Source organism: Lepagella muris (genome assembly GCF_004793975.1).
Taxonomy (GTDB): Bacteria; Bacteroidota; Bacteroidia; order Bacteroidales; family Muribaculaceae; genus Lepagella; species Lepagella muris.
In genome coordinates this window covers 1-46,973 of record NZ_SRYB01000038.1, presented here as the reverse complement: position 1 = coordinate 46,973, position 46,973 = coordinate 1, and the positions used below count along the sequence as shown (strand labels likewise).

Here is a 46,973-nt window from a genome sequence, read left to right as displayed (position 1 = left end):
TGTCTTTTTGCAATCACATACGAAAAGAGACTGCCTAAACTTGTTAGACAGCCTCTTTTTCTATTATTTTTATATCTGCTATCGGGGAGATTATTGCTGGTCTCTGCCGTGGCAGTTCTTGTATTTCTTGCCGCTGCCGCAAGGACAGGGATTATTACGTCCTACTTTCGGCTGTGCCTTCATCGGTTGCTTCGGCTGCTCCTGCTGACGGTTGGTCTGGGCTGCCTGACGCTGTGCCGTCTCACCGGGGTAGCTGTCGCGGGTTGTGCTATAGTTTGCGTAAGGATTCGGCATTGTCTGAGATGTGTATTCCCTGCGTATCTCCTGCTGTGCGGCATGACGACGCTGTTCCTGTGCCTCTCTCGCTGCTGCCTCGGCTGCCTTTGCCTCGGCATAGTCGGGCACTGCCAGACGACCACGCATCAGGGTAGCCACCGACTTGGAGTTCATATCCCAAAGCATCTTCTTCCAAAGCTCGTATGCCTCCAGTTTATAGATCACGAGAGGATCCTTCTGTTCGTAGGATGCATTCTGCACCGACTTGCGAAGCTCATCCATCTCGCGGAGCTGCTCCTGCCATGCCTTGTCGATTGACGAAAGAAGCACTGTCTTCTCCCACGCTTTCGTAAGGGCTGCACATCCGTTGTCGTATGCCTCCTTTATGTCGCAACGTATGTTGAACATACGACGTCCGTCGGTCACGGGCACCCCCACAAGACCTGTGGCACCTCTCTCCTCTACAAATTCTTTTATATAGGGCATAGCACCCTCTGCCATCTTCTGCTTGTTGCGGGCATAAGTCTGCATGGCCGCCTCTGCAAGCCTATCAGTCATGACAGGGGCATCAAGCTTGGCATATTCCTCTTCCGTAAACGGCACCTCGATTGCAAGCGACTTGCGCACTGCCTCGTCAAACTCGCTGAATCCGCCATCGTAACGACGTGATGCGAGTTCAAGAGACGTCTCATAAATCATATTGGCAATATCCGTGCCGATACGTTCACCCTTGAGTGCGTTCTGACGACGACCATATACACCCTTTCTCTGGGCATTCATAACGTCGTCATATTCCACAAGGCGTTTACGGATACCGAAGTTATTCTCCTCGACGCGCTTCTGAGCATTCTCGATTGAACGGGTCACCATCTTGCTCTCGATCATATCGCCCTCCTGGAATCCGAGTCGGTCAAGAGTCTTGACGATACGCTCGTTGGCAAAGAGACGCATAACGGTGTCTTCAAACGACACGAAGAACACGGATGAACCCGGGTCGCCCTGACGTCCGGCACGTCCGCGGAGCTGACGGTCGACGCGACGTGACTCATGACGCTCTGTGCCGATGATTGCCAGACCGCCTGCGGCCTTCACTTCCGGCGACAGCTTGATGTCGGTGCCTCGACCTGCCATGTTGGTGGCAATGGTCACGGTGCCGGTCTTACCTGCCTGAGCCACAATCTCCGCCTCCTTCTGATGGTATTTGGCATTAAGCACCTGGTGAGGAATCTTGCGGAGCTGAAGCATCTTGGAAAGCAACTCGGAAATCTCCACCGACGTTGTGCCCACGAGCACAGGGCGTCCTGCCTTAACCATATCCTCAACCTCCTGGATAACGGCTGCATATTTCTCCTTCTTGGTGCGATATACACGGTCGTTCTGGTCGTTACGGATTACGGGGCGATTGGTAGGTATCTCAGTCACCTCAAGTTTATAGATATCGTAGAACTCTCCAGCCTCCGTCATTGCCGTACCGGTCATACCGGCAAGCTTACGGTACATACGGAAATAGTTCTGGAGTGTGATTGTTGCGTAGGTCTGTGTGGCAGCCTCAACCTTCACGCCCTCCTTAGCCTCGATAGCCTGGTGAAGACCGTCGCTATAACGACGACCCTCCATGATACGTCCGGTCTGCTCATCGACAATCTTAATCTTATTGTCGTCGATCACGTATTCCACATCCTTGTCAAACAGGGTATATGCCTTCAGAAGCTGGTTGACGGTATGCACACGCTCCGCCTTGATGGAATAGTTCTGCAGAAGTGCATCCTTCTTCTCCTGATGTTCCTCCTTTGTGCCCTCCTCATTCTCCACGGCTGAAAGCTGTGCGGCGATATCGGGAAGCACGAAGAACTCAGGGTCCTGAGTGGTGCCGGTCAGCACCTCGATACCCTTGTCGGTAAGTTCTATGCTATGGTTCTTCTCATCGATCACGAAGAAAAGCGGCTCAACAGCCTTCGGCATCTCGCGGTTGTTGTCTGCCATATACTTAGCCTCCACCTTCAGAAGAAGCTGCTTGATACCCTCCTCGCTGAGATAGCGGATAAGAGGATTATGCTTCGGCAGACCCTTATAGGCGCGGAATAGCGACAGTCCGCCATCCTCCAGAAGCTGATCGGCGGTAAGTGGTTTCTTACCCTCCTCCTTCTTGTCGAACTTCGCCACTTTCTCCGGGTCGCCGCTTGTGGCTGCTGCAATCTTATCCTTTGCCTCAAGCAGAAGACCCTGCACGAGCTTACGCTGTGCGTTGACAACCTTCTCCACATTCGGCTTGAAATCGTTGAACATCTGGTCGTCGCCCTTAGGCACCGGACCGGATATAATCAACGGCGTGCGGGCATCATCGATAAGAACCGAGTCGACCTCATCGACAATGGCATAGTAATGTTCGTCACGCTGCACGAGATCTGAGGTCTGTGTCGCCATGTTGTCGCGAAGATAGTCGAAACCGAACTCGTTGTTTGTGCCAAACGTAATGTCGCAACGATAGGCGCGACGACGTTCCTCCGAGTTAGGATCTGTCTTGTCGATACAATCTACGGTAAGACCATGGAACTGATAGAGAGGACCCATCCACTCCGAGTCACGTTTTGCAAGGTAGTCGTTGACGGTCACCACGTGTACGCCCTCACCCGTCAGTGCGTTGAGGAACACAGGGAGTGTAGCCACGAGAGTCTTACCCTCACCGGTCGCCATCTCCGCAATGTTGTTAGAAGCCTTGTCGCCGTTCATTATGCCGTGGAGCACCATGCCGCCGATAAGCTGCACATCGTAGTGCACCATGTCCCAAGTCATCTGGTTGCCGCCGGCAAGCCAGCTTGTGCGATAGACAGCCTTGTCGCCTTGTATCGACACGAAATCCTTACCGGCAACGGCAAGATTGCGATCTGCCTCAGTGGCTGTCACCTCGATTGTGTCGTTCTGTGCGAAACGGCGTGCCGTCTCCTTCACCACGGCAAACACCTCCGGGAGCACCTCGTCAAGACGGCGTGCATACATCTTGAACATCTCCTCGCGAAGCTCATCGATCTTCTTCCAATAAGGCTCACGCTTATCATATTCGAGAGTCTCAAGCTCGGTGCGGATCTCCGCCATCTTATCCTTATACTCCTTTGCCTCGCCACGTATGCCATCGCGTATCACGTCGATTCTGCCGCGAAGTTCATCGTGTGAAAGCCCAGTCAGCTCATCGCTTATAGGGTTTATCTCTTTTTTGAGGCGATCCCAAAGAGGACGCACTGCGCGCTCGCTCTGATCGCCGAATATCTTTTTAAGTAGTCCGTTTAATCCCATGGATTCTTATGTTTTTTCAATTGGTTGGTGTTTAGATGTTCACTTTTTGAGGTTGAGAGGCTTGGATGCGGATCCATTGGGTGAACGTATTCTCAGCACCTGAGTGACAGTGGGAGCCACGGCTGTCGCATCGACAGGGGTGCCTATTGTGACCGGCTCCACGTTTGGTCCCATGATAAACACGGGCGTCTGTACGAGTCCGGAGCGGATTACCTGTGTCTCATTGGGGAATTTCGTATCGTCCACTACCGACCAGCCGGCATTGAACTCCAATATCACATCGCCACCGGTCTTCGGGTCAGTGCCGAGACGCATTGCCTCCATCGCCGGCAACGACGACGCCATTATGTCGCTCATTGTAAAGGCATCGCTGACGCCGCTCATCTGCACGAGAAAATCACGCGACGCCTCCGCCACTTCCTTGAGATCGAGTTTGCGCTCCTCTATCTGCTTGCGGTCAAGATAGACGTGTCCGCCACTGAACGTGTCGACATAATCACCGTTGCCATAGCGGGCGGCGAGATATGAATTAAGCAGCGACAATGCACGCTTTACAGAGAAGTAGCCTGTCGGAGTACGGTATTTAGCATCATCCTCCACTGCATCGTCGTAGTAGCCTGTAGAAGCCACGTAGACAAGGGTGTTGTTGAGACCGACGTATTTGTCGATTGCATCAAACAGACGTGACAACTGCCCGTCAAGACGCAGATAGCTGTCTTCAAGCTCCAGACGGAAATCCCCATCCTTCACGTATTTGTAGGGGGCGGCGGTATAGCCTATGTTGAGCATGTCGATAGCATCGCCACGGCTCCCTATCTTCAGATCCCGAAGACAGGTTATCGCCACGTCTGTCACCTCTGTGTTGACCATCGGCGAGGAGATATACATGCGATACACGCTGCGGTCAGCCGTAGGGAAGGTATGCTTGAAATCAAGTATGCGTTTCTGTGCCGGCAGTCCCGGATATGTGGATAGCGGACGCGACGGCTTCCATTGCATCGTGTCGAGACGCGACGTGATAGGGTCACTGTAGTTGCGCTGTGTCAGCTGCGACGGAGCCTCACGATAATACGTGGTGGTAGCCCATTTCCCGGTGTTGTCATTAATCCAGAAAGCCGACGTGCCGGCATGACCAGCCATGATGATTGACTGCTGCGGATCGGGGGATATGGAATAGACTGCCGCAAGTCCGGCTCCATCTATGGCTATCTCGTCGCTGATGGTAGACAGACGCAAACCGACGGGAGAATATGTCTCGGTCGTAAAATTACCGATCATGGTGGCATCCTGAAGTGCGGGCACCATGTCGCGCACATTGGGATCATACACCTTTGATGACGTGACCCCGTTATGGCGTGGATATCCCCCGGTGTAGATCATCGCGGTGCCGCTCACCTTGTCGAGTCCGTTCACCTTGAAATCCACATCCTTCAGGAAAGCCCCGTCTTTCATGAGCTTGTTAAACCCCTTTTCGCCAAAAAGGTTCTGTAGATATTCGATATAATCGGTGCGTAGCTGGTCTATCATGATCCCCACGACCAGTTTTGGACGCGAGGCATCAGCATAGAGCATCGTATTGATGCCCACAAGACCGCATATCACCGATGTAATCAGTCGATTCATTTACTTTTTTACGATTTCTTCTTTATTGTTATTCCGCGAGCGGATCTACCCTTTCGCGTCGCAGGCGTTCTTACTGTGGAAGAAGACCGCCCATTATTATTATAACTATCTTTGTGGATGATTATTGCATAAGTGGCTGAAAGTATCAGCGTGATGCCTATAAGCGGGAAGATGGCAGGGTTGCCACTTTGCTGCATGAAGGGCCACACAAGCAACATACAGATGAGAGCAACTATGTCGCAATAAGCCATCGCCACCGCTGCCGGACGCAACGTGCGCCACCACACACACAACCCGATCACCAGCTGAAGAGGATTGAGCCATATCAGAAGCATATTGGGCGATGTTGCCTCATGGCTTGATATAAACACCAGAAATGCCGTCAAAGTTCCCGTTAATCCCAAAAGAGTGAACCACAAGGAATATACCCATTTTATTATCCTATTGGTTTTCAAACTATAGGCAGCAAACACAATCGTCAGGACAAATAGTATCCATGCCACTGCCAATGGCGACAACCAAAAGGGAGTCGGACCGAGCGTCACGTCGCCGTCACCCTCATTGAGCACACGCGTGGCTTTCACGAGCCGTCGCCCGTCAGAGAGTCGCGCTGCTCCCGCCCTCTGCATCATTTCAACAGGCACAAACATCTCCTCGCGCCCGGTCACTCCATAGTCGATACCCGAACCCAAGGCAAGGTCGATACCAAACTGATACCACGGATAATTGCGGTTGTAGGCACGCATCTCATTACGGAACGTTCCGTAGGTGACGCTATCGGGATAGATCACCCGCACATCGTCATAAGCGTCGTCGATCCGGTCAAGGATGCGCGTGGCACAGTTGTCCTTCACGTAGTTGTAGCGGTAGCGGCGATTCTGCGGCAACGCCTCTGTCTGGAGAAGTGCAAGAAGCCTGTGAGCCTCCTCAGGGGTAAGATTGAGATCCTGCTCCACCACTCTCGACCCACGTGAGACGTATTCCGGCATAAACCATTCAAACGGATATCCGGCACACAGATAGTCGGTCTCCCCTTTCACAAACCGGTAGACGAAATTCGGCTCGCGGAAGTTGAACACTCCGTAGTTCCACACAGAGTCTCTCCCCTCTCCTCTCACTCGGATAGCCTCATGACCGTAAAGTTCATATATTTCCGGACCGGGATAACACGTGATAAGGCTGACCGTCAAAGGCGAATCGGCTTCTCCGGCAGACTTGGCACGGGGCATATCTCCGGCAGTGACGGCAGTGGCGGGAAGCCACGACAACGCCATGACAATAAGTATTGCCATGGCGCCCGTGATCGTTCGATATATTGACTTTAGTATCAATTCATGCAAGGATTTATGCATTGCAATCATTCGAGATTAAAACTCGCAGTTCTTCGGATAGCGCGGGAAAGGTATCACGTCGCGGATGTTCTGCATACCGGTGACGAAGAGCACCAGACGCTCGAAACCGAGACCGAAACCGCTGTGAGGAACCGTGCCGTATTTACGGGTGTCCATATACCAGTCCATGCCGGTCAGTCCAAGCTCCTCTATACGTTTCTGCAGCTTCTCATAATTCTCCTCTCGCTGGCTACCGCCGATAATCTCACCGATTTTCGGGAAAAGCACGTCCATTGCGCGGACAGTCTTGCCGTCATCGTTGAGCTTCATATAGAACGCCTTTATCTCCTTAGGATAATCGGTCAGGATGACCGGTTTCTTGAAATGCTCCTCCACGAGATAACGCTCATGCTCCGATGCAAGATCGACGCCCCAATAGACCGGGAACTCGAATTTCTTGCCGCTCTCCTCGAGGATCTTCACGCCCTCGGTGTAAGGTAGACGCACGAAATCGTTCTCAACCACAAATTTAAGGCGGTCGATAAGTTCCTTGTCAAAATGGTCGTTGAGGAATTTTATATCATCGGCGCAATGCTCAAGCGCGTAGGTGATGCAATATTTAATAAACTCCTCGGCGAGATCCATATTGTCGGCTATCTCATAGAATGCCATCTCCGGCTCTATCATCCAGAACTCGGAAAGGTGGCGCGGCGTATTGGAGTTCTCCGCACGGAATGTCGGTCCGAATGTATAGATCAGACCGAGAGCCGTAGCACCTAACTCACCCTCAAGCTGACCGGAAACGGTAAGCGATGCGAGTTTGCCGAAGAAATCCTGAGAATAGTCGATATTTCCTGCCTCATCTTTAGGCAAATCGTTGAGAGGAAGCGTGGTCACCTGGAACTGTGCACCTGCGCCCTCGCAATCCGATGCCGTGATCAGCGGAGTATGGAAATAATAGAATCCTTTATCGTTGAAGAATTTATGTATGGCGTATGCGAGTGCGTGGCGTATGCGGAGCACGGCACCGAACGTATTGGTGCGCGGACGCAGATGCGCCTTCTCGCGAAGGAATTCAAGAGTATGACCCTTCTTCTGAAGCGGATAGTCGCCGGGGGCTGTGCCGTACACTTCAAGCTCACGAGCCTGTACCTCAACCGACTGACCTGCACCCTGAGATGCAACCAACTCCCCCTGCACGTGGATGCTCGACCCGGTGGTGATTGCCTTCAGGTCGTCGTCGGAGAATTTAGAAAGGTCAAACACAATCTGAAGATTGTTGATGGTGCTGCCGTCGTTCAATGCCACGAACTGCACGTTTTTGTTGCCTCTCCTGGTTCTTACCCAGCCTTTGACATCTACAATCTCACCGGCATGAGATGCGCCTTCCGTGAGAACGGTCTTGACTGTCTTTCTTCTTATATCTTCCATCTGTCAAAAAAAATACATTATGAAGGATTTTACTCGAAGCTACCCATGCGGAGGAAGTTAACCTCTTCCTGAGTGAGATAACGCCAGCGTCCACGGGGAAGGTTCTTCTTGGTGAGTCCGGCGAAGTATACGCGGTCAAGCTTGGTGACGCGATAGCCCAGACTCTCGAATATACGGCGCACGATACGGTTTCTGCCGCTGTGGATCTCGATGCCTGCCTGATTGCGGTCGGTCTCGCTGACGTAGCTGATTGCATCGGCATGAATCTCCCCATCCTCAAACTCGATACCATCGGCGATGCGCTGCATATCCTCCTCGGTGATATCCTTGTCGGTCCACACGTGGTAGATCTTCTTCTTCACAAACTTGGGATGAGTGAGCTTAGAAGCAAGGTCGCCATCGTTGGTGAGAAGCAGCACGCCCGTAGTGTTGCGGTCAAGGCGTCCTACAGGATAGATACGCTCGCGGCACGCATTCTTCACAAGGTCAAGCACGGTGAGGCGTCCGTTGGGGTCATCGCTAGTGGTCACGCAGTCTTTCGGCTTGTTGAGAAGCACGTAGCACTTGCGCTCCGGAGTCACCACCTTATCATCATATTCCACCACGTCATCATGTGAGATCTTGGTTCCGAGTTCAGTGACAACCTCTCCATTTACCTTCACGAGACCCTGTGTGATGAATTCATCAGCTTCACGACGTGAGCAAATGCCGGCATTTGCCATAAATTTGTTAAGACGGATCTGTTCGTTGGGATCGATATCCTCAAGTATGTAGTCCACCTGTTTCGGACGCGGGGTGAACATCTTGTTGTTTTGAGGCTTGCGGAATCCTCCCTGGTTGCGGTTGTTATAGCCACCCTGGTTGCGGTTGTTGTAGCCGCCCTGGTTACGGTTGTTGTAGCCGCCCTGGTTGGGACGCTGCTGGTAGCCACCCTGGTTGCGGTTGTTGTAGCCGCCCTGGTTGCGGTTGTTGTAGCCGCCCTGGTTGGGACGCTGCTGGTAGCCGCCCTGGTTGCGGTTGTTGTTATAGCCGCCCTGGTTGGGACGCTGCTGGTAGCCGCCCTGGTTGCGGTTGTTGTAGCCGCCCTGATTACGATTATTGTAATTATTCTGACGCGGCTGATAATTGCCCTGACGCGGCTGATAACCTTGACGCGGCTGATAGCCTCCCTCTGCATTCTGATGGAAGCCGGTCTCAGAAGCACCTTCAGTCTTCTCTCCTTCGCCATCGGAAGCGGCGGGACGCTGCTGATAATTCTGCTGATAAGCGGGACGGTCGTAATGGTTGTTGTAGTTATTTCTGCCGTATCCCATCGGACGCTGCTGATAACCATACTGTCTCTGCTGGTAACCTTGACGGTCGCCATACTGACGGTTGGCAGGCTGACGTTCGCCGGAAGCGTTGTCATCGTTAGGGTAATTCACTTTCTCATAGCGGTTTTCTGAATCTCCGCTCTCTGCATTCCCGGCAGTGGGTGCTACGCCGATTCTCGGCCGTTTTGGTTTCTTTTCTGATTCCATCTTGACAAATTTCTGTTTCTTTTTTCTTATCCGGTCAAAACTATGCCCTCACGGCAGCCGACCTCAGAAAGGGTTATTATGTATTTTATTTGAGTTTTTGATTGGTGTCTCAATAATATTAATTGGCTATATATCAATTAATCTGTGTGAACGACATCAACAATTGAAGCAATGAAGTCGCAGATGCGCCTCATATTGGCGCAAAATTAATAAAAAAATTTCAAAACAAAATAGTTTTCTCGAATAAATTTAAATATCAGGCAGCTGAGATCGTAATCTCAGCTGCCTGAATGGTCTTTATTGTCTTTACTGTCATTATTGACATTACTGACATTATCGACATTAATGTCAGTTTGTCAATCACAATTTGACGCTATATTATTTGCGTGGTGCGCCTGTGATTTTCTCCAATCCCTTGGCTATATCGTTGAAGATATCATCCACTACGCCGCTTCCATTGACAGGGAGATACTTCCCTTCGTTATGGTAGTAATCGCGGAGCGGGGATGTCTGGTTGTGGTAAACGTCAAGACGTTTCTTGATGGTGTCGATATTGTCGTCAGCACGCCCTGTCTCCTTGCCACGGTTGAGCATACGCTCCACAAGTTCCTCCTCCGGCACTTCAAGACCGACAACGGCATGAAGCTCCGTGCCTCGCTTTGCCAAAAGCTCCTTCAATGCCTCTGCCTGCGGGATAGTGCGTGGGAAACCATCAAAGATAACCCCCTTCTTTCCCTTAGCATCCTTTTCAAGGACGTCATCAAGTATGCTTATCATAAGCTCATCGGGAATAAGTTGTCCCTGAGAGATAAACTCCTGTGCCACCTTCCCAAGATCTGTACCACGTTTGATGTGATCACGAAGAACTTCTCCCGTAGAAATATGGAATAGTCCGAATTCATCAATTAGTTTTGCACTTTGTGTCCCTTTGCCACTGCCGGGAGCACCGAATAATACCAGATTCATATAGTTTATGGTTTAAGGTTTATACTTTATAGTGGAGAGTGGAGAGCCATTTTATCTACTCTTTTTATCGAGATACAGAGACCGATCCGGAAGACCTACTCTTTGATGACGTAGATATCCTTCAGGTTGCGCACCTTGCCATCGAGGTCAAGACCATATCCGATGATAAAACTTGGGGGAATCGTGAATGCTGCATAATCCGGGGTGAAACCTGTCTTGCTGCTTGCCGGCTTATGGAGTAGAGTGACAAATCTCACCGATTCCGGACCCTGTTTCTTGATATCGGCTATCATCTGCTTTGCCGTCAGACCGGTGTCGACGATATCCTCGATAATGACAACATCCCGTCCGGTCAGATCCTCCGTAAGACCGACAAGCTGCTTGACATTACCAGTGGTCGACATGCCCTCGTAGCTCTTGTAGCGCACGAATGTCACCGAGCAGTCGTTGATGCCACATTCCCGGATTAAGTCTGCCGCGAATATGAATGCCCCGTTTAAGACACAGATAAACAGCGGGCGCTTACCCTCCAGGTCCCTGCGAAGTTCTGACGCCACTCGCTTTACCTGACGGCGGATCTCATCCCTCTTCAGGAACGGGACGAACGTGAGTCCGTCTACCACTACCTCTTCAGCTATCCGCTCGTCGTCTGTCATCAATTTCTCTTCCATGATATTTATCCTATATTTTCACTTTCTTTCCACCGATGATGTATATACCCTTGGGAAGCGATGCAATCTCTTCATCAGTAGCATCCTGATAAAGCTGCACTCCCGTGATGGAGTAGACTGCCCGCGGTTTATTCCCACCGACTGCCTCTATCTCATCCACGTCCGCCTCAAATTCCGAATGAGTCTTTACGCATTTGAGTTCATCCTCATACCATCCCGGCACCACGAGATATGCCGTATTCGCCGGCACGTAATCAAGTCCGGATGCCTTGACAAAGCCAAGTGAGCCATCGGCACATCGCCCGAGCACACGCATTGTAGTCGGGTCATACTTGACGCGGTTGATATGTCCGGCTATGTCGCAGTTGAAATACTGACCTTTCAGCTTGTTGCCGCTGACCGCACTCCCTGTGCCCCCTACTGTCATACGGTTATCACCCGGCTCTGTCCCGACACATTCCACAACCACAGGAGTGGCGGCGGGAACTGTGCCCTCTATCTCGGAAAGCTCGACCCAACCGTTCTTGACATTGCTGACATAATACATCTTCACTCCGGAGGAATATGCCGAAAACGGGAAGGAGGCATATACCGTGGTGTAGAGCGACCCATCAGCATCCACATCTGGCATCGCTCCATAGAAATTCTCGCCCGCCGCATCCATCGGGAGTATAAACCATTTACGATAGTCGCCTGAGGAATTGGTACCCATTGTGCCACGATTACCCGACCAAGAGTTGCCATCAGCAAGATATTTTGTCACTCTACCATCTGTGCCGTATGCCATGTATAGCTTCTGCCCTTTTGAGTTGCCATTCTCCCGCAACTTCAAATAATGGTCTATGATCTGATAAACCCCCGTGCCTTGCGTGGTAAGCTGATATTCCGATCCCACTTTTGAAATATAAAATACAGAGGCTGGATCGTGTGACACATCATCAAACACGAGCCATAGTTTTATTGCCTGCAAATCAGCTGTTGTGGCGGCAATATCGATACTGCCGCGATTGTCTATAACCGATGCATAGCGTTTTGTCTTGTAATTTTCAACCCTGTAGTAACCATCACCATTCAAATCAGCATATACGCCTAAAGTAGTTGCCGCCGCAACAATAAGAGTAAATATTTTCTTCATAAAAACATTATTTCCATACCTGCATACCCATCTGAACCGACAATTAAAGAGATGCCTGACATTCATAGGGAATCGGAATTTAAAAAATTGGTCATACCGGAGCATATCCGATATGACCAATTTAATAACGATTATTTTCTATAATTATTTCACCTATTGCGAAATATTACGCATCTCACTGCGCAATACAGATTGCCACACGGTTCTGTACGGGATCGGGATAAGGCTGATCCTCTGCCTCACCCATGCTCTTCACTGTCATGCGAGATGCAGAAATACCGTATTTTGTCTTAAGCATATTGGCAACTGCCTCTGCACGGCGTGCTGCAAGACGAAGGTTAAGCTGGAGTGAGCCTGTGCCCTTGTCGGCATAACCTGTAATCGTAACCTTTGCATCAGGATGCTCCTGAAGGAAGTCTGCAACCGTAGCCACCTTTGTAGCCTCGCTGCCAACGATAGCAGTAGTGTTGATCTTGAAGAACACGTCGCGACGAAGCATCTCTACCTCTTTCTTTACAGGCTCTTCCTTAACAACCTCTACAGGAACTTCCACAACTTTCTCAACGATCTTCTCGATCACCTGAGGAGCCGGCTCCTCGATTACGCGGGTGCGAGTCTCATATTTGGGACCGAAGGCGTATTTAACGCCTACGAGTGCGTTGAAATACCAGTCAGAGTTTGAGCCGATCTTTGAGTTGTAGTTATCGCTGAGGGTATTTGCCATAACCTCAAGACCCACCTGGACGTTCTCTGCCACGTTGAAGTTAACGTCAAGACCGAACTGTCCGAGGAAACGTACCACTGTGCCATCCCATGCATTGCCGAGAAGCTTGTAGTCAGCACCGTAAATCTGATTTGCACCTGCGGCACCAGACACTTGCTTGAGATAAGCGGCGTTGATGTCGTTAGCCTCACCATTGCCGAAGCCGATGTTCATTCCGAGACCAGCGATAAGGTTAACCTCAACAAGACGGTTGGGATTGTAGCCGCCGATAAGGTTGGTCATGTCTACAACCGCATCAATAGTGGGTGCTACATAGTTCCATTTCCAACGGGGATCGTCCTGACCCTTCATCTTGAGGATACCTTTGCTCTGCCATGCGTTTACAGCAAGACGGGCACCGATGTAGGGATTGAACTTATAGCCTACTGCAAGCTGTGCATTCGGACTGAGGAGCTTGCCGAAGCCACCCTCGCCAAGAGTCTCCTGCATACCGAACTGAGCCTGACCATACCAGTGAGGAAGGAATACGTATTCGGTGACTGTTTCCTGAGCGTTGGCACAGAGACCACCGAACAGAAGAGACGCTGTCAAAAGAATTTTATTTAATTTCATTTTCATTTTCTTTTTTGGGTTCTGTAATTATATATAACAACTCAGTGATTACTTAACCGTAACGTAGTAACGACGGGTAGATGTGTAGCCACGGTAGTCAAGTGCGGAGTAGAGAATTGCGTATGTCTTGCCTGACTGGAGTTTGCTTGCATCAATACCTACACGGTTTACTGTGCCTGCAAGCACTTCATTAAGACCTGCGCCACCGGCATTTAGATTAGCCACGTTGGATGCGTCAAGAGTGCCGTCAGCCTTAACCTCACCTACAACTGCAACATACTTCTTGTAAGCCGGAACCACGAGTTCTGCATTGTAAGAAGTGAGATACATTGTCACTGAGTTACCGCTACCCTTTACAAATACCGAAGGATCTGTCCAATCTGTTGAGAAATGGTGAAGCTCGCCATCTCCGCCCTTGTATGCTGCATATACCTGCAGATATGCATTCGGGTTCTCAAGGATACCATTAACCTTATTGGCGATGCGGTTCCAGAGTTCAACAAATTTCTGTGCACCGTCAAGTTTGCCGGCAATCTGATTCTCAATCTTGTCAAGGATATCGGTCAACTGTTCATTGATTGAAGCATCTACGCTCTTAAGTTGGCTATTGATATCTGAGATAAGAGTCTCAACCTGACCGATCAACTGCTCCTTAACGGCAGCCTCAATCTCACCGGTAAATCCGGAACCCGGTTTATTCGGATCTCCGTTGATGGATTCTACAATAGAGTTGACAAAGTCGTTCAACGCGGTGTTATTGTCTCCAGGTATTGAAACCGTACCACCATCATAGCCAAGTATAAGTTCACCCTCAAGAGGATTGCCCATACCATCCTTTACTGATGAAAGATCTATCTTTATCTGTGATTTCTCAATCTCAAATTTAACATCTTTAAGACTGAAATCCCAATTATATTTTGACTCATCGATGCCAAGATTCAACTCAATCTTGATATCCTTTCTGAGATCAGCGAAGAAATCATGGAGAACGTTTGACAAGCGACCGAATGTCGGAAGCTTCTTGCTTGACGACATACCTTCAGCTGTACGGAAGCTCAATGGATGGAACGTAGTAGCTGCAATGTCATACTTTGAAAGGATTGAACGATCTTCAGTAGCATCTGACCCGAAGATAGGAGACTGCGTTGTGAGCTCGACTGCGTATGCAGGAAGGATACCGTCAAACTGACGATAGAGAGCAGCTGCAAGATCAGCGATGCTTGACTTAGAGCGGTCGTTGTAAAGATCCTTAACCGCTGATTTCAATGCAGGATCAATCTCAAGTTTGATAGCTGCAATATCGTCAACTGTGGGAAGGATGTTAACTCTGTAGAGACCGTTCTGCTTGCCGGCACGTGTGCCGAAAGAGACACCGAAATTGAATTCAACATCATTATCCTTTACAAGTTCAAGCTGACCGAGCACATATTCACCATTGCTCTTGACAAGACGGATCTTCATGCCGCTGCAATCGATGTTGCTGGGATTAACTGTAACGTAAAGATTACCGAGGGTTCCAATCTTAGTATCCTTTGTAACCAAATCAGCTTCGTTGGTTGCTGAATGACCAAGAGCTGCCCATACAGCATCACCGAGGTCGCCGGCAAGATTATCCTGGCTGTACTCAAACACGGAGTTTCCATTGTTCGGGAAATGGATGTCGTGGTCAGCAGAATAGAAGTAGTTGGCAAGGATTGTGTTGCTTACACCGATAGGCAGGTTGAACGTACCGAACATCGGGTTAACACAACGCTGAATCTCGATGTTGGTGATGAGCTGCGCAAACATCTTATCAACAAAAGAAGTAATTTTCCCAGCGGCAGCAAGGGCTTCATTTCCTGTAATCTGAGCAGCATCAGCAGCAGCCTGTGCTGCATCAGCAGCAGCTTGTGCTGCATCAGCAGCAGCTTGTGCAGCATTTGCTGTGCCTTGCGCTGCCTCAGCAGCAGCCTGTGCAGCAGCAGCAGCCTGTGCTGCCTCATTAGCTTTAGTCAAGGCGGCCTGCGCTGTAGCATTCGCACCATTGGCTGCATTTTTTGCCTGTTCAATAAGACCGATTAATTCCGTCTTATCTGCTTGAGTAAGATAACCGGCTGTTTCAAGGGTAAGCACACGTGCCTCAAGTGCCTGCAACCTAGCCACCGTAGCGTATTCGCCCTTATCCTGTTTTTCAGCGATAAGATCCTGAAGCATTTTCACAACATCGGACTGCGACTGTTTGATTTCAGTTTTGAAGCTGTCCTCGTTGTCCTTACAAGAAGTGAACATGCCGACCCCACCGGTCGTAACGGTAAGCAACAGCAAGCCGTTGATTAGTTTTCTATTCATTCCTTAATAGATTTGAATTGATTAATATTTGTTTTTTATTGTAGTGTTCCATTTTTTGTTAGACATAGACGCGCTGACACCCCGTCGGACAACCGACCTTATCAGCATTACTATATTAACTTTAAGTGAATTGCGGTTGTGGAAAGAAGACATTAAAGCTTCATATCAGGGACTCGGATACCCGAATTCACTCTGAAAATTGACCACAAAGGTAAGACTCTTTATTGTATCTAACAAATTTTTAGAAAAAAATATCGCAACTTTCTCAATTTTTCTTAAAATTATTCCTTTTAGCACAATATTTCAGCACATTTCTCCAACCATTTTTAACCATTCATCATTCGGACGAAATCACAACCGCAAAGGGTGCAGAGGGCGCGGAGTTTTTTTATTTTTTCTCTGTGGTCTCTGTTTACTCTGTGGTGAAAATAAACCGCGGAGAACGCGGAGGGCGCGGAGTTTTTTTTATTTTTTCTCCGTGCCCTCCGTGCGCTCTGCGGTGGAGATAAACCGCGGAGAACGCGGAGGGCGCGGAGTTTTTTTTATTTTTTCTCCGTGGTCTCTGTGCGCTCCGTATGCTCTGCGGTGGAAATAAACCACGAAGAACGCGGTGAGCGTGGAGTTTTTTTTATTTTTCTCCGTGGTCCCTGTGCGCTCTGTGGTGAAAATAAACCGAGAAGAACGCGGAGGGCGCGGAGTTCTTTATTTTTCCTCCGTGGTCCCTGTGTGCTCTGTGGAGGAAATAAACCGCGAAGAACGCGGAGGGCGCGGAGGTTTTTTATTTTTTCTCCGTGGTCTCTGTGGTGGAAATAAACCACTGCTGTATTTAGTTTTTAATAATAAAGTCATGTGGGAATTAGTGTTTCTGTGATAATAAATTTATTTTATTGTATTTTTCAAATAATATTTTGTAAATTTGACACATAATAATTTACACCTATGTATCATGAATATTAATGAAATTGGCACTATTATAGTGGATGCTGCCATAACGGTACATCGCCTATTAGGTCCTGGATTGCTTGAATCTTGTTATGAGACATGTCTTATGTATGAGTTAACCACACGAGGATTGTTTGTCGAACGTCAAAAAAGCATACCCATTATTTACGGCTTAATTAAACTTGAATCGGGATATAAGATTGATCTATTGGTTGAAAAACAGATTGTCATTGAATTGAAATCGGTCGAAACTCTAAAAGATATTCACACCGCTCAAATTCTCACTTATATGAAATTAGGTTCATATCGATTAGGGTATCTGATGAATTTTAACGAACGGCTAATGAAAAATGGTATAAAGCGTTATATTTTAACGATTGAATAAACGGTATCACGACCACGGAGAGCACGGTGTTTTTCTCTGTGATCTCCGTGGTGAAAATAAACCGCGAAGAACGCGGAGGGCGCGGAGATTTTTTATTTTTCTCCGTGGTCTCCGTGCGCTCTGTGGTGAAAATAAACCGCGAAGAACGCGGAGGGCACGGAGATTTTTTATTTTCCTATGTGGTCTCCGTGTGCTATGCGGTGGAAATAAACCACGAAGAGCGCGGAGATTTTTTATTTTTCTCTGTGGTCTCCGTGCGCTCTGCGGTGAAAATAAACCGAGAATAACGCGGAGGACGCGGAGATTTTTTATTTTTCTCCGTGCTCTCTGTGCGCTCTGCGGTGGAAATAAACCAGGGAGGGCACGGAGTTTTTTTACATAACTTTGTGATCTTTGTGGTGATTTTGCAGATGGTGTTCGTTTGTCTGACAAAATTTTACTAATTTTGCAGATTATTATCACCGACAATATTTGTATGCGTAAGTTTTTTTTATCAATATTAGCTATCGCGGCTCTCGCCGCATTCTCTACGGATGTCAATGCGCAATTGAACCATAAGTTTACGAAAGTATACAGGGTGCCCAACAACAATAAGAAGGAATCATTACCCGACGATTCCCTCCTGTTCCGTCGTCCTACACCAAAGCCAACTGCCTCCAATCGTATAAGCCTTAAGGAATGGTGCCGACAGAATAACGTTGCCGACAATCTGGAGGCGGCTTTCACCCTCGGAACCGGTGGACTCGGTCTTGAACTCGCCACACCTATAACGAAATGGACTCGCCTGCGTGCCGGAGTGGAGTGGATACCGTCGTTTCATCTCCCACTAAGTTTCGAGATCTCCTCTTTCAATGAGGGGAACGTAAATAATGACATAAGCCACATACAGGATATGGTGTATGAAATGACAGGGCTGCACATGGATGACGAGGTTAAGATGATCGCAAAGCCGAAGATGTTGAACTTCAAACTGCTTGTCGACGTCTTCCCGTTCCAGAACAACCGTCACTGGCATTTTACCGCAGGTTTCTATGCCGGCAATTCAATCATCGGACGCGCAGAGAACAAACGCAACCAGATGCCAACGCTGGTGGCTCTCAATCTGTATAACCGTGCGTATGATTATTTCACCACTATCGAGGATATCTATGACGTGCCTATCGGCGGAGGAAACTACCTTGACCCTGACAAGGTGCTCGAATTGCAGGAGAAATTCCGTGAATATGGACGCGCCGGCATACATATCGGTGATTTCAAGAACGGAGAGCCATATATCATGCAGCCCGCTCAGGATGGCAAGGTGAGGGCAAAGGCGAAGACCAACCCATTCAAACCTTATTTGGGATTCGGCTACAGTGGTGCAATCGACAAGGAGCAGCGATGGAATATAGGCGTGGAGGCAGGCGTGCTGTTCTGGGGTGGCGCACCACAAGTCATCCTGCACGATGGTGTCAACATGAATAAGGATCTCGTGAACGTGCGCGGGAAGGTAGGCGATTATCTCAACGTCATGAAAGCCCTCCCCGTATATCCTCTCATCAACTTCAAGATCTCCTACTCCTTCTTCTGATCTCATTTTCTTCCGATCTCATTCTTCCGACAAATGCATAAATCAACATCATACATCTTCTCACTCCGCAGATCATTACCGATTCTTTTATCCATTCTATTGTCGGTGATTGTCGGAGGATGCCGGAGTGTGAAGCTGTCGGATGCCGATGATGCTTTTGCACGAGGTGAATATTTCGATGCCCAGGCGATGTACCGCAAGGTCTATAACCGTATGACCAAACGAGAGGAACGTCCCGCCCGTGGAGAGGTGGCTTTCAAGATGGGACTCTGCCAGGCGAAACTTAACATGGCGGCAAACGCTGCAAAGAGTTTTCAGAACGCCCTGAGATACGAATATCCCGACTCTACCCTATTCCTTTATCTCGGAAAGGCGTTGCAGGCATCAGGGAAATATAAGCAAGCTATTGAGGAATACGATAAATATCTCGCGCTTGTGCATGATGATGCGCTTGCACGTGAAGGCGTCACAGGTTGCCGACTTGCCATTGCCGCCAAAGAGCAGCCGAAGACACGTTATGTGGTGAAAAAATCAAAGATATTCAACACCAAACGCGCCGACTTCTCCCCCATGTATCTCGACAAATCGCTCGACAAGCTATATTTCACATCAACAACGGAGAAAGCTACCGGCGAGAAACGCTCGGAGATTACGGGCATGAAGAAGGGCGACATATATTTCAGCAAGAAGGATGAACGCGGGCAGTGGCAGACTCCACAGCCTGTGGAGGGTGAGCTTAACACGGATGCCGATGAGGGTATCGTGAGTTTCTCGCCTGACGGACAGACCATGTATCTTACCAAGGCGCGCCGCTCGGAGACTTCCGACACATCCGTGGAGATCTACACGTCAAAACGCAGTGATGCCTCCTGGAGCGCACCGCAGAAGCTGGAAATCACCGCCGATACACTATCTGCCGTAGGACATCCAGCTGTCTCCTCAGACGGTCGCTACCTGTATTTCTGCAGTGATATGCCGGGCGGATACGGAGGTCTCGACATCTGGAGGATCAATCTTAATGAACGCGTCGGGAGTCTGGAGAATATGGGTCCGCAGATCAATACTCCGGGGAATGAGATGTTCCCCTACTCGCGCACCGACTCCCTGCTATATTTCTCTTCCGACGGACATCCGGGATTCGGCGGACTTGACATATTCAAGGCGAAACTAAACTCTACCGGCGACTATTGGAGCGTGGAGAATATGGGATTGCCAATGAACAGCCAGGGAGACGACTTCGGCATTACGTTTGGGGATGGGGAGAACGGTTTCTTTAGCTCTAACCGTGGGGATGCTCGGGGACGCGACCATATATTCAGTTTTGAACTTCCCGACATACATATCTCAATATCAGGATTCGTAATCGACAAGGATGAGGAACCTGTGCCTAATGCTGTGATACGTATCGTGGGTGACGACGGCAGCAACCAGAAACAGGTGGCTCGCGATGACGGCTCGTTTGAGTTTGACCTTGACCGAGGTGTGAAATACGTGATGAAAGCCGGTGCTCCCGGCTATCTCAGCCTGAAGCAGGAATTCGAGAGTGATTCCGCCGAGGAGGATGCGGAATATGCCATCGACTTCACCCTGGCTGCAATCAACAAGCCACAAGTGGTGGAGAATATATTCTATGATTTCGACAAGGCAACACTACGTCCGGAATCAAAGGCGGCACTCGATGAGATGGCGCAGATGCTACGAGATAATCCCAACGTGACCATAGAGATGGGAGCGCACACCGACCGCAAAGGGAGCGACGAATATAATATCCGTCTGTCGGAACGCCGTGCCCAAAGCGTGATTGACTACCTTATCGCTGCCGGTATCGCCGCAGACCGCCTCAGTCCGAAAGGGTATGGGGAGAGCGTGCCAAAGACCGTCACCAAACGTATCAACCGCGAGTATCCTCAATTTACGGAGGGCACAGTGCTCAATGAGGACTACATCAATACACTCTCTCCGGAAGATCAGGATGCGGCTGACCAGATCAACCGCCGCACGGAATTCAAAGTGCTCTCAATTGATTATGACCTTGACTGAATCTTAGGAGTCTTAGAAGTCTTAGGAGTCCTATAAGCCATCTCCACCAATTTCATCCAAGGCAAAATTAACGAAATCATTGAAGGGTTTTCCTATACGGAATAGCCGTGTCACCTTCTCCACCAGGTCGGCACGTGAAAGTTCGGAATCCTTAAGCACATGACTCGCCACAAAATCCCGCGGACGCACCAGCTCAACATATTCCCAATCCTTCGGCACGCCTTTCGGCGCTGTCTTCAATGGATTCTCCCCCACTTCCGGGTAAGCCTCCTTAAATTCGGGAGAATGTATTATGTCGATGTATTCCTCCACATTATCGTAGATTGACATACGTATGGCGGATACCGCCTTCGACGGCAGACAGACCGTGCCGACAGCCACCAAAGAATTACCCGGTTCGATATGAAGATAATATCCCATGCGGTTCACCCTCTTTCCGTAGGGTGGACATATAAAGATTCCGATATGCGTCTTATATGGTGTCTTATCGTGGGAGAAACGTGTATCGCGATATATGCGGTATGTGCAATCTGAAGGGGAGAGACGGGCAGCCTCAGGCTCAAAAGAAGCAACTCCGGCTATAAGCAGAGCCGTCAGTTCATCTATCTGTGTCTTTACCTTCAAATATTCATCCTTATGCGCCAAAAACCATTCCCGGTTATTGTTTCCTGCCAAAGACTTCAGGAATTTCAGTATCTCTTTCATTTTGTATTTTATATAATATTTTGATTATAAACACATTATCAACTTCTCAAACTATCAATAGTATACAAAAAAAATTGATTGTCATCCCGACAACCAATCTTCTGTTAACCTTAAAATCTAATACCATGAAAAACTCACTGCAAAATTACAAATTATTTTTCAAAATCTGCTATATAACATAAAAAAAATTACCACTTTAACATTCTTTAATGTTTCTCTTAAAAAATCTTCAATAATAAGGATTTCTTTAAGGGTATTAAGGATCTTAAAGTCCTTAATGCAAAAAAGTCCTTTCTGTCATTAATGACGATATTGTCAATATTGACAGAAAGGACTTTTCTGACCGTTGCATGCCGAAACCGACTGCTACAAGCCCATGTTGTAGGCAGCAAGCCTCGACTGCGGATTTATCGTTTGATTGTGTGGATTGCACGACGGATACGTGCAATAACCTCCTCTTTCGGCATAAGCTCTGTGATGTCAAACATGTGCGGACCACGGCAAGCACCTACTACTGCCAGACGGAATGCGTTCATAACGTTGCCGAGATGATAACCTTTGTCGGCTATCCAGCCGAGCACGATCTTCTCTGCATTAGCCGAGGTCATGTCGTCAATGCCTTCAAGCAATCCGATAAGTTCCTCCATGATACGCGGAGTGTCCTCACTCCAACGTTTCTTGACGTCTTTCTCCGCATACGTCTCAGGCGCCCGGAAGAAGAAGTCGCCCTGCGTCCAGAGATCGTCTATCAGGTCGGCACGACCCTTGACCATACCGATTGCCTTCGCAACGTAGGCAGGATCGGCATCAGTTATGCCGTTCTCCACAAGTACGGGCTGGAACAACTGTGCCAATACTGCATCATCTGCCTTGCCAAGATATTCATGATTAAACCAGATACCTTTCTTATAATCAAACTTGGCACCGCTCTTGGAGCAATGGGCAAACGAGAACTTGCGGATAAGGTCGTCCATGCTCATCATCTCACTGTCATCACCGGGATTCCAGCCGAGAAGAGCAAGGAAATTCACCACAGCTTCCGGCAGATACCCCTTCTCGCGATAGCCTGAAGAGATCTCGCCCGTAACAGGGTCCTTCCATTCGAGAAGGAACACAGGGAAACCGAGTTTATCGCCATCACGCTTCGAGAGTTTACCATTGCCTACAGGCTTCAGCAGGAGCGGCAGATGCACAAACTGAGGCATCGTGTCGGTCCAGCCAAATGCCTCGTATAGAAGCACGTGGAGCGGTGCCGACGGAAGCCATTCCTCTCCACGGATCACGTGGCTCACCTCCATCAGATGATCATCGACTATGTTGGCGAGATGATATGTCGGGAGATTGTCAGCACTCTTGTAGAGCACCTTATCGTCGAGGATATTGCTGTTGATGGTCACTTTCCCACGGATAAGGTCATCCACAACCACGTCGCGGTCAGGCTCAACCTTGAAACGCACCACATATTGTGCGCCGTCAGCAATAAGACGGTCAACCTCCTCCTTCGGCATGGTCAGAGAGTTGCGCATAGAGCCACGGGTATGGGCATCATACTGGAAATTCGGGATATCCTGACGCGCTTTCTCCAACTCCTCAGGAGAATCAAAGGCAATATATGCCTTACCGTTGGCAAGAAGCATATCGACATGCTCCTTATATATCTCGCGACGCTCACTCTGCTTGTAGGGTCCGAAGACCCCACCTTCGCGCACACCCTCGTCAAAACTTATGCCGAGCCAATGAAGGGCATCGTTGATATACTCCTCCGCGCCGGGAACAAACCGACGGCTGTCGGTATCCTCGATGCGGAGAATCATATCGCCCCCATTCTGACGGGCGAATATATAATTATAGAGAGCCGTGCGCACGCCCCCTATGTGAAGCGGTCCCGTCGGCGACGGGGCAAATCTTACTCTTACTTTGCGTTCCATGTATTATTGTTTTGTCATTTCAATTTCACTCGTATCTCCGGACGCAGATAACGGCTTATGGTCTTATAATTGTCTACGTCCATATACTTCCCCACGGTGAGACGCGCAGTGAGGAAGTCCTCGTCGGGAGAGATGGAATACGCCACCGTCGGGAACGGTATCATATCCTTTATCTCCTTCATGGTGATTTCCGCCCCCTTGGGAATGTCAAAGAAATCCTTAAGTTCAGGCGTCTTGAAAAATTCCTTGGAGTCCAACTCATTCAATTTATCATCGTAGAATCTCACCTCGCTGTCTTCCGCTTGTGTTGAACTGCCGACAGTATAGACCGATGCCACTACTGTGCTGCCCTTCTTGCGGTGCAACATGCGCAGTTCAAGGGTGCTGACCGGAGTCAGCTGCACCTTCATATATTCAGGCGTGCATGCCTCTATCCAAGAGAGTCCGTCCATGGCATTGACAGCCTTATAGACGCTATCGGCATCCCAATAGTCAAGCATGTCAAGGCGTGTGGTCTTTTTAAGGATCTCAACCGGTTCGCTCTGAAGTGATACGAAAACATCACGGATTGACAACGTGTCAGCCGCCACCTTAGCGGCTCCGGCACGTTGGGGCATGAGCGCGGCTATGGCAAAAAAGATAGCCATAGCCAGACGCATCAGTCCTCCTTGATTATTTCTTTTTATAAAAGATCTCATAGTTTCCGTTATATTCAGCCTTCTTACCGGCTTTACCTTTCTTCTCCTTCTTCTCCTTTTTCTCTTTCTTCAAGGGTTTCTCCCTATCCGGATCCTTCCTGTCTCTCTTACTCTTGCTCTCCTTCTTATCCTTGCTGTCCTTGCGTCGTCTATCCCTGGAAGAGCCATAATCCTCCTTCGATGACTTACGCCCGCGTTTTTCACGACGGTCGCGGCTATCGCGAGAATAATCCCTGTCGGAGGCAATCTCCGGACGCAACACAATGCCGAAGAAATCCTCATTCTTCAGAGCATCTATTACGCGACGTGCATCATCCTTACGCACATCAAAAAGCGTATATCCCGACAAGAGGTCAATCCTGCCGATATCCGGCTTGCTTCCGACCACGTTACGGTTGATGATCTCCATAAGATTACCTGGGAAGAATCCCTGAGCCTTGCCTACGTTCACCATTATTCGCTCATAGCCGGACTCAGCCACTCGGCGGTCCTTGTCCTGCTTCTTATCGCGCTTCTCCCCTTTATCGGAGGCATTGAGGTCAATGTCAGGCATATCCTGATAATACTGGAGCAGACGATTAAATTCCAAAGAAAGCACGCGCTTCAGAAGATCCTCCTCTGAGAGCCATTCCAGCTTCTTGCGCACGCCGGGGAGATATTTCTCTATCTCCGACTCGTTGACCTGCACCCTCTCCAGGCGGTCGGCAAGGTTATAGAGCTGCTTCTCGATGATATGTTCGGGTGTGGGCACTTTCTTATACTCAAACTCCTTACCTATCTTCTTCTCTATCTCACGCAGACGTCCCTTCTCCTTCGAATGGATGATAGCCACAGAGACGCCAGTCTTGTTGGCACGTCCGGTACGTCCCGAACGATGGGTGTAGACCGCCACGTCGTCGGGCAATCCATAGTTGATGACGTGGGTCAGGTCATCAACGTCGAGACCACGTGCAGCCACATCTGTTGCCACAAGAAGCTGCGTCACATGGTCGCGGAATTTCTTCATAGCCAGGTCGCGCTGTGCCTGCGACAGATCCCCATGAAGACAATCGGCATTATAACCGTCGTTGATGAGTTTGTCGGCAATCTCCTGCGTCTCCTTACGGGTGCGGCAGAAGATGATGCCGTAGATATCCGGATTATTGTCGGCAATACGTTTAAGGGCGAGATATTTATCGTGCGCCTTGACCATATAATATATGTGGCGCACGTTCTTAGAGCCCTCATTCTTATTGCCTGCCACAAATTCCACCGGCTCATGCATGAATTCCTTGGCTATTCCGGCAATCTCCTTAGGCATCGTAGCGGAGAACATAAGCATCTTTCGCTCCTCCGGCACGTGAGTGAGTATCTCCTTTATATCATCGAGGAATCCCATGTTGAGCATCTCGTCAGCCTCATCAAGAATGACGGTATGCACATCGGAGAGCTTCACCTCCCCACGCTTTATAAGATCGATCAGTCGTCCGGGAGTAGCCACCACCACCTGCACACCCTTGCGGAGAGTGCGTATCTGGCTATCAATACTTGATCCGCCATATACAGGGAGTATTCGCAGGGAATCTATATATTTTGAGAAATCTGCAAGATCGCCTGCTATCTGTAGACAAAGCTCTCTGGTAGGAGCGATGATGAGTGCCTGCGGCACATTCTTACTTACGTCTATACGCTGGAGCACCGGCAGACCGAATGCAGCCGTCTTTCCGGTACCGGTCTGGGCGAGACCGACCACATCCCCATCTTTTTCGAGGAGATGCGGTATGACCATCTCCTGAATAGGCATCGGTGATTCAAAACCCATTTCCCCGATAGCTTTCAGCAACCGAGGTTCCACGCCAAGATCTTCAAACGTCTTGGCAACTTTATTTTCGTCCATATTATGGTAATTATATTTTGAGTCAATACATTTCGGGATAGCCTCCATGGCGTCCCTACCGTATATTAACGCTTCTGACGGCTTCTTTTCTTTAACCGGAGACATTTTTTACGATTACTTACGCGCGGAGCAAACTTTTTGCAAAGTTACGAAATAATTCCCACGTCGCCAAACTTGCATATATCATCTATTTGTAGTAACTTCGTAAGCAAATGCAGTTGCATGATGCCTACGGGCGGATGCAACGTCAACTGAATCTTATTCTCATGACACGAACATCTTTATCTTTAGCAATTTTGCTTTCTGCGGCAGCCTTGCAGGCTCCCGATGCGGCGGCTTGTACGAACCTTATAGCCGGACCGAAAGCCACAACCGACGGATCTGTCTTCATGACGTATTCCGCAGATTCCCACAACCTTTACGGCATGCTCAACCATACCCCGGCTGCAAAGCATGCCCCCGGCGCAATGAGAAAGGTGGTGGAATGGGACACTTCGAAACCTCTCGGCGAGATACCCCAGCCGGCTGAGACCTATAACGTGGTGGGCAATATCAATGAATTTCAGGTGGCTATCGGCGAGAGCACCTGGGGCGGACATGAAGAGCTTGTCGACACCACCGGCAACTCCATAATCGACTACGGCTCTCTCATACAGATTGCTCTCGAACGCTCGAAGACTGCACGCGAGGCTATAAAGGTGATGACCGACCTTGTTGACAAATATGGCTATGCAAGCAGTGGCGAGTCATTCTCCATTGCCGATAAGAATGAAGTGTGGGTGATGGAGATGATCGGGAAAGGCGCGGAGAAGGGTGCCGTATGGATTGCCGTAAGGATTCCTGACAACGCAATATCCGGACATGCCAATGAGCCACGTATCAGAAAGGTCGATTTCAAGGACAAGGAGAACGTGATGCACAGCAAGGACGTCATATCCTTCGCCCGCAGACGCGGATACTTCAATGGCAAGGATGCCGATTTCTCTTTTGCCGATGCCTACTCCACTCATGACTCCGGCACCCGACGCGGTTGCGACGGCAGAGTGTGGAGCTATTTCCGCCGATTCAACAAGGATGCCGACAAATATTTCGCATGGTGCAACTACGACAGCAACGAACCCATGCCCCTATATATCATTCCCGACCGCAAGCTCAGTCTGGAGGATATGCAGGCGAGTATGCGCGATCAATTTCAAGGCACCCCATTCGATATGACAAAGGATGTTGGGTCAGGTCCGAACCATGTGCCCTACCGCTGGCGCCCCATGGAGTATGAGGTGGATGGCAAGACCTATTGCATGGAGCGCGCTATCGCCACGCAGCAGACAGGCTGGAGCTTCATAAGCCAGACACGTGCCGACATGCCGGATGAAATCGGTGGCGTTATATGGTTTGGCACCGACGACACCAACAGCACGGTCTACATGCCGTTCTATTGCTCAATGACGGAAGTGCCTGCCGAACTCGCACCCGGCGACATCAACACATTCTCTTTTGATTCCAATTTCTGGATGACAAACTGGGTGGCAAACCAGGCCTACAACCGCTATGACCTTATGATTCCCGATATCCGTAAGGTGCAGGGTGGTCTGGAGAAAAAATATATATCATCTCGTGCCTCCCGTGAGAAGGAACTGAAATCAATGCTCGACAGAGGTGACAAGGCGGCATTGGTGGCAAGCGTCAACAGTGAGGGTAAAGCAATAGCGAAAGAGGCTACCGATGCCTATCGTGACCTCGGACAATATCTATTCGTGAAGTTCATGGACGGCAACATGAAGAAGACCGATGAGAACGGCAATTTCATTAAGAGTGAATATGGTCTGCCGGTATATCCTACGTTCCCGGGCTATGATAAGAAATACTACGAGAACATCGTCAAGGAATCAGGCGATCATTTCCTGGTAAAATAACAAGCGGACTGCGCGCTAAGCGACATGTTATATGTAATAAGTGACATGTAATAAGCAATGGTGTGCATTTCGCACTTAGCGATAAAATGAGGGGTGGAAGTTGAATCATAAATGATTTTCAACTTCCACCCCAATTTATTTCTTATTACTTGTAACAAGCAACATATTACCTGTTACTTGTCACATGTTACATCTCACTTAGCGCAAAGCGCGTCTGTTATTGCCTTGCATACCTCCTGCATCTTCTCCGGAGTAGGATTCTCAATCTTGTTCTTGAAATCCATATCACCCTCATTCTGAATGGGGATGAGATGTATGTGGGCATGAGGCACCTCAAGCCCCAACACTGCCACACCTACCTTTCGGCAAGGTATCGCTTTCTTGATGCCGGCAGCAACGTGCTTGGCAAAGACCATCATCTCGCCGAGCTGCGCATCGTCAATATCGAAGATGTAATCCGTCTCCTCTTTAGGCACCACAAGAGTATGCCCCCAGTTAACAGGATTTATATCGAGGAATGCGTAGAACTTATCATTCTCCGCAATCTTATAGGAGGGAATCTCCCCTGCTATGATCTTTGAAAATATTGTCATGTTCAGATCTCGATTTTGATCACCTCAAATTCCAACTGTCCGACAGGAGCCTGTACCTTAACGATATCGCCGACCTTATGCCCCATCAGACCTTGGGCGATCGGAGTGGCGGAAGAGATCTTACCCTCACGGATATTTGCCTCATTCTCAGTCACGATGGTATAAGTGACAACCATATTATTCTTCAGGTTCTTTATAGTCACTTTATTGAGGAGCTGGATTACGTCAGTATTCAGCTTGCTGTCGTCGATGATGCGTGCAGATGCTATAAGCTCTTTGATCTTGGCAATCTTCATTTCAAGCATACCCTGTGCCTCCTTGGCAGCATCATACTCTGCATTCTCCGAAAGGTCGCCTTTGTCGCGTGCCTCGGCAATTGCCTGTTTGATCATGGGTCGCTGAGCCTCAAGTTCGGAGAGCTCTTTCATTTTTTTGTCATACCCTTCCTGGGTCAGATAAGTAGCCATAGTTATCAGGTGTTTTTTATTAAATTTTTCATGATTAATTTACCGACAGGCAGGCAAAAAGAACTTTTGATATACCCTTGGATATTTTTCAAGAGATACTAAAAAATAAGGAATCTTTTATTTCCGTATCTTCCGCCTGACTTGCGGACGTGGAGACACGGCTCTAAAAGACCCTCGCTGACGCTCTTTCGCGTTCTGTCTGTATTTTCGGCTGCAAAGTTAATCTTTTTTAATTCCTCCTACAAATTTTACAACGTTTTTTACCTATAAATTATCATAAATTAACAAGTGAAGTCTGACGGAAATATAAATTTGCGAAAGTGGATTCGTTTCGCTACCTTTGTAAGTGAGTTGTATTAATTTCATTGTCATGACCTACTATTTCAAGCAGGCTGCCGCAGCCGCTTTTCTGATGATATCCTCTCTAATGACATCGGCTCGCGAGCATATCGACCTTGCCGGAGATTGGAACTTCATCCTACTGAATGCCCCTTCTGAAATTCCGGCGGAAGGTAAACTCTCTTTGCCCGGAACTCTCGACACCAACCGGGTAGGTATACCGGTAGAGGAATCGGACAACACGTCGCAACTTTCTCGACGATTCTCTTACACAGGTTCGGCGATATTCTCAAAGACAGTCACCATACCGGAGGAATGGCGTGGGAAGCATATCGAACTGTTACTCGAAAGGACACGTCCGGCTTCTGTGGCTGTCGATGGTAAACGGATATCCTACTCATCACTCATATCCGCTCCGCAACGTCATGACCTCTCGGATGCCCTATCTCCCGGAACGCACACCATAGAAATCACCGTGAACAACGGCGACTCAATACCTCTCCCCATCCGCAACAACTCCCACGCCTGCACCGAATCGACACAGACCAACTGGAATGGCATAATCGGGGAGATAAGGCTATCGGCTATGCCCCGGCTGCATATCAAGTCGGCAATCCCATTTCCTCAGACCGATTCCACCCGCAACGGCATGCGCCGATTAGACGTGACCCTATCACAGAACCCACCCGCCGGATATATTATCACTGCAATGACCGGAGATGATGAGGCGGACAGAATCAAACTCTCCCCCGACACTGACACATTCTCCCTCTGGCTACCTCCGACAGACCGAGAACAGATGTGGAGCGAATGGAACCCTACAAGCGAGAACGTAAGCATATCCTTGCAATCACCCGATGGCATGATGGAAGATTCCATCTCCGTCAGTTCCGCCCCACGTGATTTCCACACGGTAGGAAGGCAGTTTATCGTAAACGGTCATCCCGCTTTCCTTAGAGGTCGCCATGATGCCTGCGTGTTCCCGATGACGGCACACGTCCCTATGGACTATGAATCATGGAGACGCTATTTCAGTATCATAAAGGATTACGGACTCAACCATGTCCGGTTTCATTCATGGTGCCCACCGGAGGAATGTTTCCGCGCGGCTGACGAAGCCGGCGTATATCTCCAGCCGGAACTACCGATATGGGGTAGTTTTGACCACGACAACACTGAGCTTATGGATTTCCTCGCGAAGGAACTGGATGCAATAGTCTCGGAATATTCCCATCATCCCTCATTCATGATGTTCTCTCTTGGCAACGAACTCTGGGGTGAGATCGAGCTGATGAAGGGATTCCTTGACCGGGCGAAGGAGATCAACCCGTATCTTCTCACCACATACGGTTCAAATATCTATCTCGGTTGGAAAGGACATATAGATGGTGAGGATTTCCTCGTGACGTGTCGCGTAGGGGGCGGTGACGGCTTCTCGACTCATACACGGGCATCTTTCTCATTTGCCGATGCAGACAACGGAGGAATCCTAAATTCCACCTATCCTAACTCGGAGATGAATTTCTCAAATGCCATATCCCTTTCACCTGTGCCGGTGATCGGTCATGAGACAGGGCAATACCAGATATTTCCGGATTTCCGCGAGATGTTCAAATATACAGGGGTGCTCCGTCCTGACAATTTCAAGGAGTTTGCACGCCGGGTCACGGATGCCGGGAATGCACGTAAGGCACAACGTTTCTTCCACGCCTCCGGTGAGTTGGCTACGCGTCTTTATCGTGCAGATATGGAGATGAATCTGCGCACTCCTGGAATGGGTGGATTTCAGCTCCTCGACCTTCAGGATTATCCCGGGCAAGGTACGGCTCTTGTAGGAATTCTGGATGCATTTATGGATTCGAAAGGGCTGGTGACTCCGGAAAAGTGGAGGGAGGCGTGTGATCAGGTGACCATTCTCGCTGAATTGCCGAAATTCTGCTTCACCTCCGGAGAGAGTGTGGAGATACCGGTAAAGGTTGCCAATTTCAGTGCATCCGACCTCGACGGTATGAATATCGGGTGGACCACACCATTCGCAAGCGGCAATCTCTCAACATCGTCGGGTGAAGGGGTTGTGGATGCGGGGAATATATCGCTGACGATTCCGGATGTGAAGGTTCCGGTAAAGAGTAGTCTTCAGCTATCCTCTTCAAAGGCATCAAACAGCTATGACATCTGGATATATCCAACCGAAGAACCACGGACAGAAGATGTGGTTGTCACCACAGATCTTGATTTCGCATTGAAGGCTCTTGACAAGGGTGGACGGGTGATTCTTTGTCCGGATACGGCTACCGTTCGGGAGACATCCCTCGGTCCGCTATTCACCACTGACTATTGGAACTACCGTATGTTCCGCACCATCTGCGACAATGTGAAGAAGGAGCCGTCGCCGGGCACACTCGGTCTCCTCATTGACGATTCTCATGAGGCGTTCCGCCTTTTCCCGACGGACTTCCATTCCGACTGGCAATGGTTTGCGACCGTGGCAAACTCCCATCCTTTGATTATTGACAGGTTGCCTAAGGATATCGACCCGATAGTAGAGGTGATTGACAATGTAGAGCGCAACTACCGTCTCGCCCTGATGCTGGAATGTTCTGTCGGCAAAGGTAAACTGATGATCATATCCGCCGACATGAAAAAGGCTGCGGAGCATCCGGAAGGGAGATGGCTGCTCAATTCAGTGAAAACATACATGGCATCCAAGAGATGCAAGCCGTCTCTACTGCTGTCGCCCCAGCAAGTGACCGACCTGCTGACAAAGCCATCGGTGAAACGCATAATCAAGGAGATACGCAACGAATCCTACGACAACAAACCCAACGGAATCTGACCACAGGCTACAGCTTAAATACACCGCAAAGAGCGCGGAGAGCGCGGAGTTTTTTCTTTTAATTATTCGTATGATTCAAAAAATCTCCGCGCTCTCCGTGTGCTCTGTGGTAGATCAACCACAAATAATTACTTTGATTTATAAATACATACTTGCGACGATTTCCTTTATAACATTGAGATTGACACTCTCTGCATCGGATTTATCATAGGCATATATCAGATACAGGCAATCATTACGCTCAACCATATTGAGCGTAATGACCGTTGCCCCACCGGACTTACCTTTACCTTTGGCAGCGATAGCCATACGCACCTTACGGTAGCCATCGCCCAAATCTACGCCCATTTCCGGATTTTTTTCAAGGGCATCAAGCAATGCATCATAATCCTTCCTAAAACTACGATAACGTTTAGCCATCGGCTTCACGCATCTAAGAAATACATCTGTAGCCTTAATTTCCATCAGAAAACCAAATCTCTTGCATTAGGGAGATCAATGCGACCTTCGAGATGTTCTTTAACTTCCTTCAGCGATTCCAATATATCCCGTTTCACTATCTCATCCTCACTTGTAATTGGGACAATCTTAAAATTGCCCACTCTTGAAGTGAGCATCACAGACTGTCCACTTTTTGCCGCGCTCAAAATTTTTGTCTGATTGGCACGAAATTCTCTTGCTGTCACTACCTGCATATACAATTGTTTTTCTGCAAATATAACAAACATCTACCAATTTGGTACACATATTAATATATATTAACACTTAAATTTAAAATCTCCTCGATTGCAAAAGTCAGTAGATCAACCGCAAAGAGCGCGGAGCGCACGGAGGTTTTTATTCGTATAATTCAAAAAATCTCTGTGCTCTCCGTGTGCTCTGTGGTAGATCAACCGCGAAGAACGCGGAGCGCACGGAGGTTTTTCTTTTTATTATTCGTATGATTCAAAAAATCTCCGCGCTCTCCGTGTGCCCTGTGGTAGATTAACCGCAAAGAGCGCGGAGCGCACGGAGTTTTTTATTTTTATTATTCGAATGATTCAAAAAATCTCTGCGTTCTCTGTGTGCTCTGTGGTAGATTAACCGTCGAGGTGATGAGGTGATGAAAAATAATTATCGTAATAATTTTTAACAACTACTTATTTTTATTATCTTTGCATTTCAAAGACGTACATCGGGGTTGGAATATCGTAATGATATGGCTGATTGCGGTGGATTTTCTTTATTTAATTTTTAAAATTATGACTATCAACGACACACAAGACGAAATAATCGAGGAGTTCGAAGGTCTGACCGATTGGATGGACAGATATGCCTATATCATTGATTTAGGCAACACATTGCCGGAATTTCCGGAAAGCGAAAAAACTCCGCAAAATCTTATTGAAGGTTGTCAGAGCCGCGTGTGGATCACGGCAGAAAAGACTACCGAAGGACGCATCCACTTCCAAGCGGATTCCGACGCGCTTATAGTCAAGGGAATTGTTGCCCTGTTGATGAGGGTGCTCGATGACCGCACTCCCGACGAAATACTCAATGCCGACCTATATTTCATCGACAAAATCGGGCTGAAAGAACATCTCTCCCCCACACGAAGCAACGGACTCGTAGCAATGGTGAAGCAGATCCACAACTATGCCCGTGCCTTCAAGATGATCGGTGGCTGACAAGCCTGCCGCTTATCGTCTCCCATAATCGAATCCCCTAACATAATAATAATTTAATACCACGACACATGTTTAAAAATCAACCCAAAGGGCTGATTCCCGCCGCCCTCAGCAACATGGGCGAGCGTTTCGGCTACTACATCATGAACGCTGTGTTAGTCCTTTTCCTCTGTTCCAAATTCGGACTAAAGGAGGAGACAAGCGCAATCATCTATTCCTGCTTCTATGCCGGAATATACGTACTGAGCCTTGTAGGCGGTCTTATCGCTGACAAGACCCGCAACTACAAGGGCACTATCATAACCGGTCTCTGCATAATGACCGCCGGTTATATCCTGCTCTCCTTCCCGATTTTCGCAACTGCTGAAAATCAGACATGGCTCCTCACCCTCACCTGCGGCGCACTCTTCCTGATAGCATTCGGAAACGGCCTTTTCAAAGGAAACCTGCAGGCAATCGTCGGTCAGCTGTATGACAACCCGAGATATGCCTCTCAGCGTGACTCCGGCTTCCAGATCTTCTACGTATTCATCAACATCGGCGGTCTCATCGCACCGTTCGTAGCCCCTTTGCTCAGAAGCTGGTGGCTTGGCGAAAACGGTCTGATCTACAATGCGTCGCTCCCCGCGCTCTGCCATGAGTATCTGAGCGTCACCGACAATATGGACACCCAGAACCTCAACAACCTATATGCTCTTATTACCGAGGTAGGCGGCAACGCATCAACAGAGATTTCTGCTTTCTGCACCAAATATCTCGACGTATTCAACACCGGTATCCACTATTCATTCATCGCTTCTGTATCGGCAATGATAATCTCTCTGATTATCTTCATACTGACCAAGAAGCAGCTCCCCTCTCCCGCTCAGAAAGAGAAGGGTGAAACCGTGAACTATACTGCCGAGGAGAAGAAGCAGATGGCTACCGAAATCAAGCAGCGTATGTATGCACTCTTCGCAGTGCTCGGCATCGCCATATTCTTCTGGTTCTCATTCCACCAGAACGGCACATCACTCTCCCTCTTTGCCCGTGACTTCGTGAAGACCGATTCCGTACAGCCGGAAATCTGGCAGGCTCTCAATCCATTCTTCGTTATTGTGCTCACCCCCGTGGTGATGTGGGTATTCTCCTCACTCTCACGTCGTGGAAAAGAGATCTCAACACCCCGTAAGATTGCAATCGGTATGGGTCTTGCAGGTCTTGCTTACCTATTCCTTGCAGTGTTCTCACTCCTTGAAGGATATCCTTCAGCAGAGACATTCAAATCTCTCGCGCCTGCAGTGGCAGAAGGGATGAAGACCGGACCATGGGTTCTCTTCGTGCTCTACTTCTTCCTGACAGTGGCAGAGCTCTTCATCTCCCCGCTCGGTCTCTCATTCGTATCAAAAGTTGCTCCCAAACACCTTCAAGGTCTATGCCAGGGTCTATGGCTCGGTGCGACAGCCGTCGGCAACCTCCTTCTCTGGATCGGTCCGTTGATCTACAACGCCTGCCCCATCTGGGTGGCATGGACAGTGTTCCTGTCGGTATGTCTCGTATCAATGGGTATAATGTACTCAATGGTGGGATGGCTTGAAAGAGTCACTAAGTGATACGACAGTTTATAGTTTAAGGTTTAAAGTTTAAAATTAAAGTTGACAGCATAGGGTAAAGACATATCGTTAAAACCCATCTGTCAACTTTTCTCTTTTAATACATCATTATGTTTAACAACCAACCCAAAGGACTTTACGTATTGGCACTCGCCAATACCGGCGAACGATTCGGCTACTACACGATGCTCGCCATTTTCCTGCTTTTCCTGCAGGCGAAGTTCGGATTCGACTCCACAATATCCGGACAGATATATGCAATATTCCTCGCTCTCGTCTACTTCATGCCCCTCGTCGGTGGTTGGGTAGCCGACAAATGGAGCTTCTCAAAATGCGTCGTGACAGGTCTCGCAGTAATGTTCGTGGGCTACTCCGTAATGGCAATCCCCACCGAGATACGCTCCACATCATCTCTCATGATCCTATGTGCCGCTCTCTGCATGATAGCCATAGGGACAGGTCTCTTCAAAGGTAACCTTCAGGTAATGGTAGGCGACCTCTACAACGATCCGCGATACAGCAACCAGCGTGATGCCGCCTTCTCCCTCTTCTATATGGCAATCAATATCGGCTCAATGTTCGCACCAATGGCAGCTACTGCAATGTGTAACATCGCACTCAACGCTAAGGGTCTCGTATACAACGCCGACCTTCCGGCTCTCTGCAACGCACTACTTGACGGAAACGGCTCCGCCTCACAATTGGCGGCTAAGGCAGCGGAAAGCGGCATGACAGTAGGCACTGATGCTACGGCATGGGCAAACGACTACATCACTACCCTCTCCACCGGCTACAGCTACGCCTTCGCTGTGGCTTGCGGATCGCTAATCGTAAGCTTCCTTATCTATTTCCTCGGACGCTCAACATACGCCCACATAATCTCCGGAAAGAAACAGGATGGTAAGGCTTCTGCCTCAAACGATGCTCCCGAACTTACCCCCGCCCAGACAAAGGCAAGAGTCGTGGCATTGCTGCTCGTATTTGCCGTCGTGATATTCTTCTGGATGGTGTTCCATCAGAACGGCGCGACACTCACCGAATTCGCCAAAAGCTGCACATCACCTGAAGCCGGCGGCTGGACCCGCATCGGATTCAACGTATGGGCACTCTGTTCCATCGCAATCGGAGTATACGCCCTCTTCAGCCTCTTCCAAAGCAAGACCGGGAAAGGACGTATCATCAGCGTCATCATCCTTGCTGCAGTGGCAGGCGCACTATGCTATTTCTACGATGCAACCCCAAATCCCCTCACCGGCATACAACCTCAGGAATACCAGCAGTTCAATCCATTCTACGTGGTGGCATTGACTCCGGTATCGCTTGCGTTCTTCGGCTGGCTTGCAAGGCGTGGCAAAGAACCCTCCGCACCCCGCAAGATCGGATATGGCATGCTTATGGCTGCCGTTGCATACGCCGTCATGATGGTCGGCTCGTTCTCCCTCTCCGGCACGTCAGGTGCAGTATCCCACAATTGGCTAATCTCCACCTATCTCCTTCTGACTTTCGCGGAATTGCTACTGTCGCCGATGGGCATATCATTCGTATCAAAGGTGGCTCCTCCCAAACTAAAAGGCTCAATGATGGGCGGATGGTTTGCAGCCACTGCCGTAGGCAACTATCTCGTGTCTATCCCGATGTTCCTCTGGGGAAAGATTCCGGTATATATGCTGTGGATTATACTCATCGCCATCTGCCTCATCTCCGCCACATTCATATTCTCCATCATGAAGAAACTTGAAGCTGCCACGGGCGACGACGCTTCTTCCTCGCTGGAGAAAGCGGCAGAGGCGGAAAAGACAGCGGCAGAAGCCGAGATTTGACCTTATACGTTAACTTTATACTCTATTATTTGTTAATATAATAGAGTTATACATACCTGTCACGGGAAGTATTATCATCTATACTTTCCGTGACAGGTGCATATATCCAACTGCAACCAAGTCTAATTCCCCATATAAATTATGAACAATTTCACATTTTATTCACCTACAGAATTCATATTCGGCAAGAATACCCAACAGAAAACAGGAAAAACAGTGAAGCGTTACGGCGGCGAGAAGGTAATGCTCGTATATGGCGGTCAGTCTGCCGAGAAAAGCGGACTCATAAAGGAGATAACCGATTCCCTTACCCAAGAGGGGATTGATTTCTGTGTGCTCAAAGGTATCAAACCCAATCCTACCGACGACCGTGTGTATGAAGGCATCAGTCTTGCCGTGAAGGAGGGTATCAATTTCATTCTTGCAGTCGGTGGCGGTTCAGTCATCGACACGGCTAAGGCGATTGCCCTCGGTGCCGTATATGATGGTGATTTCTGGGATTTCTATTGTGGGAAAGCGACTCCTGTGGCTGCAATTCCCGTAGGCGTGGTACTGACGATACCTGCTGCCGGAAGCGAAGGGAGCGGCAATACGGTCATAACCCGTCTTGACGGGCTCCACAAGATGTCGGTCGGAAGCAGTCTGCTCCGTCCGCGGTTCGCCATAATGAATCCGGAGCTTACGATGACCCTACCCTGGTTCCAAACCGCATGTGGAGTCTCCGACATGCTCTGTCATATATTCGAGAGATATTTCTCAAATACCCCCGCACGTCTTGTCAACGGTTATTCGGAAGCAATCATGCGCGACATTATGGGGCGTGCCCTCGAACTTAAAGTAGACGGCAACAACTATGATGCCCGCGCCGACATAATGTGGGCTGGCACGATAGCCCACAATGGATTGTGTGGTGTAGGCAAGGAGGAGGACTGGGCCTCTCATCGCATCGAGCATGAGGTCTCAGCAATCTACGACGTCGCGCATGGTGCCGGACTCGCATGCATCGTGCCGGCATGGCTCTCTTTCGTGGCGAAACGCAACCCTGACATGGTATGGCAGTTTGCAATAAACGTGATGGGGGTTAATCCCGACGGACTCTCCACTGAGGAGATAATAGCGAAAGGGATCTCTCTTCTGAAGGATTTCTACCATGACCTCGGATTGACAACATCGCTGACGGATCTTATCGGACGCCAGCCCGACATAGAAGCCCTCGTCAGAAGTCTTGAGGGGAATATGGGTAAGACTCTCGGTTATTACGTGCCGCTCTCTATGGATGACTGTCGGGAAATTTATATGCTTGCCTTATGATAAACGTGACCAATTTCATAAAGCTCTATGAAAAAAGTTTTATAGAGAACTGGGATCTGCCCGCTTTATCGGAATTCGGCAAACCTGATATTATAAAATATTCAGATCTTGCCGTATCTATCGCCAAGACTCATCTTTTCTTTGAGTCAATAGGGATAAAACCGGGCGATAAGATAGCTTTATGTGGTAAGGATTCCGCAGATTGGGTGAAGGTCTATATCGCCACCGTCACTTACGGCGCGGTCATAGTACCCATCCTTGCCGAATTCAACCCACTCGACATAACGCATATCGTCAACCACTCCGGCGCGAAGCTGCTTTTCCTTTCAAACTCCATCTGGGAGCATATCGAGCCGGAGGCTCTTCTGAAGGTAAAGGGTGTCGTCGGTCTGGAATCCAAGGAGGTGCTTCATGAGCGTTCCGGAGAAGAGATACACCGCCACATGAGGCTGCTGAAACGCCGGTTCAACCGACGCTATCCCAACGGGTATTCTGCCACCGACCTGAAGTATATTGACCGCTCTAATTCGGAGATTGTGGAGATAAACTACACTTCCGGCACTACGGGGTTCTCCAAGGGAGTGATGCTGACGGGTGAGAATCTTGCAGGCAACGTATGCTTCGGCATACACTCCCAGCTTCATTTCCGCAGCTCGCGTGCCCTTGCGTTCCTTCCGCTTGCCCATGCCTACGGATGTGCGTTTGATATGCTGACGCCTCTTGCCTGCGGATCACACATAACCTTGCTATGCAAGACTCCCTCGCCACGTGTGCTGCTGAAAGCCCTTGCCGAAGTGCGTCCCAATCTCGTCATCTGTGTGCCTCTAATTCTGGAGAAGATCTATAAGAACCAGATTCTTCCCATGATTTCAAAGGGCACCATGAGATGGACCCTTGCCGTGCCGTTCCTCGATACTCTCATCTATTCGAAGATACGCAAGAAACTCGTCGACGCATTCGGAGGTCAGTTTGAGGAGGTAATTGTCGGCGGCGCACCGTTGAATCATGAGGTAGAGGAATTCCTGCATAAAATCAAATTCCCATTCACAGTCGGATATGGCATGACGGAATGTGGGCCGCTTATATCCTACACCCCATGGAGGAAATTTGTGGTCACATCTTCGGGCAAGACTCTCCCGATAATGGAATCAAAGGTGCTGTCAGACGATCCGGAACATATTCCGGGCGAAGTATGCGTCCGTGGCACCAACGTGATGAAAGGCTATTATAATAATCCGGAGGCTACGGCTGCCGTGCTTGATGAGGAGGGATGGCTGCACACCGGCGACATGGGCACCCGCACGCCCGACGGCACTCTCTTCCTGAAAGGACGCTCGAAGACGATGATTCTGTCGGCTTCCGGTCAGAACATATATCCGGAAGAGATTGAGGCGAAGCTCAACAATATGCCATTCGTAGCGGAGAGCCTCGTGGTGGAACGTGACGGTAAGCTCGTCGGTCTGGTATATCCCGATTATGAGGCAGCCGACAAGATCGGAATCTCGGTGGCAGACATGGAGAATGCTATGGAGAATGTGCGCAAGGAGCTTAACAAACTTGTCGCACCCTACGAGCAGTTATCAAAAATCATCCTGATGCCAAACGAATTTGAAAAGACTCCAAAACGCAGCATCAAACGCTTCCTCTACACCCGCTGATAATTGTGACCCCGATTTTAGTGAATTGGAATCTAAGCCCCCGTCTCATAAGAAATGGAGACGGGGGCTAAAGTCGGGGTATCAAAATTCCATACGCGATAAAGCCTATCCTCGTCTCATAAAAAATTACGTCAGCAGTAGGGTTTCTCTTGCACATCTCAATATTTTGTTGTAGTTTTGCCAAACTTTTTGTTATAAAGTGTTAAATTCACTTCTATTCCCAAAGTTGAAAGCCATGCTGACGCATGATACATCAAATAGAACTTGCATTGCCAATCTGTTTTCCGCGATTACTGCAGTTGGCATGACCACACTCGTAGCCTGCAACAGCCAATCGGCAAGCAATGAGAATGAGCATGATACTATCGTGGTTTCCTCCGAAGTGGAGTCAGAAGCCTTTCATGCCGACAACGACATTGCCATGACCGTCAGAAGCATTGCCGATGCCATCCGCGTCGGCGAACCGCTTGATTCCACTGAATATGATTTCGAAGGGGTTCTTACCGACGGACAGGGTGCCCCGCTATACACCGATGTGCAGGGTGCTCCGGGAATATGGGTGGTGGACGTGCTTGACAAGAAAAACGTCACAATCCGCAATCTATTCCTTGGCGATCTCCTCCCTAACGATCTTGAGGCGTATCTGCTTCAGTCATTGAATCTGACGGAGAATCATCGCATACAGTTCAATCTTCATGAGGCTGTCGACGACAATGAGACAGATATCGTAGTCTATGATTTCGATGGGGGTTACCTTAGATTCGAAATAAGAGCCGGAATGGCACCCAACGGACTTGAAGGTCCGCTGCTCACGATTATCATGAGTTCAGATCCTCCGGCAGGGGCCGAAATACAAACAGTGGTGTAGACTCATAGCGAGGCAACGCCATAAGCTGCACGTCAGCCTTACGGTCTTCAAGCGTGTTGCACGCATTCCCCACCTTCTTGCCACGCTCCTCAAGCGCCGTCCTCACCGCCGACAATGCCTTCTGCGGAGTGTTGTTGTCCTGCGACAGATGACACAGGAATATATTCTGCAACGACGGATTAATTATCTCCTTCAAGAATGCCGCCGTCTGCATATTGTCAAGATGTCCGGCATCCGTCTGTATCCTTGCCTTCAGATATTCCGGATAACTTCCCATACGAAGCATCTGAAGATCATAGTTAGCCTCTATGACGAGATAATTCGCACGGCTCATGTAATAATAAGCCCTATCCTTCACCGCGCCTATGTCGGTGGCAAGCACAAAATGCCGTTTGTCGTAGAAGATGGAGAATCCCATATTGTCGCTCCCATCATGCGGCACCTCGAATGCAGTGATCTCAAGTTCTCCGATATTGAACGGTATCTCCTTGAAAATCGGCTGATGATATTCCTTAAGTCTTTTGGAGATGCTATGGCGGCGCATGATGCCCGCAAGCACGCGATTGGTGCAATACACGCGGATATGCTTATGGTTTCTCACGAGAGAATAGACGTGTTTCACGTGGTCGGAATGATCATGCGTGAGAAGCACCCCGGTTACGTTCGCTATGTCGATGCCATTGCTACGCAGCATCCCCTCTATCTGATCCACCTTCACTCCGGCATCTATGATGATACCCCCTTTTTTAGTACCTACATAACAGGAATTTCCGCTTGATCCCGAACCCATCGAGAAATAATAAAGCAGACGGTCAGACGGCATTGTCGTGCCTGCCTTAGGCTTTATTTCCGATGAGGCATATATATTGCGGCGTGTTGATGACCCCGGCGTCTCAAAACCGGAGTCAAGATCCTCAAACGGTAGTACCATCTGTCCTTCAAAAGATATTTTACGACGTGCCATCTGTTTGTTTTTCCTTTTTTTCTTTACCCCTCTACCCCGTCATCGGGCATAGATCAGAAATATTGCGGGGCGTTTATCATAGTCATACTTTGCCGTCTTCCATTTCGACACCGGCATTGTGACTATCGATTCATTCTCCTGATCGGTTATGTCGCACGCCACACAAAGGCGTGTGCTTCCTTTCAATGTTGAAGCCAGCGAAGCCACCATACGGTTGTTGCGATATGGAGTCTCAATGAATATCTGAGTCATGTCGAGCTTCTGAGACTGCTGCTCCAGTTCGCGCAGCTTTCTCTCACGCTCACGGGGGTCGATGGGCAAATAACCGTTGAAGGAGAATCCCTGACCGTTGAAGCCCGATGCCATGAGCGACAGGAGTATGCTCGACGGACCGACAAGCGGAACCACCCTTAAACCCTCCCGCTGCGCTATGCTGACAGGCAATGCCCCCGGATCTGCCACTGCCGGACAACCCGCCTCACTCATCACTCCCATTGGAACCCCTTCCCTCAGAGGATTGAGATATGACGACACCTCCGTGAGATCCGTGTGACGGTTGAGTTCGTAAAACGTGACAGAGCCTATGTCAAACGACGGGTCACAACGCTTCAGAAAACGTCTCGCGGTGCGGACATTCTCAACTATAAAATGACGTAACTGCTTGATTATATCAAGATTTCCATCGGGAAGAGCAGTACGCAACGGCGCATTGCTTATATTTACCGGTATCAGATAAAGTGCGGGTATCAGTTCCATGTACACAAAATTAATAAAAATTTTACTACATTTGCATAATAATTTGCATAAAAATAGACCTTTTTATGGATTTACCTTCCGGATTCATAACTCAAATGCGTGGGTTGCTCCACGAGGATGCCGATGATTTCCTGGCTGCCATGATGCGAGAGCCGGTGACTTCGGTACGTCTGAACCGTCGGAAACCGGGTGCCGCATTCCCCGAAGCCGAACCGGTCAGATGGTGCCGATGCGGATTTTATCTGCATCAACGTCCTGTATTCACGCTCGACCCGCTGCTACATGCCGGAGCATACTACGTGCAGGATGCCTCATCTATGATATATCATGAGACTATCTGCCGGATTGCCGACATCCTTTCCCACGACATAGACAGCGACACCACCCCTCCCCTCGCGTTGCTTGATGTATGTGCTGCTCCCGGGGGTAAGACCACCGCTATGATTGACGCCTTACCCGACGGTTCGCGGGTGGTGGCTAACGAATACGTGGCTAAACGCGCTGCAATTCTGCGGGAGAATCTTGCGAAATGGGGTTATCCTGATGCGATTGTCACGAATTGCGACTCTTCCCGGTTTGCCGGAGGTGACGCGTTTGACATTGTGGCAGTCGATGCCCCTTGCTCGGGCGAAGGGATGATGAGAAAGGAGAAAGCCGCAATTGAGCAATGGAGTCCGCAGCTCATTGAAGAATGTAGTTCCCTACAAAAGGAGATTCTGGAGAATGCGGTGAAAGCCGTGGCTCCCGGAGGATTTCTCATTTATTCCACCTGCACATTCAACCGACGTGAGAATGAGGAGAACGCCGAGTTCATACGTTCGCAACTCGGAATGATACCAGTAGATATGGGGTTTCCGGAAGAATGGGGCATACCTCGCGGGATAGATACGGATATACCTGCATATCGCTTCATGCCTCACAAGACTGAAGGGGAAGGGCTGTTTCTATCCGTGTTCCGCAAACCGGGTGAATGGGAACCTAAATCACTACGCAGCGTGTCGTCGTCTCACGATAAGGGAGCGGAAGTTGCCGACCGGAAACAGAATCCCAAGAGGGCTATCCAACGGGATAAAGGACGACATGCCAACGACAGGGAGAAGAAGAGGAAAGAACCGGAAACGGTGCCCGAAATACAGGAGATACTGTCGCTCAACTTCGACAGAAGCCGCTACCCGGAAGCCGATCTCACGAAAGAGGATGCCATCGCCTATCTGCGGCGCGAATCCATCACGCTCCCGCCCGACGTGCCGAAAGGACTCGTGACCGTCACATACCGCGGTCTTCCCCTCGGCATGGTAAAGAACATCGGCAACCGTGCCAACAACCTCTACCCAAAAAACTGGCGAATCCTGATGCAAGCCGGCGCTGCCCCCCAGCCCACTAAATAGCAATCTTGAATATGTGACTGCTGGAGTTCTGTGCCCTCGCCCACGGGCGAGGGGATCGTCAAATCCTCATAAACCACAAAACCACCCTCTCAAATGATAGAGATAAGAAACGTAACCAAAAGATACGGCTCGCTGACCGTGCTCCACGACATATCACTCACAATCCCCGAAGGGGAGATTATGGCTATTGTCGGTCCGTCAGGTGCCGGAAAAACCACTCTCCTACAGATTGCCGGTTCGCTCGACCGTCCCGACTCCGGCTCCGTATTTTTCGACAATACCGATATATTCTCGCTCAAAGACCGCAAGCTTTCGGAGTTCAGAAACCGCAATATCGGTTTCGTGTTTCAATTCCACCAGCTGCTACCTGAATTTTCGGCACTGGAAAATGTGGCAATGCCAGCACTGATAGCCGGCGATAATAAGAAGACGGCCTTTGAGAAGGCTCGAAAACTGCTTGACGACCTCGGGCTGGCAGCACGTGCAGACCATAAGCCTGCCCAGATGTCGGGAGGCGAGAAACAACGCACCGCGATTGCACGCGCCCTCATCAACAGCCCAAAAATCGTATTCGCAGACGAGCCCACCGGCAGCCTCGATTCCCGCAACAGAGACGAGATACAGGATATATTGTCAGGACTGAGAGATACGTTACATCAGACCTTCGTAATCGTCACCCACGACCCATGCATGGCATCTATCGCCGACAGGACCGTGGCTATGGCAGACGGAAGAATCACGTCGGAGACTATTGCGGATATGAAAAATTTTATTTAATTTCGCATTTGAATAGGTAAGTGAGCTGTTCGAGTGAGCCGCCGACCAAGTGCTCACGATGACTTGCATCGTCTGCTTATCTCAATAACATCTATTTTTTAACCATAAACAAATATCAGCAAAATGGCAACACCTGAAAATAACAAGAACCAACTTCAGATCCAGCTCCGTCCTGACATGGCAGACGGCAAATACAGCAACCTCGCTATGATCGGTCACGGTCCCAACGAGTTCCTCATCGACTTCATCTTCGCTGCTCCCGGCATGCCCCAGGCTCCGGTGGTAAGCCGCGTGATCATGAGCCCCGAGAATGCAAAGCAGCTCATGTTTGCGATCACTGACAACGTGAAGAAATACGAGGCTCAGTTCGGTGAAATCCTTCCCCGAGGCAACAACAACACAATCGGCAACAACTGATAACTGATGGACAACAACCTTTACCTTTACAATTCGCTCACACGCACCAAGAAGCCTTTCAAGCCGATACATGACGGTCATGTGGGCATGTACGTGTGTGGGCCTACTGTATATGGCGACGCACATCTTGGACACGCTCGTCCCGCTATCACCTTCGACATACTGTTCCGCTATCTGCGCCATCTTGGGTATAAGGTGAGATACGTCAGAAACATTACGGATGTCGGTCATCTCGAGCATGACGCCGACTCCGGTGAGGATAAGATTGCCAAGAAAGCACGGCTCGAACAGTTGGAGCCGATGGAAGTGGTGCAGATGTATCTCAACCGCTACCATCACGATATGGAGGCTCTAAACGTGCTCCCCCCAAGCATCGAGCCTCATGCATCAGGTCATATAATCGAACAGATCGAATACGTCAAGAGAATCCTTGATTCCGGATATGCGTATGAAAGCAACGGCTCGGTATATTTCGATGTCGAGAAATATAACCGCGATCATAGATATGGCAAGCTTTCCGGCAGAAACATCGAGGATCTCCTGTCAACCACGCGTGCTCTCGACGGGCAGGAAGAGAAACGGAATCCCCTTGATTTCGCTCTCTGGAAAAAAGCCGCGCCAGAACATATCATGCACTGGCCCTCTCCCTGGAGCGAAGGTTTCCCGGGGTGGCATCTCGAATGCTCCACGATGAGCGAGAAATATCTGGGTGAGACTTTCGACATTCATGGAGGCGGTCTTGACCTGCTCTTCCCGCATCATGAATGTGAGATTGCGCAAAGTGTGGCTGCCCAAGGACACGAAACTGTCAATTATTGGGTACACAACAACATGATCACCATCAACGGCAAGAAGATGGGCAAGAGCTACAACAACTTCATCAAACTGGAGGAGTTCTTCAACGGCTCTCATCCTCTTCTCGAACAGCCATACTCCCCGATGGTGATACGCTTCTTCATTCTACAGGCCCAGTACAGATCAACCGTGGATTTCTCCAACGCTGCCCTACAGGCTGCGGAGAAAGCTTTACAGAAAATCACCGACGGCTACCGCCGTTTGCAGAATCTGCTCCCATCGGAGAAGTCAAGCGTGGTGATGCCGGATTTCCTGTCGGCATGCTATGAGGCGATGGATGATGATCTCAACACGCCCCAGGTGATAGCACAGCTATTTGAGGCTTGCAAGATAATAAATGCAGCCTCCGACGGATTGACTAAGCTATCGCAGGACGATATCGCGAAACTAAGGCATCTCTTCGACGTGTTCCTTATCGAGATTCTCGGTATGAAGATAGGTGCGGAGAATGATAACGCTTCCGCCACCAAAGCCTACGAAGGGGCTGTCGATCTGCTTATGGAGATAAGAAAGAATGCGAAGGCTCAGAAGGATTGGGCAACGTCTGACCTGATCCGCGACAAACTCGCCTCGCTCGGTTTTGATGTCAAAGACACCAAGAACGGGGTTGAATGGAGTCTGAAGCAATAATCTATCATGGAAAAAGAGGCTGTCTAACAAGTTTAGGCAGTCTCTTTTCGTATGTGATTGCAAAAAGACA

The 46,973-nt window shown here is 49.2% G+C and carries 34 protein-coding genes and 1 pseudogene; 15 read left to right on the top strand and 20 right to left on the bottom strand.

Annotated features, from left to right (window positions below; all coding sequences use genetic code 11):
- Positions 1-90: 90 nt before the first annotated feature.
- The 10 genes from secA to E5331_RS17805 form a co-directional block, all read right to left on the bottom strand.
- Entirely contained in the window at positions 91-3,567 is a 3,477-nt protein-coding gene (gene secA / locus E5331_RS17850) for a preprotein translocase subunit SecA (RefSeq protein ID WP_123482406.1), read from the bottom strand.
- Between the two features lie 39 nt (positions 3,568-3,606).
- Positions 3,607-5,190 (bottom strand): alkaline phosphatase family protein, encoded by a 1,584-nt coding sequence (locus E5331_RS17845; protein WP_123482407.1) that lies wholly within the window; start codon positions 5,188-5,190, stop codon positions 3,607-3,609.
- Positions 5,191-5,198: 8 nt separating this feature from the next.
- Positions 5,199-6,482, bottom strand: coding sequence for a lipoprotein N-acyltransferase Lnb domain-containing protein (locus tag E5331_RS17840; protein WP_168355289.1), 1,284 nt, complete (start codon positions 6,480-6,482; stop codon positions 5,199-5,201).
- Between the two features lie 75 nt (positions 6,483-6,557).
- A complete protein-coding gene (asnS, locus tag E5331_RS17835) occupies positions 6,558-7,952 on the bottom strand; it encodes an asparagine--tRNA ligase (protein ID WP_123482409.1) in 1,395 nt (464 codons plus the stop codon).
- A 29-nt stretch (positions 7,953-7,981) separates the two neighbouring features.
- Entirely contained in the window at positions 7,982-9,472 is a 1,491-nt protein-coding gene (locus E5331_RS17830; protein WP_136013285.1) for a pseudouridine synthase, read from the bottom strand.
- A 378-nt stretch (positions 9,473-9,850) separates the two neighbouring features.
- Positions 9,851-10,438, bottom strand: a complete 588-nt coding sequence (locus E5331_RS17825) for an adenylate kinase (protein ID WP_123482410.1) — start codon at positions 10,436-10,438, stop codon at positions 9,851-9,853.
- 95 nt (positions 10,439-10,533) lie between these two features.
- Positions 10,534-11,109: a phosphoribosyltransferase gene (locus tag E5331_RS17820; protein WP_338033528.1), complete on the bottom strand. Its 576-nt coding sequence runs from the start codon at positions 11,107-11,109 to the stop codon at positions 10,534-10,536.
- Between the two features lie 10 nt (positions 11,110-11,119).
- Positions 11,120-12,244, bottom strand: coding sequence for a hypothetical protein (locus E5331_RS17815; RefSeq protein ID WP_123482411.1), 1,125 nt, complete (start codon positions 12,242-12,244; stop codon positions 11,120-11,122).
- Positions 12,245-12,419: 175 nt separating this feature from the next.
- A complete protein-coding gene (locus E5331_RS17810) occupies positions 12,420-13,580 on the bottom strand; it encodes an OmpA family protein (protein WP_123482452.1) in 1,161 nt (386 codons plus the stop codon).
- Between the two features lie 48 nt (positions 13,581-13,628).
- Positions 13,629-15,908 carry a hypothetical protein gene (locus E5331_RS17805; RefSeq protein WP_135985857.1) on the bottom strand — a complete coding sequence of 760 codons (2,280 nt, stop codon included), beginning with the start codon at positions 15,906-15,908 and terminating at the stop codon, positions 13,629-13,631.
- A 943-nt stretch (positions 15,909-16,851) separates the two neighbouring features.
- On the opposite strand from E5331_RS17805, the gene E5331_RS17800 reads away from it, so the two are divergent.
- The 3 genes from E5331_RS17800 to porE all read left to right on the top strand — a co-directional run bounded on the left by E5331_RS17800 (position 16,852) and on the right by porE (position 20,845).
- Positions 16,852-17,235 (top strand): GxxExxY protein, encoded by a 384-nt coding sequence (locus tag E5331_RS17800; RefSeq protein WP_420813852.1) that lies wholly within the window; start codon positions 16,852-16,854, stop codon positions 17,233-17,235.
- Positions 17,236-17,710: 475 nt separating this feature from the next.
- Positions 17,711-18,805 (top strand): hypothetical protein, encoded by a 1,095-nt coding sequence (locus E5331_RS17795; RefSeq protein ID WP_123482415.1) that lies wholly within the window; start codon positions 17,711-17,713, stop codon positions 18,803-18,805.
- 33 nt (positions 18,806-18,838) lie between these two features.
- Positions 18,839-20,845 (top strand): PorE family type IX secretion system protein, encoded by a 2,007-nt coding sequence (gene porE, locus E5331_RS17790; protein WP_135985855.1) that lies wholly within the window; start codon positions 18,839-18,841, stop codon positions 20,843-20,845.
- A 30-nt stretch (positions 20,846-20,875) separates the two neighbouring features.
- Here the strand turns inward: porE and E5331_RS17785 are convergent, their stop codons facing one another.
- From E5331_RS17785 to E5331_RS17770, 4 genes are all read right to left on the bottom strand, one after another.
- Entirely contained in the window at positions 20,876-21,550 is a 675-nt protein-coding gene (locus E5331_RS17785; RefSeq protein ID WP_123482417.1) for a DUF2461 domain-containing protein, read from the bottom strand.
- 407 nt (positions 21,551-21,957) lie between these two features.
- Entirely contained in the window at positions 21,958-23,478 is a 1,521-nt protein-coding gene (gene gltX, locus E5331_RS17780) for a glutamate--tRNA ligase (protein ID WP_123482418.1), read from the bottom strand.
- 14 nt (positions 23,479-23,492) lie between these two features.
- The gene (locus E5331_RS17775) at positions 23,493-24,176 is read right to left on the bottom strand and encodes a DUF3256 family protein (protein WP_123482419.1); all 684 of its coding nucleotides are present in this window, start codon (positions 24,174-24,176) and stop codon (positions 23,493-23,495) included.
- A complete protein-coding gene (locus tag E5331_RS17770; protein WP_123482453.1) occupies positions 24,151-26,052 on the bottom strand; it encodes a DEAD/DEAH box helicase in 1,902 nt (633 codons plus the stop codon). Before E5331_RS17770 ends, E5331_RS17775 begins: the two co-directional genes overlap by 26 nt.
- A gap of 266 nt (positions 26,053-26,318) precedes the next feature.
- Between E5331_RS17770 and E5331_RS17765 the strand changes: the two genes are divergently transcribed.
- Positions 26,319-27,965 carry a dipeptidase gene (locus tag E5331_RS17765; RefSeq protein WP_123482454.1) on the top strand — a complete coding sequence of 549 codons (1,647 nt, stop codon included), beginning with the start codon at positions 26,319-26,321 and terminating at the stop codon, positions 27,963-27,965.
- A gap of 194 nt (positions 27,966-28,159) precedes the next feature.
- Here E5331_RS17765 and E5331_RS17760 read toward each other — a convergent pair whose 3' ends face one another.
- Both E5331_RS17760 and greA read right to left on the bottom strand, forming a co-directional pair.
- A complete protein-coding gene (locus E5331_RS17760; RefSeq protein ID WP_123482420.1) occupies positions 28,160-28,558 on the bottom strand; it encodes an HIT family protein in 399 nt (132 codons plus the stop codon).
- Between the two features lie 2 nt (positions 28,559-28,560).
- Positions 28,561-29,025 (bottom strand): transcription elongation factor GreA, encoded by a 465-nt coding sequence (gene greA / locus E5331_RS17755; protein WP_123482421.1) that lies wholly within the window; start codon positions 29,023-29,025, stop codon positions 28,561-28,563.
- 370 nt (positions 29,026-29,395) lie between these two features.
- On the opposite strand from greA, the gene E5331_RS17750 reads away from it, so the two are divergent.
- Positions 29,396-32,200, top strand: coding sequence for a glycoside hydrolase family 2 protein (locus tag E5331_RS17750; protein WP_135985853.1), 2,805 nt, complete (start codon positions 29,396-29,398; stop codon positions 32,198-32,200).
- Positions 32,201-32,338: 138 nt separating this feature from the next.
- Here E5331_RS17750 and E5331_RS17745 read toward each other — a convergent pair whose 3' ends face one another.
- Together E5331_RS17745 and E5331_RS17740 are read right to left on the bottom strand one after the other, a co-directional pair.
- The gene (locus E5331_RS17745; protein WP_275441289.1) at positions 32,339-32,665 is read right to left on the bottom strand and encodes an addiction module toxin RelE; all 327 of its coding nucleotides are present in this window, start codon (positions 32,663-32,665) and stop codon (positions 32,339-32,341) included.
- A complete protein-coding gene (locus tag E5331_RS17740) occupies positions 32,665-32,895 on the bottom strand; it encodes a prevent-host-death family protein (protein WP_123482456.1) in 231 nt (76 codons plus the stop codon). The genes E5331_RS17745 and E5331_RS17740 overlap by 1 nt, the downstream gene beginning before the upstream one ends.
- Before the next feature lie 546 nt (positions 32,896-33,441).
- Here E5331_RS17740 and E5331_RS17735 point away from each other — a divergent pair.
- The 6 genes from E5331_RS17735 to E5331_RS17710 all read left to right on the top strand — a co-directional run bounded on the left by E5331_RS17735 (position 33,442) and on the right by E5331_RS17710 (position 41,116).
- Positions 33,442-33,867, top strand: coding sequence for a SufE family protein (locus tag E5331_RS17735; protein ID WP_123482457.1), 426 nt, complete (start codon positions 33,442-33,444; stop codon positions 33,865-33,867).
- A gap of 68 nt (positions 33,868-33,935) precedes the next feature.
- The gene (locus E5331_RS17730) at positions 33,936-35,459 is read left to right on the top strand and encodes a peptide MFS transporter (RefSeq protein ID WP_123482423.1); all 1,524 of its coding nucleotides are present in this window, start codon (positions 33,936-33,938) and stop codon (positions 35,457-35,459) included.
- A 110-nt stretch (positions 35,460-35,569) separates the two neighbouring features.
- Positions 35,570-37,279, top strand: coding sequence for a peptide MFS transporter (locus tag E5331_RS17725; protein WP_123482424.1), 1,710 nt, complete (start codon positions 35,570-35,572; stop codon positions 37,277-37,279).
- A 141-nt stretch (positions 37,280-37,420) separates the two neighbouring features.
- Positions 37,421-38,590 (top strand): iron-containing alcohol dehydrogenase, encoded by a 1,170-nt coding sequence (locus tag E5331_RS17720; protein WP_123482425.1) that lies wholly within the window; start codon positions 37,421-37,423, stop codon positions 38,588-38,590.
- On the top strand, positions 38,587-40,248 hold the full coding sequence (locus tag E5331_RS17715; protein ID WP_123482426.1) for an AMP-binding protein: 1,662 nt from the start codon (positions 38,587-38,589) through the stop codon (positions 40,246-40,248). The genes E5331_RS17720 and E5331_RS17715 overlap by 4 nt, the downstream gene beginning before the upstream one ends.
- A 235-nt stretch (positions 40,249-40,483) precedes the next feature.
- Positions 40,484-41,116: a hypothetical protein gene (locus tag E5331_RS17710; RefSeq protein ID WP_135985851.1), complete on the top strand. Its 633-nt coding sequence runs from the start codon at positions 40,484-40,486 to the stop codon at positions 41,114-41,116.
- Here E5331_RS17710 and E5331_RS17705 read toward each other — a convergent pair.
- Together E5331_RS17705 and E5331_RS17700 are read right to left on the bottom strand one after the other, a co-directional pair.
- Positions 41,067-42,080, bottom strand: coding sequence for an MBL fold metallo-hydrolase (locus tag E5331_RS17705; protein WP_123482428.1), 1,014 nt, complete (start codon positions 42,078-42,080; stop codon positions 41,067-41,069). The genes E5331_RS17710 and E5331_RS17705 overlap by 50 nt on opposite strands.
- A gap of 39 nt (positions 42,081-42,119) precedes the next feature.
- A complete protein-coding gene (locus E5331_RS17700; protein ID WP_123482429.1) occupies positions 42,120-42,836 on the bottom strand; it encodes an SAM-dependent methyltransferase in 717 nt (238 codons plus the stop codon).
- Positions 42,837-42,919: 83 nt separating this feature from the next.
- Between E5331_RS17700 and E5331_RS17695 the strand changes: the two are divergent.
- The 4 genes and pseudogenes from E5331_RS17695 to cysS all read left to right on the top strand — a co-directional run.
- Positions 42,920-44,224, top strand: a pseudogene (locus tag E5331_RS17695) (methyltransferase RsmF C-terminal domain-like protein); the annotation flags it as partial.
- Positions 44,225-44,317: 93 nt separating this feature from the next.
- Positions 44,318-45,001, top strand: a complete 684-nt coding sequence (locus tag E5331_RS17690; protein WP_123482431.1) for an ABC transporter ATP-binding protein — start codon at positions 44,318-44,320, stop codon at positions 44,999-45,001.
- A gap of 123 nt (positions 45,002-45,124) precedes the next feature.
- A complete protein-coding gene (locus E5331_RS17685) occupies positions 45,125-45,418 on the top strand; it encodes a DUF3467 domain-containing protein (protein WP_123482432.1) in 294 nt (97 codons plus the stop codon).
- A 6-nt stretch (positions 45,419-45,424) separates the two neighbouring features.
- Complete coding sequence (gene cysS / locus E5331_RS17680) at positions 45,425-46,903, top strand: cysteine--tRNA ligase (protein ID WP_123482433.1); 1,479 nt, start codon at positions 45,425-45,427, stop codon at positions 46,901-46,903.
- Positions 46,904-46,973 lie beyond the last annotated feature (70 nt).

What these genes read in the sequence shown, in the direction of transcription:
- E5331_RS17845 (WP_123482407.1), bottom strand. Translation starts at nt 5,190, where the DNA reads ATGAATCGACTGATTACATCGGTGATATGCGGTCTTGTGGGCATCAAT.
- E5331_RS17810 (WP_123482452.1), bottom strand. Translation starts at nt 13,580, where the DNA reads ATGAAATTAAATAAAATTCTTTTGACAGCGTCTCTTCTGTTCGGTGGT.
- E5331_RS17795 (WP_123482415.1), top strand. Translation starts at nt 17,711, where the DNA reads ATGCGTAAGTTTTTTTTATCAATATTAGCTATCGCGGCTCTCGCCGCA.
- E5331_RS17750 (WP_135985853.1), top strand. Translation starts at nt 29,396, where the DNA reads ATGACCTACTATTTCAAGCAGGCTGCCGCAGCCGCTTTTCTGATGATA.
- E5331_RS17705 (WP_123482428.1), bottom strand. Translation starts at nt 42,080, where the DNA reads ATGGCACGTCGTAAAATATCTTTTGAAGGACAGATGGTACTACCGTTT.
- E5331_RS17775 (WP_123482419.1), bottom strand. Translation starts at nt 24,176, where the DNA reads ATGAGATCTTTTATAAAAAGAAATAATCAAGGAGGACTGATGCGTCTG.
- E5331_RS17690 (WP_123482431.1), top strand. Translation starts at nt 44,318, where the DNA reads ATGATAGAGATAAGAAACGTAACCAAAAGATACGGCTCGCTGACCGTG.
- E5331_RS17770 (WP_123482453.1), bottom strand. Translation starts at nt 26,052, where the DNA reads ATGGACGAAAATAAAGTTGCCAAGACGTTTGAAGATCTTGGCGTGGAA.
- greA (WP_123482421.1), bottom strand. Translation starts at nt 29,025, where the DNA reads ATGGCTACTTATCTGACCCAGGAAGGGTATGACAAAAAAATGAAAGAG.
- asnS (WP_123482409.1), bottom strand. Translation starts at nt 7,952, where the DNA reads ATGGAAGATATAAGAAGAAAGACAGTCAAGACCGTTCTCACGGAAGGC.
- E5331_RS17765 (WP_123482454.1), top strand. Translation starts at nt 26,319, where the DNA reads ATGACACGAACATCTTTATCTTTAGCAATTTTGCTTTCTGCGGCAGCC.
- E5331_RS17830 (WP_136013285.1), bottom strand. Translation starts at nt 9,472, where the DNA reads ATGGAATCAGAAAAGAAACCAAAACGGCCGAGAATCGGCGTAGCACCC.
- E5331_RS17760 (WP_123482420.1), bottom strand. Translation starts at nt 28,558, where the DNA reads ATGACAATATTTTCAAAGATCATAGCAGGGGAGATTCCCTCCTATAAG.
- E5331_RS17740 (WP_123482456.1), bottom strand. Translation starts at nt 32,895, where the DNA reads ATGCAGGTAGTGACAGCAAGAGAATTTCGTGCCAATCAGACAAAAATT.
- E5331_RS17710 (WP_135985851.1), top strand. Translation starts at nt 40,484, where the DNA reads ATGCTGACGCATGATACATCAAATAGAACTTGCATTGCCAATCTGTTT.
- E5331_RS17825 (WP_123482410.1), bottom strand. Translation starts at nt 10,438, where the DNA reads ATGAATCTGGTATTATTCGGTGCTCCCGGCAGTGGCAAAGGGACACAA.
- E5331_RS17815 (WP_123482411.1), bottom strand. Translation starts at nt 12,244, where the DNA reads ATGAAGAAAATATTTACTCTTATTGTTGCGGCGGCAACTACTTTAGGC.
- porE (WP_135985855.1), top strand. Translation starts at nt 18,839, where the DNA reads ATGCATAAATCAACATCATACATCTTCTCACTCCGCAGATCATTACCG.
- E5331_RS17730 (WP_123482423.1), top strand. Translation starts at nt 33,936, where the DNA reads ATGTTTAAAAATCAACCCAAAGGGCTGATTCCCGCCGCCCTCAGCAAC.
- secA (WP_123482406.1), bottom strand. Translation starts at nt 3,567, where the DNA reads ATGGGATTAAACGGACTACTTAAAAAGATATTCGGCGATCAGAGCGAG.
- E5331_RS17725 (WP_123482424.1), top strand. Translation starts at nt 35,570, where the DNA reads ATGTTTAACAACCAACCCAAAGGACTTTACGTATTGGCACTCGCCAAT.
- E5331_RS17805 (WP_135985857.1), bottom strand. Translation starts at nt 15,908, where the DNA reads ATGAATAGAAAACTAATCAACGGCTTGCTGTTGCTTACCGTTACGACC.
- E5331_RS17735 (WP_123482457.1), top strand. Translation starts at nt 33,442, where the DNA reads ATGACTATCAACGACACACAAGACGAAATAATCGAGGAGTTCGAAGGT.
- E5331_RS17820 (WP_338033528.1), bottom strand. Translation starts at nt 11,109, where the DNA reads ATGGAAGAGAAATTGATGACAGACGACGAGCGGATAGCTGAAGAGGTA.
- gltX (WP_123482418.1), bottom strand. Translation starts at nt 23,478, where the DNA reads ATGGAACGCAAAGTAAGAGTAAGATTTGCCCCGTCGCCGACGGGACCG.
- E5331_RS17745 (WP_275441289.1), bottom strand. Translation starts at nt 32,665, where the DNA reads ATGGAAATTAAGGCTACAGATGTATTTCTTAGATGCGTGAAGCCGATG.
- cysS (WP_123482433.1), top strand. Translation starts at nt 45,425, where the DNA reads ATGGACAACAACCTTTACCTTTACAATTCGCTCACACGCACCAAGAAG.
- E5331_RS17700 (WP_123482429.1), bottom strand. Translation starts at nt 42,836, where the DNA reads ATGGAACTGATACCCGCACTTTATCTGATACCGGTAAATATAAGCAAT.
- E5331_RS17720 (WP_123482425.1), top strand. Translation starts at nt 37,421, where the DNA reads ATGAACAATTTCACATTTTATTCACCTACAGAATTCATATTCGGCAAG.
- E5331_RS17840 (WP_168355289.1), bottom strand. Translation starts at nt 6,482, where the DNA reads ATGGCAATACTTATTGTCATGGCGTTGTCGTGGCTTCCCGCCACTGCC.
- E5331_RS17685 (WP_123482432.1), top strand. Translation starts at nt 45,125, where the DNA reads ATGGCAACACCTGAAAATAACAAGAACCAACTTCAGATCCAGCTCCGT.
- E5331_RS17785 (WP_123482417.1), bottom strand. Translation starts at nt 21,550, where the DNA reads ATGAAAGAGATACTGAAATTCCTGAAGTCTTTGGCAGGAAACAATAAC.
- E5331_RS17715 (WP_123482426.1), top strand. Translation starts at nt 38,587, where the DNA reads ATGATAAACGTGACCAATTTCATAAAGCTCTATGAAAAAAGTTTTATA.